The following is a 57,671-nucleotide window of genomic DNA, read 5'->3' as shown; positions in this document are numbered from 1 at the left end:
TACCTTTTTTAAAGTAGGTATACATCATATTAATTTCATACAAATCTGTATGAAGGGTTAATGAATCGTCTTCATCCAATTCTTGGTAAAACATTCTGTCCTCTTAACTAAATCCACTAATATTTTTGTTTTATTATAAACATTTGTGGCCTTTTTAACAAACTTACCAATTTAAACGATATCATCGTATACCCGTAAAATACTACTTAATTGCTCGTGTAACGAAAAATGCCGCTCAACATAATTTTTCTCAAGCTGCGCCATTTCTCTAAGTTGAGTTTTAGGCGTGTTCACAGCTTGCTTTAAAGCTGAACAAATTGAATCTATCTCACCGACTTTGGCAACAAAACCATGTTCTTTATCTGGTATCATCATGCTAATATCACCAACGGCAGTTGACAAAAGTGGCAACAAATTATCGCTTGCTTCCAGCAACACTAGAGGAAAGCTCTCAGAATAAGATGTCAGAACAGCCAAATCCATTCTGCGATAAAGATTTTTTAACTGTTTATGTGTCATGAAACCTTGAAAAGTTACTTGTGGACCCAAGTTTAATTTTTGCGTCAGGTCCTTTAGTGATCTTAATTGAGAACCGTCTCCGGCAATAAACAAATGAACATTAGCATTATTTAATTGTTTTAGAGCCTGCAGTAACAAGTCTTGGCCCTTAACTTTTTCAGCCCTGGCTACGTTTACAATATTAAAGTTGGGGTGCTCATATTTAGCAGGGATTTGACTGTCTGCATGAAAAAAAGTACCGTTGTAAATCACGTGAACTTTTTCCCGCTTGATTTTAGCTTTTTTAACTAACAAATCAGCAAATCTTTTAGTAACAGCAAAAACGCAATCCGCTTTGCGAATGGCCTGAATGTTTAATTTGGTAAAAATTTTCCCTGTGAAGCCGCGATCAGCAAAATCAAGATAAGGATTAGAATGAACAGTTACGCACCATTTAGCGGTAATTTTGTGCCTAATTAAAGAGACAAATAAGTTAGCCCGCGCACCATGCGTGTGGACAATACTAAAGCCAGCATTATTAATAAAATGAGCCAGCTTATTTAAGCCGGCCAAGTCATAGCGACTATTGATGCCCAAAACTTGCACTTTTAATTTTGCAGTCCGTGCAGCTTGGGCAACAGGGCCGTCAGCTAAACATAATAATGTAAAATCCTGCTCTTCATTTTTTGCTTGTTTCAGCAAATTAATAATATGAGTTAAGCCACCACCATTTTCAAGCCCGGCATTAACATGCAAAACCTTCATAATTAGATTTTTTCCTTTTTTGACTGATAAACTTCATGCACAAAATGAGGCAAAATCGTCATTCGCTTTAAGCGTGAGGGGTTTTTAAGCAGACGGTAAAGCCATTCTAAATGGACATTCTGCCAAGTTTGAGGAGCACGTTTTACTTTACCTGAAAAGACATCAAAGCTGCCTCCTACTCCCATCATTAAAGCTGGCAGGAGATTTCTCCGGAGAATGGATAAAAGTTGTTCTTGACGGGGTGAACCCAAGGCGGCAAAAACTAAATCCGGTTCTGTCCGTTCAATTTGGTAAGCAATTAGTTCCAGATCTTCTTTAAAGTAACCATTTTCAGCTCCTACTAGCTGTATATCAGAATATTCTCGTGCAATCTTAGCCTGAATCGTATGCATCACTTCCGAGCGAGCGCCAATTAAATAAACTCTGAGGCCCCGATCATTTGCCAGCTTCATTAGCCAAGTAAATAAATCATAACCGGTTACCCGTTCTTTAAGTGGCTGACCTAAAATATGACTTGCTTTGACAATGCCTATACCGTCAGCAGTAATATAGTCAGCATCATAAGTCAGGATCTTCATAAATTCAGGGTTTTCATTTGCTGACATGACAATTTCAGGATTGGCAGTAACAATAAAAGTTGATTGGTGGGTATTAATTCTGCCAATAAATTCATTTTGAAATTGATTAAAACTTTTATTATCGAAATTTACACCTAAAACATTTACCTTAGCCATAGCTATATCTCCTAATCCGCAATTTACCTTATTTTACCAAAATAACAACCAGTTCAGAATACGCTTTACCTTTTCTATAAATATGATACTATTAACTCGTCAAAATGATAGGAGTACGGGAACTATGAAAAAAATAATCACTTATGGCACATTTGATTTATTGCATTACGGTCATGTTCGTTTACTAAAAAGGGCTCGTGAACTAGGCGATTACCTCATTGTTGGATTGTCTACTGATGAATTTAACCAGTTGCAAAAGCACAAGGAGTCCTATAACAATTACGCCGAACGTAAATATATTCTTGAAGCAATCCGCTACGTAGACCAAGTTATCCCAGAAAAAGGGTGGGAACAAAAAGTTAGCGACATCCAAAAATATGATATTGATACTTTTGTTATGGGTAATGACTGGCAAGGCAAGTTTGACTTTTTAAAGCCATACTGCCAAGTAGTTTATTTGCCACGCACACCAGGAATTTCCACCACTAAAATCAAAGATGATTTAAAATAAAAAAGCTCTGAACTAACTAAACATAGTTAATTCGGAGTTTTTTATTTGGCAAAGGTAAATTCAAAGCGATCCGCAACATAGTTTGCCCTTGTATATTCAAATGGCATGCCATTTGATAATTCAGTTACCTGCAAGCGCGTGATTAACGCTTCACCTTTTTTGGCATCAAGAAGTCTAGCTGAGTTTTCATTTGCAACGGCTGCAGAAATATATTCTGTTACACGTCCTACTTTATAACCATTTTTTTCCAAAGTTTGGTATAAATGTGAAGAAATATCAGCTTTCGACATATTTTTAACCAGGCTTTGTGGAATAGAAACGACTTCATAACAAATTGGAACATCATCTGCATAACGAATACGTTCCATCCGTAGAACTTCCTGTTTGTCATCCAAATTAAGCCGCTCCATCTCTGATAAGGAAGGCTTACCAAAGCGATAGGATATTAGCTTACTTGAAGGTGTTTGCCCATTTGCATGGGTTATATCAGTAAAAGACATAACACCCGACATTTTTTCCTGCACCTTTTGATTGGCAACATAAGTACCACTACCAACCCGCTGCTCTAAAATGCCTTCATCTTCTAAAGTTTTAATTGCTTGACGCAAAGTCATCCGCGAGACGCCAAATTTTTGAGCTAATTGTCTTTCCGCTGGAATTTTACTACCAACTTTATAGTCATGATTTTCAATTTCACGTTTGATTTGATTATGAATTTTGATGTACATTGGTTCTTCCATAAATATACCCCCATTACACATCTTATTATAATCTAAATTGGTCTACTTCGTATGATATGTTACAAATTATAATAAAGCAAGCTATTTATTTTTTAGTGGTCCATTTCATGCCCCATAAACGAAATTCTGCATTTTGTCCGCACTCCACCATAATTGAATCATCACTTGTTGCGATGACGCTAGCATGCAAATGAGCCTGATTTTCGACAGCTAAAGTAGCACCGTTAGAATTGAAAATCAGATCATGACCCTCAAATTCTGCCTGATCACTAAGAACCAAAAAATACTCATATTCATTTCCGCCATTAAAAGTTGCCCGTCTAGAATTGCAATTAACTTTATTTTGAAAATCGGCATGATTAACGATAACAGAATTATTCAGGGTGATTTGGGCTTCTCCGGTGGCAATCAAGCGGTCGATTCTACTATTTTGGATAATCACATGCGGCTCTTTTTCAAAATAAATACCGCCTTTAAACTCACTGCCAATAATATTAATCCAAGTTTTATCCGTGATGAACATTGCAGTATCTTCTTGTGACAAAAGCATACTGTTAAGCATGTTTAGCCATGCTTGTCCCTGAATAAGCAGTGCATTCACAACAGTATTATTAATATCTAATTCCACATTTGACTTGCTAAAAGTATCAATACTGCCATGAATACGTGAATTATTAATAACAGCGGTGCCATGCCCTTCAAGCGCTAAGGCGCCAATGTCTTTCACAGTATTTTTAATAGTTGAGTCATTCATCTCTAAGCGAAAATTCGAATCAGCAAATAATGACACAGAACCATTCATAACCACTGTTGAGAATAATTCCAAGGTGACTTTGCCATTGGCAGCAATAACTGCTGTATCACCACCAAAGCCTTTGACGATACAGTTGCGCAATGACAAAAAAGTATTAGCTTCGGCCGGAACGAACAAACTATTCGCATCAGTTACCGTGTTGATGCACAAATTCTCTAAATTAACAAACTGGCTGCCGGCATCAATATTGATAAAGCCTAATATTGTTGTGTCTTCTGGAAGATTACCTGTTCCCTTAATAGTAATATCAGATAAGAAAATTCCTGCGGGTAACTCATAAAATCCCGGCTCCAGAAGCAAAACATCATCTGCACGTAAATCATTTAAGGCATTGTGCCAGCTAATTTCTTTACCTCCAGCACCAACGCGCACAAGTCTTGACATATATTTCCCTTCTTAATAAAAGTTAGCTCTTACTATTGTACTATCATTGAAATGAAAATAGGTAAACTTTAACAACCAAATTCTTAAGATTTAAAAAATCATTTGCAATATTTTAAGATAAAACGCGGAATTATCGTTAATTATTTGAGGTCAAGATAAATACCAGTTTAAACAGTAAAAATTGAGGGGTAATTCATTTGGCTGGCACGAAGCTAGAGCTTTCACTAAAATTTATGGCAGTTAACATGGATAAATAATTTCAGAAATAGAAGTCCCGTAACATTTATTGAAAACAGATATGCAAATAACAATTCTGAGCCGACAAAAAAGACGACTCACAAGAGCCGTCTTTTTTATTGGGTTAGCTGGATTCGAACCAGCGCATACTAGTACCAAAAACTAGTGCCTTACCGCTTGGCTATAACCCAATAATGATGGAGGAGGGTGGATTCGAACCGCCGAACTCAGAGAGAGCGGTTTTACAGACCGCCGCGTTTAGCCACTTCGCTACTCCTCCGTCACGCACGTTAATTATAATACCGAAAAACGTGCGCGATTGCAAGCAAAATTTGCCTAAAATTACTTCTTATTTTCTTTAACGAACTTTTCTAGTCGTTGAAGCCCCTTTTCAATTTGATCCATTGAAACAGCATAGGAGAATCTAATATAACCTTCTCCACCTTCACTAAAGCTGGATCCGGCAGAAACCGCTACGTGTGCCTTGTCAACCAGCTCATAAATGAATTTATTATCATCTTGCTCAAAACCATCTGGTATTTTAGCAAAAATGTAGAATGCACCTTGGGGTTTAGCACATTCAAAACCTATTTTGGTCAATCCGGCATACAAAGTGTCTCGCCGTTTTTGGAATTCTTCTTTCATTGGCAAAGAATCATCCATGCCGTTTTTAAAAGCTTCTTCAGCTGCATCTTGCATAGGAGTTGGTTCAGTAGTCGTTATTGCTTGGTGAATTTTCGCAATTTGTTGCAAAATATCTTTTGGCGCACAGACAATACCAATCCGGTAACCGGTCATGGCCCATGACTTGGAAACGCCGTTCATTAAAATTACTTGGTCATGCAATGATTTTTCCATTGACGCATGAGGTTGGTCATAGTTCAATTCACTATAGATTTCATCACATAGTGCAAAAATTGGTTTATCGCGAATAACATCCGCCAAAGCATCCAATTCATCTTGACTATACATTACCCCTGTTGGATTAGTAGGATAATTCAATACCAGCATGCGAACCCGGTCACCATATTTGTCAATTACCTTTTGCAATTTTGCAGGAGTCAATTTGAAACCATCATTTGATGTGTTTACTTTAACTATTTCAATGCCTTCATTAATTAAACCTGCATCACTCATATAAAGTGGGAACAATGGAGTAGGAACAACCATAATATCGCCAGGATTCAGAGTTGCCATAACTGAATCAAAAATTGACTCAGTAACACCATTTGTAACCAAAACCTCAGTTTCGGGATCATAATTTTGACCATATTTTTTACTTAAAAATTGACTTGCCGCTTTGCGCAAACCAATTGTTCCGTTTGAAGGAGCATAGTGAGAATGATTCTCATCAATTCCCCTTTTGGCTGCTTCCTTTACGTGATCCGGTGTATTAAAATCAGGCTCACCTAGAGTAAATTTCACAACATCCGGAATTTTACTGGCATAATCCGCAAATTTTAAAATTGGATTAGAAGGGGATTCAGCCAGACCTTTTCGTACATATTTAATTAAATCTGCCATATTTTCACCTAACTTTCTTTTTAGTTATAAAAATTATACCTTTTAAAAAATTATTTTTCTACAATATTTTTTTAATTTCAAACTAATTTAGCAAAAAAGGCCTGCTAACTAGACGAGTTAAGGCCTTTCTAAAAATATTGGTTTAGATATTCAGCTATCCTTTTCCCTGTATTTGATCTCGTAATTTAATCATTAAAGGATAATTATTAGTAAAAATTCCCGCAACATGCTCTTGAAAATACTTCTTAGCTATTTGCGGGTCATCAACCGTCCAAATTCGCTCGGTAACTGCCTCGCGCGTTGGAAGCAATTTACCTGGATGGATACCAGCAAAATGATTATCTTTGACCAGCTTAGCTGAATTAACTACTTCTTCATCCGTTAAGTAACAATAAATTTGATTAGGATCAATTTCTTGACAGTTCTTCAGAGTGACATAGTCAAAGGATGAATAAATAATAGGATGCATAAAATGATATAGATAAGCCAAACTTAAAACGGTTTTTTCAATACCATGATAGTGAATGATTCCGGTTTTAAATTCCAAATTTATTTGAATATCTTTATTTTCAAGAAGCTCAAATAATTCCTGCAAAGTGGGTACGGGTTCACCGTTTGATAAATGTAATTTTCTCAGCCTTTTAAGGGTGAAGTCCTTGATATAACCGGTGCCATCTGTTGTACGGTCAACTTTTTCATCATGCATAACTACGGGGACACCATCTTGGGTCAAGTGAACATCAAATTCAACGCCTTCAGCACCATTTGCAACAGCATTACGAAAGCCTTCCATAGAATTCTCTGCAAATTTAGCAGGATAGCCTCTATGTCCAAATACTATTGTCTTACTTTTACTGCTATTCATATTTTTGTATTAGTTAAACCTCATCAAAAAGATAAACATTACAAACAAAACATAATGAGTATAATAAACCCATTTAACTATTTTTTAAATATGAAAGACTAAAAAAGTAAAGAAATTTTGCAATGAATTTTGGGCAAAAAAGACAGGTCCTTTACAGACCTGCCATTTTTCGGGTTGGGTGTTCGTAAGAACAATTGGGTTAGCTGGATTCGAACCAGCGCATACTAGTACCAAAAACTAGTGCCTTACCGCTTGGCTATAACCCAATACCATTTGAGCTTTTACTTGATTGCTCAACATTAAATAGTATAGGAAATTGTGTCTTGCAAGTCAAGTACAAAATAACTTTTTTCCCGCTATAAATTTAATTCATAGGCATTTCTAGCGCCATTTTCAGTTTGGTCAACCTGAACAATCCCCCGGTATTCAAAGCCTAAACCTTTAATTAAGCCCTGCATCCGCTTATTGACTGCGTGGGTATCAATACGAAAATTACGAATGCCAAGCATGAGCCCGCGAGAGATTAAATTGGACATCATAAATTGGCTGAGGTGTTGCCCGCGAAATTTGGAACTAATGGCAATTCGGTGAATTGTGGCATATTGCTCCTTGTTATTAGACCAGGCTCCAGCTATTTCAGCATAGTTAGGATCCGGTGTTGTCAGCAAGACCGCGACACCAGCTATTTCCTTATTCGCTACGAGACAGTATGCGCGCTTAAGATTTATATCTTCTGTCAGCATTTCACGACTGGGCGTGCCATTCTGCCATTGGGGATTACCGTCTTTTTTTAGCAACGCTTTTGCTTCATCAATAATGGTCATGATCTGATCAAGATCTTCTTTTTCAGCCATCCGAATATAAATTAACATTTTTCTTACCCTACTTAAAAATATATAGAAATAATTGTAAAACAAAAGCAGCCCAATTACTAGGCTGTTTTTTACGGTTTAAAACCTTTATTATACTTTTTACTGTTAACTACATAGGTGGGAACGCTAATAAAATGCAGAGAACAAACATTGTCATTATGGGAAATACTGAAGCCGTAATAGTTGTAATCTCCATCGTGAAGCGACCCTTGTGTATTAAACAAATCTCCAGCATGCTCCCATTCTTGATAGTAGCTTCTGTTAGATCGTTCCTCTTCTCCACTGCCAACATAACCAAATATCATTTGTTTTAAGCCAAAATAAACGCTTTTCTTTAATTCGGTCATAGACATTGTCTGACTAATATTATAAAAGCCGGCCATATCTTCGACAAAATTATCATCAAGATTAAGGCCATTAGCATGGCAAGCACGAACAATACCCGGAACATAGTGACTATCTTTAATAGTCTTATTATTCTTACTATATTCCAAGGCAATATCAGCTGCTAACTTACCGGTTCCATTACTTTCAACCCAAGGTGACAAATTTAGGTCACTCCTAGCTTCATTAATAAGACGAAGTGAAAAAGCAGTTAGATCGCTAATTTGCTTAGGTGTAAGCTGATTTAAGTCAACTTGAGTCAGATCATCAGCTTTACTTTCAGACACTTTAAGGCGGCTGAAATCATTAGCTTTCATCCCTCGCATTGAAGCATTGACAAAATTCTTAGTAGGTTTGCCTTGATAAGCGAGCAGCAATTCGCTTTTAGTATAACCTTTTGGTAATTTCATTTTTGCCTGAGTATATACTCTGGGGAAACTTTTCTTAACAACTTTAACATCCTTAGCTAAAATCCAATGAGAATTGTTACCGATTTTATAAGCAGGTCTTTTTTTCTTACCAATTTTTTTCTTCGCACTATATGGATAGCTATATTTAGCTTTTGCATAAAAATTAGAATGCTTTCCAGATATTTTATATAGGCGAACTTTCTTCTTCTTTTTAACTTTAACATAGCCCTTAATAGTGGCTGCTGCTACTTGTTCAGTCCCGCCTAGAGTTAATCCTGGAATGGTAAATAAAAAAATAATATTAACTACGGCAATAGCAAATTTGCTTTTCTTCATATTCTTCCTCGAGAGTTACTCTTAAATTGGCTCTTTATGGTACAAACTCAATTCTAAACTTATTATGAAAAATTGCCAATTAAATTATTTTTTCAATTAAGAAACAGTCTGTAATATTTATTATATTGACAAGAAATGAAGCCAAGTTCCTAAAATACTAAAAGCCACAATTGATACTAAAATCCATACTACCTTTACCTTCTTTTTCAACATAGCAAAAATGATAAAAGTAGCCAATAATGGCAACATATTAGGCATAATAGTATTTAATATGCTTGTTAAAGACTGGGCATTCTTACCAATACCTATTTTAAGAGGTGTATTAACAACAACAAGGCTAGGGACCATAGAACCAATTACAAACATCCCTAAAATCGAAGCTTTTTCTGAAATATTTTGAATAATATTAGTATCACTAAGTTTATTTAAAAAACTTGATCCCTGTTTATAACCAATTTTCAAACCAAAATAGCGAATTAATGTAGCCGGAATATTGTAAGCAAGTAAAAATAGAATAGGTCCCAGAATATTTCCAGCCTGACACAGTGAAATTGCAAGTCCAGTACAAATAATTCTCCAAGTAGACAGAAACAGCGAGTCCCCAACCGCAGACAGGGGTCCCATCAAACTTATTTTAATGTTATTAATTAAGTCGGGTGAAAAATCAGCTGAAGAAGCATTTTTCTCCTCCATTGCTATCGAAGTCCCTAAAACAAGGGGTGCAAAAATGTTGGTAATGTTAAAAAATTGCATATGTCTTTCTAAAGCAATTTCCATCTGCTTTTTATCACCTTGATAAATTGACTTTAGAGCAGGTACCATTGCGTAACAATATCCCGTACCCATTTGTCTGGTGTATTCCCAAGAGGCACCCATGGTAAAAGTCCGCCAAAACGTCTTATGTAGGACTTTATTCATTTTGTTATTAGAACTCATCGACATTGTCATCATCTCCTATCTGACTGTTAGCCATATTGGGTTGATATTTTTTTTCGTAAAAATACATGATTGCAATGACTGATGCGCCAAACAAAGCAACACCAATTATTGGTACTTTAAGATAAGTTGTTAACAAAAAGCCAATAACAAAGAAAGGAATTATTTCTTTACGTAATATTTGTTCCAATAACATTGCAAAACCAAAAGCAGGTAAAATACCACTGGCAACGACTAACCCATCTTGAACGAACTGCGGAATAGCAGCAACTATTTCTTTAGAAAAACTATTACCAAAATAGAAGGCTAACATAATTAATATTACTGAGGGAACAAAATTAATTATGGTTCCACCCCAAAATGACATTCTACTTAATTTGTCTGGCTCCCCAGCTTTGGCATAATCATCACATTTTTTGACGTACCAAGGACAAACGGCAACATAAGCAAAGTTTTGCACTAATAAAACCAACATAGAAAGAGGCAAACCAAAAGCCAATGCCGCCGAAGTGCCTTTCCCAGTTGAAATAGCAAAAACGGTCCCTAAGACTCCAGCGGAGACCATATCCTGCGGCACAGATGCTCCAACTTCCACTACTCCAATATAAGCTAATTCTAAAGCCGCACCTATTTTAATACCGGTAGATAAGTCCCCTAATACTAGTCCGGTTAAAGGTCCCATGACGATAGGCCTGGCCACCATACCGCGTCCAGTCAGAAAGTACTCACCATAACCAAATAGTGCGACTATTCCAATTAGAATTGTTTTTAAAAACATGAGCACTATTCCTTTCTAAAATTTACGACTTTTTTTGCTTCTGAAGGAACCTGTTGAATGAATATTTCCATTCCCTTTTCTTGTAGCTTTCGTAAATCTTTTCTATCTTGTGGCGTAACGCCAACAGCAGCAGACAATGATTCTGCTTCAGCAGACGGGCTGGTACCGCCTAGATTTAATTCTTTGATATTGACCGTTAATTTCTGCAATAGCCGATAAGCATCATGTATACTGGCGACAACTACAAAAACATGATATTTATCTGTAACCCCGCTGTTAATCGAGTTTGCACTTTTAGCAATTGATTGAATTACTAATTTTGCGCCTGCCGGCTTGGCAAGCTTCATTACGTTTTTTCTTAATTGATCACCAGCAACTTCATCATTTGCAATTAAAATACAATTAGCTCCAGTAGCACCGTACCATGCTTGTGCTACTTGACCATGAAGTAAGCGGTGATCTACTCTAAAAAAATTAATCACTTTTTCTTTCCTCATATGTGAAATTCATACCTGTCGGAAATTATATAGTGTTTTCCGGCGTGTACTATATTGTTATTTTCATCTTCAACGCACACTTGTAGTAACAACAAAGGAAAACCAACAGATTTTTTTAAGACTCTAGCTTCGCTGAGACTCGCTAAAGCAACACTAATAACCATATCACGTGATTTTAATTCTTTAATATGATATTGCCTGCGTAAAATTTGGTATAGAGATTTACTTAGATCGGTTTTCTCCAGCCCAGTAAATCGTGGTAAAGGAAAATAATTGCGTTCAAGCATTACAGGTTCATCTTCAACTGCATATACCCGTTCAACATAGAGAGCAACTTTGGTTTTCAAAGTAGTTTTCAAATTTTCAGGTGTTTCAACCTTTTTAATTTTAATTACTTTTGCATTAGCTTTAAAACCAGCCTTTGCAGCTGTTTGTGAAAAGCTTTCAGCTGAAGCAGAACTAATAATCCTTTTTACCTTGCGTGGCTTGCGGACAAATGTACCCACACCGTGGATTTTTTCAATTAAGCCATCTTCAGCCAGGCCAGCAATAGCTTTGCGTAATGTCACGCGACTAACATTAAATTGCTTACTTAATTCAAATTCGTTTGGCAATTTACTATTTGTCGGATACTCGCCTGTAATAATTTTTTGCTTGATTTTTTCCATTACTTGAGAATATAAAGAACCTGTTGCTGCCAAGTGTCATCACTATCCTTAATATTTAACTTTGCCCATGTACCTTCTAACATCCAATGAATGATTATGTACATCAGCTAATTTTGATCTATATTCACAAAGAATAGTATAGAACAAAATTGGATTAAAGTACTCTGAAACCTTGTCATCTATCATGTCCAAGCCAAGCTCTTTAGCGTCAACAATTTCTATTTTTTCTGCATATTTCTCTAAGAAAGTTTGTGCTCTTTCATCAAGAGCTCGAGTTCTTCCTAAACTCTTAATTAGAATATAAGGGGTGTTCTTATCTGTGACTTCAAATGGACCATGGAAGTATTCTCCAGAATGAATTGCTGAAGCATTTAACCATTGCATTTCCATCAAAGAACAGATAGCAAAACCATATGCGTGACCAAAAGAAGGACCACTACCCAATACGTAAAACATTTCCTCATCTTTATACTTTTGGGCAAAAGCTTTTGTCCGTGGTTGAACTTGATCAATAGCATTAGCAACAACTGTATCTATTTTCTTAAAGCCGTCCTCAAATTGATCGACATAAGGGTAGTCTTCAATTCCATGTAATAATTTTGCGGTGGCGTGCAGCGTTATTGCCATCGGATTATTGACTACTTCAGCTTCGTTACCCCATTCATAAATTATTTTAGCGTCAGAATAAGTAAGCAAATCTGCCTGTTTATTAAACGTCAAGCCAATAGTAAAAGCTCCATGCTCTTGTGCAACCTTAGCTGCTTCGACTGTTTCGGGTGTGTTGCCACTGTGTGAGCAAACGAACACGATCGAATCTTTACCTAATTTTGCTGGAGTTACATGTACAAATTCGTTTGCAGTATACCAGCCTGTAGTTACTTTCTTCGCTTCCGCTTCCAGAAAATATTTTGAAACATATAAATCAACTAACGAACCACCACAAGCTGTAAAATAAATACTATTTATTTTTCCCTGATTATGATTTAAGGCATCTTTAACAACTTTGTTTACAGTATTGCTATCCATATTTTTGAACTCCTAAATTATGTTAAATTTTAATATGACTATTTAATATAAAAGGATTCTACTTTCATAGAATCCTTTTAAAACTCTTTTCTATTAATAAGTAAGTTTCCACATATAACGACGCTTGGTTAGTGGATGCTTTCTAGCCTTAGCAAGCTCTTCAGCATAAACACGCATTACACCAGTATGAATCATTGGGTTAAAGTAATCAATTACATTTTCACCAGCAACTTCATTAAGACCATAATCCTTAGCATCAATATTTGTTACTTGTGCATCAAATCTTTGTAAGAATGTCAAAGCACGGGCATCAAGATGACGAGTGCTACCATCATTCATGAATAATAGATACGGTGCATCCTTTTCGGTAAGTTCAAATGGGCCATGGAAATATTCACCGGAATGAACTGTTGGAGCAGCAATCCATTGCATTTCCATAAACAAAAATGATGCTGTTGAATATGCAACACCAAGTGATGCACCACTGCTTAGTACAAAAATTTTCTTTTCATCTTTGTACTTTTCACCAAATTCTTTTGCTGATGGACCAACTGATTTTACTGCATTTTCAATCAAATCAGGCATGCCGTTGAAAGCTGCAACAGCTTCATCGTAAAACTGATAACCCTCAAACTGCTTAACAATTTCAATAGCAAATGCTAAGCAATATGACATTTTTTCAGTTTTAGCAGCATAATTTTCGTGGAAGCCATGAATAACTTTATATTCTGTTTCTTTAATAATAGGTGAATCATCTGCCATTGATAAAGTAATTAAGTGAGTACCTAATTCTCTAGCCTTTTTAGTTGCAGCTACTGATTCAGGAGTTGTACCTCCAAGAGAAGCAGTTATTACAATAGTATGTTCTCCCACTCCTTTTGGCGTATCATAGTTAAATTCATTTGCAGTATGAATTGAGGAAAGCAGTTTAGTACTTTCATGCGAAACGAAGTAATAGCCTGGATACAAGTCAGCCATTGAAGCACCACAGCCAACAAACATTACACGATCAATATCAGGTTGTTTTTCCTTAATATCACTTACAATAGATTTAACTTTTTCAAAATCCATAATTTATATAATCTCCTTATTATTATAAAAAATTACTAACAACTAATTAAAAATACCTAATACGCTAAGTAGAATACCGCCAAAAATGCAGATGACCATAATCCAAGCAGTATTAACCTTCTTTTTGATTAGGTAAAACATACCTAAGGTGAATGCAAGAGATAACATTTGTGGGAAAATTGAATCTAATGTCTTTTGTAAAACAAAAGTTTTACCAAATTTAATTGGTGTCGTTATCCCAATCATTGTTGCCACCATTGCTCCAATAACCATTAGCCCGATTACGTTCATCAAAGACATGATTCTGTTAATGGTACCGTTACTAATAAGACGCTGAATATTCTTTTTACCTTGCAGATAACCCCATTTACCGCCCCAATAAGTAACAATAACTGAAGGGATGATGGAAATAATCATTGCCAAAATTGGCCCAAATATGTTTCCCTGTTGAGCCATGTTGATTCCCAGACCAAAGGCAATAATTTTAATTGTTCCCTGGAAGAAGGAATCACCAATACCTGATAAAGGACCCATTAATGAAGTTTTCACACCGTTAATTGAATCAGGATCGAATGTATCTGGATTGGCTGCATATTCTTCTTCCATTGCAGAAGATAATCCCAGAACAAACGAGGTTAACTGTGGTGTACAGTTGAAGAAGGCCATATGACGATGATATGCCTCTTTTTTCTTCTGGAGTTTTTCAGGTGTATCCGGCTTTTCGCCATAAATTTCATCTATTGTTGGTGCCATCCCATACATGAAACCCATATTCATTTGACTTTCATAGTTCCAAGATGTCTGAATAGCCCACGATCTCCAGAAGAATTGCCAAAATCTATGACGTAGCTGTTTATCTGTATGCTTTTGTTCGGTCATAATTTGTCCTCCTATAATTCTTCCAAATCATCTAGGTCGTCACTATCTGATGAATTTGATCCAGAACTATTATTGCCGTTATTAGTCATAAATTTGTTAAGAATAATAGCGAAAATAACTGCAAAAATAGCTACACTAATAACTGTCATCTTACCGTATGCAGCAATAAAGAATCCTAGGAACAAATAAACTGCATTCTTTTTATCGATCATAGTTGACATCAAAAGTGCAAATCCATATGCTGGTAAAATCTTACTTGCCAAAGTTAAACCATTAGTTAGCCAATCTGGAATCATCTTAACAAAACTGGTAACAACGTTTGTACCTAAGAAAATTGCCAAAAATACTGGAACAAAATATAACAAGCCATAAATAATTGGTCCATATACTATGTGGTAGCTTCGCGCTTTTCTGAATTTGCCTGCATCAATTGCATTTTCAACTAACTGATTAAAAGATGAAAACAGCATTCTGATAACTATGGCTACCAGTTGCCCCAAAACGGCTACTGGCAAAGCTACAGTTAACGCAGCTTGTGCACTGGTATGTGACAAAATAGCAAAAGCTGAAGCTACGACTGACCCCAAAACCATATCTGGGGGAACGGCAGCACCTACTTGAACTATTCCCATTGAAACTAGCTCTAGTGTCGCACCAACCAGCAATCCCTTCGAAACATCTCCCAGTACTAAGCCAACAAGTGTACTCACTATTAATGGCTGCTCAAAGTTTTCACGCCCAAGCAATCTTGAGTCGAACATGGCGAATACACCAACCAAGCCGACTACTAATGCTTTCCAAAACATTTTTTACCTCCCTTTCTAAATAATATTATTTAGAAGTTCTTTATTAGCTGAAGGAACTTGTTGCATGCTGATCTTAATACCCTTATCACACATTTCTTTAGTAAGCTTAACTTCTTCTGGAGTTAAATAAATGGCATTACTAAAGCGTTTTGCATTTGGTTTAGATGGAATTAAGCCGTAATTAATTTCATCTACAGATCCATATGCAGCAATAAATTTACTCAATTCCGCTACGTTTTCAAAAAGCAACATAATATTATCTTTTAGTGCCTTAATCTGGTCAATTTTACTAATTGCTTTATCGACGCTAAAAACGTTTAGACGAACATCTTCTGGCTTAGCCAGTTTCAAGGACATTTTCTTAAAATCATCATTTGCTGTAGCTGTATCAATTACAATTACTCTTTCGATATTCGCAAACTTGGTCCATGAAAAAATGACTTGTCCGTGCAATAATCGGTGATCAACTCTAATTACTTTTATCATAATAAATCTCCTTCATCGTCATCCTCAGTCATTAACTTATTTATCGACAAAACTCCTTTCTGTCCTTCATTAATAGCCTCTTCAATACTCTCTTGGGTTAGGCCGGAATCTGCTGTAGTAACTAAAGTTATAACCAAAGGCAGATTCATGCCTGTTAACACCGTCAAATTTTGATGATCCTTTAACAGTTGGGTCATCTCATTATTAACTGAGCCACCTAAAACATCAGTAATGATTACTGCTTTCTGATCACCAACCTTATCAAGCGAATTCTTAATATCACCAATAAAGCTATCATCACTCGTACCATTTTTATAGGCTTCATACGCTTCAAGATTATCCTGATTACCAGCGATCATTTCAACAGTATTTTTCATTCCCTTGGCAAGCTTGCCATGGCTAACTAAAATTATTTTCACTAAACTTCACCCCTAATCCAAACACTTACTAGCATATTAACAAGATGTATTAACATGTATACCTGATATAATAATATAAAAATCTGATCACGTAAATGCTTTCTTCAAAAATAATTAAATTTTATTTTAAAAATTATTTTTTTAAAACGTTTTCGTTAAATTTGTTATTAAAAAATAATGACACAAGCTTCAAGCACCTATAATCATTTCACGTCTAAAATGATTATTTATAATCTTCTTTCCACATGTACCTACGAGTTTCATAGCTTTCGTGGGTAGCATAAGAAAGTTCCCTCATATAAACATTATTTAGAATAGATGAAAAAATCGGGTGATTAAAATACGGAGAAACTTCGGGCTTGATATCATCTAAACCTATTTCCTTACCGTCTAATACATATAATTTTTTGCCGCCAAACCGTTGTTCAAATTTAAGAGCACGCTCATCTTCAGGCCTGGTTTTGCCTGTGGCCAATAGCTGAAAAATTGACTTGCTTTTATCTGTAACTTCAAAAGGACCATTAAAAAATTCATAACTATGAATAGTTGGTGAATTCAGTTGCAGCATTTCTTCTATATTGCAAATTGAGAAAACGTAAGCTGCACCATACGCTGGACCACTGGCAATAACATAAATAGTTTTTTGATCTTTATTTAGCTTTGCCCATTCTTTTGCCAAAGGAGTAGTGTAATCAACTGCCTTACGATAAATAGGATCAAGTAAATCAAAAGTCTTCATCGCTGTTTCAAAATCATCATAGCCTTCAACTTCTTGGAGCAAATTCATTGCTATGCATAACCCAATACTGCCATTTACACGCTCAAGCCTGCTTTCATCTAAAGCTAAGCTTTCATATTTTATTTTAAAATCACAAACTTTTACCAAGTCGGATTCATCAACATACAGAGCTATAGTGGTTGCACCATGTTCTTTAGCAACTTTAGCAGAATCAATCGTCTCACTGGTTCCTCTCATAGAACATAAAACTACTAATGAATTTTGGTCTAAATTCTTTGGCGGAGCATAAACAAATTCCCCACTAGTATACATACTGGAAAATAGCTTTTTTGATTCTTGATGTAAGAAATAGTTAGCGCCATAAAAGCCACCGAACGAACCACCGGCGCCTATCCAAATTACTTGCTTAATACCTCCTTCTTGTTCCATTTTGTTAACAGCTTTTTTGACAGTCTGTTTAACTTCATCTTGTATCTTCATTTTTACTCTCCTGTATTTAAAAATGATACATGTATCTTCATTTACAAATTATAAAGCGCTTTATTTATAAAGTAAAGGGAATATTAAAAATACCAGTATCTTTATTTGGTACAAAATAGATACTGGTGCTTAATCAATCAGCTTTTGTTATAATACAAATAATAATATTCAAGAAAGAAAAAAACATGTTAAAAAAATCAGAAAATCATATGCCATTATATATTGACCTGGCAAAGATCGTAAAAAACAGAATTGCAGAAAATAAATATCAAATAGGCACAAAAATACCTTCTGAAATGGAGCTGCAAAAAGAGTTTTCTGTCAGTCGTACCACTGTTCGAAAAGCTCTTAAAGTATTAAGTGATGAGAATTATTTAATTAAGCTTCCTGGCAAGGGAACTTTTGTGTCCGACAAAAGAAACGAAATTGAAACTCAGAATCAAAAGTTTTCTAGCTTGACAGACAGTGCTGCAAAAACGGGTAAAAAAATCTCCAATCGTTTAATTAGTATCAAGAGTATTACTGGTGATGATGAGCAAAATACATTTCTGCAAACTAATGCCCAACAACAAATTATTGAAATTAAACGTTTGCGGTATATCGATGATATTCCTTTCTGTCTTGAATGGATTTGGCTGGCTCCTAAATATAGTGCTATTAAAGATGAAGATCTTGATATGCCACTGTACAAGATTTTACGAAAGAAATTTCACATTAATCCTGGAAAAGGAAAGAAGACTTTTAAAATTGCATTCGCTAATAGAGAAGAATCCTTGTTACTTAATGTTGACGAAAAAACACCATTAATGCGGATTAAAGATCTAGTTTATGATGATCATAATTTTCCGTTACATATTACTCAAGAAATTATCCGCAGCGATAAGTTTACCTATGCAGTTAACCATTAATTTTCAAATCAAAAAAGCAGATACTAGTGTTTTCTACTAGTGTCTGCTTACTTTTATAAATATTCTGTTTTAACTTTAGACTAACTAATTAGTACCAACCATTAGCAAGCCAGAATTGTTTAGCTGCTGCCCATGAGCCATAGCGACCAGCAACATAGTTGTCAGCAACACGCTCTTGATTAGCGGCTGAATAGTCGCCGTTAAGATATGCGGCAGAAAGTTGGTATTTACCAATGTACTGACCATTTTGCGCACTGTATGAGCCACCAGATTCACGACTGGCAATCCATGCCTTTGCTCCTGCTTCTGAGTCAGTTGAAGCAGTAGTGTAATTTAAATTAGTAGCGTAAGTTGACTCAGTGTTATTTGCAACCGTACTGTTTTCAGTCTGACTGCTGGTTACCGCTGTATTTTGAGATTCATTTGCCGGATGATAGCCTTTATTGACGTATTTGGCCTTAACCCATTGGTTCTTGCCTAAGTCGTACCACTTGTGACCCTTTTTGTCATAAGCAGTCTTAATGACTTTCCAAGAAGAATTACTTGGTAAAATTTGACCAGTAGCCTTAGGGTGTTTATAACTGTTCCAAACATGAATTGAATTACCATCAACATAGTTAACAGTTACAACTGCTGCATCATTTTCAACGGTAGCTGCTTGAACGTCGCTAGTTGCAACGCTGCCTATAACTGCAACTCCAGAAGCAGATAATGCTGCTACTGCTGCTGATTTAACTAAAATAGATTTTACCTTCAAAAAAATTCTCTCCTTAAATAAAAATCCATAATATGTTTTTCAAATCAAAAATAGTAAACTAATAATCAATTTGATGTTATATATACTACAACTGTAAAATTGCAGAATGATAACAGGAATATCACTCAACCTTTAAGAATTAGTTACCATTTTTATGAAAAATGTCATAGTTGTAACACAAAGTTAACTGTTATTTAATTTGACAAACAGCCATAATAGCAAGGTAAAATGCAATGTTGTAAGTAGCAAGAACATGCGTTTGTTCACTTAGATTTAAGCGAATATAGATTATTTTTGCAACATAAATGAAAAACAATAGCCAGTTTTGAATATTTTTGTTGCAAAAGTGCTATAGTTAATTTAATATTCAGCTGAAAGGAAAAGAAAAATGAGTAAATATGAAGTTAAATTAGATGAAAATGATTTACAGATGCTTGAGGATTGTCATTCAAAAAATCCTTCAATTATGAAGGCATTGAATGCAGCTAAAAAGATTGAAGATTAAAAGTTAATACGACTAGAAAGCAGATATGTCCTGCTCCCAAGTTTGAGGAATATTTTGGGACTAAATTGTCTATGCAAGATAAAATTGAACTTGTTAGTCATAGAAGATTTTCATTAGCTATATTTTGGCGATATCACATTATCAAATCTATTCCAGCAGCAAGCACTTTTGTAAGATAGCGCAATTATAACTTTAAACAAAAAGAGACTGGGAAAAAAACTCTAACCTAACTAAAAAGGCCGACAAATCACGTCAATAAAACGTTGATTTGTCGGTCTTTTTAAATTGTGAAATTTTTTAATTTAACTTCAAAGAGCACTTTTTTCCAGACTCTTTTTAGTATATTAATTATTTTCAAACAAAGCCTGAATTTCTTCAGGAGTGTTGGCCTTTTTAAGGCTTGCAATAAAGTCTTCATGAGTCAACAATTTAGCAGTATTTGACAAGTATTGCAGATGAGCATTGCTATCAGTTTCTGGTATTAAAAAAGAAATAACTGTATCAATTTTCTTGCCATCTAAAGATTGCCAATCAATTGGCTCTTTGAGTTTTAAGACTATCATTGAAGACTTGGCAATTGCAGCTGACTGAGCATGGGGAATTGCAAAGCCATCAGTCATACCAGTTGAGCCTTCTTTTTCACGTTTAAGATAGCTATCGTAAACCGCATCACTATCATTTGCTAATTGGTTTTTGACAGCAAAATCAGCCAGATATTTGAGTGCATCATTACGACTAGTAACAGCAACACCAACTTGAATGTTCCTTAATTCAAGAATATCACTGGGCTCAAAAGCTTCTGTATTAATTTCAGTATTTTGATTAGTTACATTGGCCTCGCTAGGTGCAACAGTAGTTTCTGCTGCTGCAGCCAGCTTATCTTTTTTATCAAATCTGCCGGCAATTAAAGCCAATAGCGCTCCTGAAATAGCAGCTCCAATGAGAATCCACAATACCCATAAGAACGGTTTATTAACTAATGGTAAAACAATAAAGCCACCGTGAGGAGCAGGAACACTAATTTTCGTTATGTAAGTTAAAACCGATGCTACAGCAGAACCAACCATAAACGCCGGAATATTCCATAATGGGTGTTTAGCAGCAAAAGGAATCGCGCCTTCAGTAATATGAGTTGATCCCAGTAAAAAGTTGACATAGCCAGCAGCCCTCTCACTCTTTGAATATGCTTTGCGATTCATTAAGACCGCAAAGCCCGTAGCTAGAGGTGGAGCGATACAAGCCGCAGAAACACCAGCCATAAAGTAATAGTTTCCTTGTGCTAACAGCACGGTTCCCGTAACGTATGCCGCTTTATTAATTGGTCCACCAAAGTCTGCCGCACACATGATGCCAATTATGATACCTAACAGTGCAGGATTAGTATTTTCAAAACCTCTAAGCCAGGACATTAAACCAACGTTCAATGCTTTAATTGGGGTATTTAACAAATACATAATTGATCCCGTGATTAAAACCCCGAGAACAGGTAAAAGAAAGATTGATTTCAAGCCTCTAAATTTATCATCTGGCAGTGGTTGAAATAGCTTCTGCAAGCCTAAAACAACGATCGCAGCTAAATAGCCACCAACGATGGCTCCCAAAAAGCCACCGCCACCGTTGAAGGTGATAAAACCGGCAGAAAGGCCTACTACAAAACCCGTCCGTTGCGCCAAAGCTTCAGCAATATAAGCTCCTAAAACTGGAGCCATTAAGTTCATAGTAGTACTGCCGACTGTATTTAGCATTGCAGCAAATTGATTGTATTCGCTACTTTTTGGATTTGCCGAATCAATTCCCCAGAAGAAGGAAATGGCCATTAGCACACCACCTGCAACGACAAACGGCAACATGTGAGAGACGCCATTCATTAAAGAGGTATAAATTTTATTACCTAGCTTTTGCTTTCCTACACTATCTTTATTTGAACTCTTGGCTGCCTGACCCTCTTTATAAATAGGAGCTGCTAACGCTTTTTTGATTAAAGCATCTGGTTCCTTTACGCCTCTGGCAACAGGAACAACAACCAGTCTCTTTCCTGCAAAGCGATCCAAGCCAACATCAATATCAGAAGCAACTATCACTGCTTGAGCATCTGCAATTTCCGTACTAGTCAGATTATTTTCGATGCCCGTTTGACCATGTGTTTCAATTTTGATAGTATAACCAAGCTTTTCAGCCGCTTTTTCTAAGGCCTCTTCTGCCATAAATGTATGAGCGACACCGGTTGCACAACCAGTAGCACCCACTAAATCATAATTAGCCACTTTATTTCATCCTTTCTTCCACTGAAATTTGCGGTAATAACTCATCTAAAGAAAAATCTGTCAGTCCTGTGCGACTAGCGGTATCGCTACCCGCGGCAACAGCCATTTTAAGAGCAGCACTAACTGGTTTGTTCTTTTCCAAAAAGGCAATAAAAGTACCCAACATGGTATCTCCGGCACAAGCTGAATTAACCACTTGTATTTGCGGAGCATTGGCAAATAGAACATGATGTTTATTAATAAAAGCAGCGCCATCAGCACCTAGAGAAACTAAAACATTTTGACAACCCAATTTGATTAATTTCTGAGCCAATTCGACCGTTTTTGCGGCAGTCATCTCACCCTCATAATTGAAGAAGGCAGCGAGTTCACTATCATTAGGTTTAAGTAAAAACGGCCGGTATTTTAAAGTATCAATTACTTCTAGGTAACTACTGTCAATCACAAATTTAGCCCCCTGTTTTTGGACTAACTGAGCCAGTTGGACTAAAAAGTCTGGTTTTATACCCCGAGAAAAACTACCGGAAACAACTACCATATCATCCTTAGTTACTGTGCTTTCAAGATAATCCAAAAATTGATCTTGTTTATCTGAACTTACTACTGGTCCCGGATTAACTTGTTTGTATTCTGTACCTTCGTCTAAAACATCCGTAAAGACATTAACTCTAGTAGGTTCTTTTACCTTTAAGAAATTAGTTTTAATACCCTTCTCTGCTAAACCAGAAATGACATAATCTAATGTAAAGCCACCACCAATTCCTGTGGCCACACTATCTATACCTAGTTGCTTTAAGATAAATGAAACATTGACCCCTTTGCCATTAGGTTGTAATTCAAATTTTTCAGTTCTATTAACTACCTTCGGTTCCAGCTTCTTAGTGACAATTACTAAATCAATTGCTGGATTCAACGTTACTGTATAAATCAAAGATTTCTCTCCCTTTTTTTGCCTTTTGTATTATTATAAAGACAAATATGTGTAACGTTTTTCTGAATTGACAGCGTTTACTATAATAAAAAGAAAAATATTTACAAAAGGAGCACTTAAATGTCAACAAAAGAACTCTCAGCAGCAGAATTGCATCTTTGGAATATAGTCGAAAATAATCCCCAAAAGATCGCTAATATGTCAATAGTAAAGTTAAGTCAATTCGCGAATGTCTCGACTGCAACAATTGTACGCACCATGCAAAAGATGGGCTATAGTGGTTACACCTCTTACCGTGAAACTTTGAAACTAAAAAGCAATTCAAATTCTACTTTCAGTGTGCTAAATGATGCTGATGATAAAATCAGAAGCGTCATTACTAAAAATGAAATTGAAATGAACAACACGCTGCACAATTTGAGCTATAGCACAATCGAAGATAGTATTTCATTGACAAAACAAGCTAAAATCGTTTTTATTTTTGCTCGTGGTTTGTCTGAATCAATTGCTCACGAAATGATGGTCAAATTACAATTAACCGGAAAATACTGTGAATTTCACTCAGATCCAAATATTATCAAGACAATTGCCAGCAAGATTAAGAAGGATTCGTTAGCAATTTTTATTACCTTAAACGGAGAAACTGAGGAATTAGTAACTGCAGCTAAAACCTTAAATAAAAATGATGTTCCAATTTTGACATTTACAACTAACTCATCAGGCAGTATTTTGCCTTTCTCCACTTTAATTTTCACTGGCTACAAATCAAAAACTAACTATTTTCCTAAATATGAGGTTAGATCACGCCTGCCACTGCAAATAATGACGCGCATCTTTTGTGACGCTTATTCGGTTAGATGTGATTTTTACAAGAGCAAATAAAAAGCCTTCTATACTTTAAATTAGTATAGAAAGCTTTTTTAAGTTTGAAAAATTCAGTTATTCAGCAACTTCCAGCTTATCACGCCAGGATTTTGCACCTTTAAGAGCTTCATTTAAGTTTTCGATATTCTCTTTACCATGAGTAGATAACCATTTTCTACCTGCTTCTTCACTTTCAGCAGCGAACGGTTTAATGGCTGGTTTCCAAGTAGCACGACCACAAAGAACACCGTTAAAGTCAGCTCCAGCTTCTTCAGCCATTTTAATTTCAGCGATAAATTCTTCACTGGTTACACCAGCTGATAAGAAAATATAAGGCAAGTCAGTTATTTCAGACTGCTTTTTAAGCAGATTCTTGGCTTCTTCTTGAGTGTAAACAACATTGTTGTCACCGTTAAAGCCTTCGACGAATTTAATGTTAAACGGAATTTCAACTTTAAGGACAGTTACACCATATTCAGGCTTTGAAAATTCTTTCATTGTCTGCAAAACTTTGTCAGCTTTAACCTTGGCAAATTCTTCGCTCTTGGCGTCAGGAATGTTAGCGTCATAAGTCAAAACTTCTAAGAATAAAGGTAACTCATTGGCCTTAGCTTCTGCACCAACTCTTTCAACAAAAGCTTGCTTTTTATCATTAATTTCTTGGCCCTCATCAGGATCATAATAAACTAAAAACTTAATGGCATCTCCGCCTTCATTTTTAATTCTTAATCCGGATTGATTAGCAATTAAGTCAGGCATTCTTCCTGGTTCAGTCGTATCATAACCGGTTTTTTCATAAGAAAGTAATAATCCGCAATTCTTATCTCTAACTTTGGTAGCTGGTAAGCCATACTCTGGATCAGTCAAAATAGATGAAGCATATGGGGTCAGCTCACTAGATACTGCTTTTTTAAAATCAACGATAGTTGTTTCATCAGCAGGTTTGTTAGCAGCCTCTGCTAACATCTTTTTCAAAGAGCCACGTTGGTCAATTGCCAAAGCACTAATTATGCCATCAGTAGTTGACAAGTTTGCCAAATGTTTGGCAACTGCTGCAGAAATTGTTTTCATTATATATCTCCTTTAACATTATCTTTAATCGCACAATTATTATTATATACTGATAGTTTAGCCTTTTAAAGAAAAGCAGAAGTTTTAGTAAACTTTTTCACAATTACAAATAATTTAGAAAAAATTTACTTTAAATACCAAATTATTTCTTTTTAGAGTTAACAGCTTTCTTGGTCTTGCAAATAATTTTTGCTCCCCAAGAAGAAGCTGTCAGTTCTTTAATTTCTCTAACTTGAAAAGTATGTGTCGTTTCAGGCTTCAAGTTATTTAACGTAAAATCTGTTTTTTCAATATTAGAATATAGCAAACCATCGATTTTTAACTGATAACTGTCACAGCCAGGTACTGGCTGCCAAGATACTGTAATAGAATTTGAGGTGGTTTTTTGATCATTTTGTGTTAAATTAGCTGGAACTATTAGAGCCTCATTTTTTAGCGGCAGTTCATTAACTGGTACTGCTGTCGAAGCGCTGTCTGTAATTTCAACAGTGATTTCATTTTGACACACATTCGTCTGTTGCAGTTTTATCCTTAAAAATGTCTGCTCCAAATTTGAGTTAAATTCTGCTAAATATGGATTTGTCAGATAATGCTGATCGAAATAGTAGCAGTTATCATGCTTTTGAAAATCCGCTAAATTTTCTGCTTCAGTTAAATGAACTTCTTTATTACCGATCAGAACTGCGATTGTCCTTGGTACTTTATTAGTTTTAATGCTTAACTCAGTTGTCTTTTCAGGGTCAAACTTTGCATAAGTACCTTGAGCTTTATTAATTTTAATGGTCAAATTGGAGCCCCGTAAACTACTGCTAATTTTAGTTTGGACATATCTATCTTGCTTATATTGGGCAGAGAAGCCATCATCTTCATAGACATTAAAATTGCTAGTACCACTGGGATAAATCACAAATTGCCGCATCTTTTTTAAGTTGAGGTATTCCTGCGGCGTGTTAGTTGCTGGTGCTACTGGGATAATGGCTCCGGCTTTAACAAATACCGGCAGTTTCCACAATGGAGCGGCAAAATTGTTAATTACTTGTCCACCTTGATATTCCTGACCAGTGAAATAGTCAATCCAGATTTGTTTTTTATCAGGCAAATAGATTTCGTTTCTGACATCATTTCCTTTCTCATCGCTGGTAGTGTTTTGATAAATTGGAGCAACTAAGAAATTATCTCCCCATAAATACTGGTACCTGACCAAATTTGTATAAAATTCTGGAACATTAGGGTACTCCAAAAACATGGCACGTACCATTGGTTTACTAGTAAAGGTGGCCTGGGCAGCAATACTATAAACATACGGCAGCAACATTGATTTCTGCTTTAAATAAGCACGATTCAGTTTAGTTGTGATCCCGCCAAACGCAAATGGATTCTTAGGATTTTTGCCCCAGCCATCCATGTTCAGCTGAATTGGTGTAAAGGCCTTCCACTGATAATCTCTAGTATTAACAATCGGGTTTTGCCCACCAAAAATACCATCCATATCCGAAGCAACATTAGGTTGGCCTGATAATCCTTCACCGATATAAGTTGGTATTTGAAAGCGAATATACTCCCATTCGCCACCAACTTCATCTCCTGTCCAGACTGTACTAGTATTCTGCGTTCCTGCCCAACCATCAACTGTAATAATAAACGGCCGCAACTGATCGCCTTTAATTTTAGCAATCATTTTAGCTGTACTTTGCGTGGCATTTAATCCAAACGAATAACCATGGCCAACCCATGCTTCATCCGTCTTAAGTGCAGTTACTCCGGCAACTAGTTCCTTTTCAAAATCGCGATCATCCGGCTTAGGATTTTCAGGATCAACTGGTGCTAAATTTTGCTGCGTCCATAATCCTACTTGCACGCCTTTGCTATTAGCATATTTGACAAACTCCGCTAAGTTCTTAAGATTTCCTGCTAGAGTATCCGTTTGCCCATAACCAGCTCCATAGCCGTCATTAGGCAAAAACCAACCTATAGGCATATCATGCTCAAGGTACTGGTCAAGCATTGCCCGGGCACTAAATTGATAGGAAACCCCGCCATGTTCGCCGTTCAGCGTTTCCCTAATTGACTTTGGCTTTAATTCTGCAGGCAAATCTTTTGGTTGATACTCCCTGTAATACTTACCATCCGGATATTTAATAGCACCCTTTTCTTTAGAGTTAACTTCTACCCAATAATCCCGGTTATAAGCATTTAAATGAGCTTCATAAAAACCAAAAATTGGTGTTAAAGCCGGCTGGCCAGTTAACTGATGATAAGCACTGAGCAATTCATAAGCCGAATCCGCAAAGAAATAGACAGCATCGAAGCGTTTTTCTTCGTGAGCAGTCGTAATTTTATTGTTAGAAGCGCTGTCAAAATCGTAATGTCCGGGTTTAAAAGTATTACGGATCACGCCATAACCAGCCGTTGACCAGTAAAAAGGATTAGGAGATGCTACACCATGATCAACCCAGTTATTGGTATTAACAATTGCAATTTTTTCTCCTGCTAGTGTGAAACGCCCGTTTTGTGTGCCTCCACCAAAGTAATTACTATTGCAATCAACTAGGGTTTGGACTGTTAATGAATTTGTTAATTCAACTGACTTTGCTTCTTGAAAAATCGTCTTGCCATTTTTAGTGACGTCTAAAGTAGCTGAGTTTTTGTTTAAATTAATTTCAATTATACCCGTATCAATTTGCCAACCGGTATTGGTAGCATGAATACTGGCACCATTCATACCGCAAGAATCATAAATATCTTTCACAAAAATTTGAGCATGTAAGCCAGCTTCTGATTGTTCTGGTTCTTGAAACTTTTGAGTCGGATCAATATATAATCTGAATATTGTTGAGTCCAAGATATAAAGGCGAGCTGTCAGCCCGTTTTGATAGTTAATTTCAAAATAACCTGATTGCTTAGTCACATTAGTGATAGCTTGCAACTTCAAGTTACTAAAATCGGTTACCTGATTTGTGTCATTTTTATTAATAGTGCTCTCCTCCTTCATATTAAAAGAAAATTAATCTTAATTAGAAATGTTTGATAGGATTGATTATATGCTAAATCAGGGTAATGATAAATAGCTATATATAAAATTATTGTCCAACCACTTATTTGTCTTTCTCTTTAAAACTCAAGGTATACAGCCTTAAATTATGCTAGAATTAAGATAAGATATACAGTTATTTTTATATAGGAACAATAATATGACATTTATTTATACATTAAGATATATGCTGGATCCAAGAACAAATACGCCAGCAAAAGACGAAAAATTAATTGATTTTGTTAAAAAAGGCCGAATTGATGATGTAGCCTTTTTCATAAATGGGGAAGAATTAAACCACAGTCACTTAACTAAAGCAGAAACACAAGTCTGGCTAGATGCCATTAAGCCTTTACAAAAGAAATTATCTGATATAGGTGTAACTACTAGTTTAAACCCGTGGACAACTATTATGCACTCCGATCGGGGCTATCGGGTTAATCCTGAGATTGGTTTCAATACTTTTGTTGACATTGATGGTAATAAGGCTAAGGATATGGCTTGTCCTGCTGATCCTACATGGCGCAAATATTTGGCTGCCACTTATGCCCAGTATGCCAGCATACATCCCCGCCGATTATGGTTAGAAGACGATTTTCGCCACTATAATCACACCCCTTTAAAATTGATGTGTTTCTGCGACTATCATATGCAACTGTATAATGAAAAATTAGGCAAAAAAGAAACACGTGCTGAATTTGTTAACAAGATGTTGCAACCGGGAAAACCCACTAAGGAGCGCCAAATTTATCTGGATCAAGCACGTCAAGAAATGATTGAAAATGAACATCTAATTGAGCAAGCCGTTCATGAAGTCAGCCCCGAAACAGATCTGGCACAGATGACTTCATACCCTGACTGGCACGCTCTAGAAGGTCGTGATTGGGAAAAATTGTTTAAGGCTTTAGCTGGTGAAGGTCATCCCAAGGTGGCTCGGCCCCACCTACCTGCTTACAATGAAGTTGCGCCTCTAGCATATGGTAGAAATTTTGAAGAGTATACTCGTATTACCGCTGCTTTTTTAGGAGAAAATGCTGAATTTTACCCTGAATTAGAAAGTTATATGTATTCCCCTCTAGTCAAATCAAATGCATTTACTGCATTTCAAATTATCACTGCTGCTTTAATCGGAAGTCAGGGAATCCTACTCAACTTATATGACATGATGGGTAATGGTATCAATGAAAGCTGGCATTACGCTGAAATGCTTGCTGACATCAAACCATTTGTTAATCAACTATTAGAAAATCGCCTGCCGCTAGATCATTTAAGAGGGATTAAAGTTCTGGTTGATCAAGATTCCAGTTATCACTTACAAACTACTGCCGGCAAAAATGTGGAGGAACTTTTGCCCCACGAAAAAAATTGGGCTAGTCTACTAGGTGCTTTTAGTTTTGCTACAAGTATTTTACCTGTTAATCAAAAAACTTCATTAGAAAACGAAATTATTGCTGTTTCCGGGCAACTTTTACGTAATCTGGCAAATGACCAGATTACAGCATTGCTCAAAAAGAATTTGGTATTGCTTGATGGCGAGAGCGTGCAAGTTTTGCTTGACCGCAATCTGGGTAACTTATTGCACGTTAAAAATGCTGAGTGGCATCCAGTTCGCACCAATTATCAATCCTTTGAACAAGCCGACGGACACATTGTTGATGGCGTCAAAAATCCACGAATAACAATGTTGCAACATACTGGTAATTATTTAAAAATTGAATATCAGCCTCAAAGTGATGTAAACGTATGGTCATTTGCGTACAACTCGATTGATGAAAAATTGGGCAACGTTATGGCTGTTATTGATCAACATATTATTGTTTTACCTATGGATCAAGATCCACGCCACGGTTGGGACTCCCAATTTACCACGTACAAGCAGGGTCTGCTCCAGCAAATGCTTGACAGTATTAAGCCTGTAGACTACTTAATAGGAATGCCTAATGTTAAGCTCTTGGTTGAAAACGATGGTCAAAAAGCTTGGCTCGCTAACTTTACATTAGATGGTTACCAGCAAATAAAATGGCATCTGGCAACACCACTTGTAAGTAATGATGCAACAATAGTTAGAAAAGTTGGTAATTCAGTTAAGAAGACAAAAATTCATATTAATGTTGAAAATGGCATTGCTTTAATAGATGAGCCTTTAGCACCACTTGAAACTATTCAAATACTGTTTTAAATTAAATAAAAGCCAAAAATAGCGCCTAGTCTCTTTGTTTAGAACTAGACGCTATTTTTTTATTCAAATTCTACTTTTTCATATTAGCTAACATTGCAGTAACATCAACGATACCAGCTTTACCTGCTGTCACATAATCGGATGCTGCACCGCTCATTTGACTGTTGAGCCATTCAATTACCAGTGGTAAATTCATTCCCGAGATTAAGTGAATTTTTTGACCACCCATAATCAGACGACTAACCACATTGGCTGGAGTTCCACCCATTAAATCGGCGAAAACAGTAATATCTTCGATATTCATTCCTGAGATCTGCTCTTCAAATTTTTTCTTAAAATCATCAGGACCTTCAGATGGAAGCAAACATACCGTATGTACGTGCTCTTGTTCGCCCATAATTAATTCGGCACTGGCTTTTACGCCCTCAGCCATTTTGCCATGACTAATTAAAATTAATTCTTTTTCTGCCATACTTTATCTTTCTATTTAATACTTTATACTATCAGCTTTACTTAAAGCAATTACTATATTTAATTATATCTTAGCGATAACTCCAAGGCCACCTAAAACAATACATAGTATTAAAACAATAAAGATTGCTTTGGTTGATGTCATACCCTTCTTACCAAGAAGCCAGTAAACAAAGCCTACAACAGCTGCTGGCAATAATTTAGGAAGGATCATGTCCAAATTATTTTGAACATTCATAGTAACTTTACCAATTTGAGGTGCCCAGGCAAACTTAATGTTAACCATAGTAGCAACAAGGGCACCAACCATGAATACACCCAAAACAGTAGCGGAATCAGTTAAAGCGTTTAAACGGTCTCTCATGTCAGTAACTAGAGAAACACCTTTGTCATAAGCAAAGTGAAGTTGCTTCCAACGGAAGACACAGATCAAAAGGCAGGCAATAACCCAAATGATAACACCAACTGGGTTTCCTTGAGTTGCCATTGAAGCAGCTAAAGCACCAAAAATAGTTGGAATTAAAGAAGCGAAGATAGAGTCACCGATTGCGGCAAATGAACCCATCAAACCAACTTTAATACCAGTAACGGTGTCTTTTCCTTCAACACCCTCATTTTCCTCTACGGCAAGATCAAGACCAGTGATGATTGTATTAAAGAAGTTAGAAGTGTTAAAGAACTGCATGTGAGTCTTCATCATTTCCTTTAACTCTGGAGTATCATCGCCATAAATTTTTCTCAATTGGGGCAAAATAGTGTATAGATAACCACTATTCTGCATTCTTTCATAGTTCCAGCCTAACTGGAAACCAAACAAAGATCTCCGGTTAATTTGATTGAAGTCTTGTTCAGTTAATTTATATTTAGGTTTAGAGTTCGTCATCAGTAATCTCTCCTTCATCGTCATCAGAGCTTGAACTTGCATTATTACTTTGACCTTCAGTACTTTGTGCTTGAGCAGTACCTTTATTTATCGGAATATTCTTGTAATGCAAAATTGCAAGAGCTAATCCAAGCATTGCAATTGCAAGCATTGGCAAGCCATTGAAAATAGTAGTGAAGCCTTTGTTAACAGCTGTTAAGCCTGTACCCAATGCTTGCATTCCACTAAAGAGAACTGAGAACAATGTCGTAATTGTAAAGCCCAAGATCAAATATGCTGCATGTCTCTTAACTGGCAAGTACCGGAGCAAAACAGCAAAACCAACTGCTGGTAATGTGGCACCAGCAACAGTCAAACCATTACCAAGCCATAACAGATCTCCATTTAAAGCATTTGCGATCTGCTGTACTAATCCTTGACCAAAGGCCAATGCGATAAAGACAGGAACAGCACGTGAAAGTGACCACGGAATTGCACCGTATAAAACATTTCTTTCAACTGCCTTATAGTTAATCTTGTCTTGATCAATCAAGTGATCAATTCTGTGTGAAAAGTAGGTGTTGGCAAACCTTGCCAAAACGTCCAATTCAATCATAATAGCAGCAACTGGAACAGCAATTGAAGAAATAGCTGTTTGAGGACTCATACCTTTAATACTAGTTGAAAATGCTGTAGCTAAAACTGTACCGGTAGTAGCGTCAATTCTTGAAGCACCACCAAAAGTACCGATACCTAAAACTGTCAACTGCATTGATGCACCGATAAACAGACCGGTAGGCAGATCTCCCATGATCAGACCTGCGATCAACCCAGCACCAACTGGTGTGTTTAATGATGAATAAATTTGCAATTCATCTAAAATTTCTAATCCTGCATACAACGTAAGCAGTAATATTTGCCACCAAGCCATTTTTCTCCTCCTACTTCATCTTTTCATTAATCAATTTCATTAAATCCCGTGACTCAACACTAGGATTTAATTGGGCAATTAAGTTAACGCCTTTGCCAGAAATCTCTCTAAAAATATCGGCTTCATGCTCATTGATATTAACTTGCTTAGTCAATTCAGTAGTATCATCTTGTTTAGACATGTTACCAACATTGATTGTGTCCAGCTTAATACCCATGTTAAGCAATTCAAGAAACTTATCTGGTTTCTTAGCTACCAAAAACAGTCTCTGTTTGCCATAACGTTCTTTCTTCAGGTGATCAGCAGCTATTTCAGTTGGTAAAACACTTAGCTTAGTAGTCATAGGTGTAGCCATTCTCAAGCCGCTTTTTTGGATGTCATCCTTAGCTGCCTTCTCATCAAGAACAATAATCCGTTCTACTTGCAACTGAGGTGTCCACAAGTTTGCCACCTGACCATGAACCAAGCGTTCATCAACTCTCGCTCCTACAATATTCATATTTCTTCCTCCATATCTTTTAAGGAAATCTAAATATTAACAAAAACGCTTTCAACCCTAATATTAAGGTACCAACCAATTTTTGTCAATATATATTTTGGTATATTTAAAATACCTTTTTTTGAAAACATAATTATACTTTTTTCAATAACAACAAAAGCATATTAATGAAATTCGTGAATTGTGACTCCTTTAACCACACGATTAACCGTGCCTGTTGGAGAAGGTGTATCCGGCTTATTATTAACTTTGATTGAGGTTAACAAAGCAATTGTTTGACCAAACATTACATCGGGTAAAGCCAAATATGCATCTGGCAACAATTCTTTCTCAGCAAACGTAAATGATTTACCTGAGAAGTTTTGTCCTTCTTTCTCCTGCCCCACGGCCATCACTAGCGGTACAATTTCGTCATCTTTAATTTCGTTTAAAATGTCCAAATCATATTGTCTGGTATAAGTATTATTTGAAACAAAATCAAAAACAATTGTCTTTTTGTCCAAAAATGACTTAGGGCCATGACGTAAACCCATTGATGTATCAAATAGTGCTGCCACTTCTCCTGCAGTTAATTCCAAAATCTTAAGTCGCGTTTCTTCAGCAAGACCTCCTAAACTGCCACTTCCTATATAAGTAATACGATTAAAGTCAGTATCAACTAAAGATTGAATTTCATCTTCACGGTCAATGACGCTTTTACCCATCTGTGCAATTTGCTTAACAATCTGCTCTTTTTGCTCATCTGACAATGTATCAAAAACAAGCAGTGCCATTAAGCTCATGCAGGAAAATGAGCCTGTCATGGCAAATCCCTGATCTAGTGACTTTTCCGGCATTAATAAAACTAATCCAGAAGGGTCACCTTTTAAGTCTTGTGCCAAGTGGCCTTCTGGTGCACAAGTAATTGCTATTTGATATAAATTTTTAACTAACTTTTTAGCTAACTCTACAGTTGCTACAGATTCCGGTGAGTTACCACTGCGAGCAAATGATACCAGAATTGTAGAAGTATCTTTTGCCAAATAATCTTCCGGAGTAGAGACAATTTTAGTAGTATCAATAGCTTCAAAGTCATACCTTGTTCTGTCACCATGCTTTTGTAAATATGGCATAATCGTATTCCCAACATATGCACTAGTACCGGCACCAGTGAAAATAACTCTGACTTTGCCGCATTTTTGCTTTATTTCGTCTAAAAATTCGGTAATTTTCGCCTTGTTATTCTGATAAATTGACCATGTTTGTCCCCATAATTCAGGCTGCTGTTCAATTTCGCGAGTAGTAATTTTAGCGCCCATTTTTTCTAATTCTGCATCTGTTTTTGAAAACATAATTATTTTCCTTCCTTATATAACTAAGATAAATCATTATATTGACGTGAACGATAAACGAATTTATCGCCTCTAGCCAAAGAAATTGTAAACTCTACTGGTACATTTTTATCATTAATAGTTTTTCGAAATATTTTTAGACTCGGTGCACCGACTTTCTCAGCCAAATTTTTACTCTCTTCAGAATTAAGACAAACCGCTTCAACATCTTCAAAAGCCATTACACTAATTTGGTTGTATTTTTCTTTCATAACAGTATAGAGTGGCTTAGATTTTAAATCATCAATAACAAGTTCAGGGAATATTTTTTCCGGTAAAAAGGACGTACTGAAAATTCGCGGCTCATTATTAGCAAGACGCAAACGTACAAGCTTGTATGTTTTTTCTGTTGGTCCTAAATTTAGCTGTGCTGCAATATTTTTATCCGGGATAATCAAGTCTAAACTTTGATTTTTAGTTGAAGCCTTCTGACCAGTTCGTTTTAATTCTTCTGAAAAAGAGTACATCCCTCCAATATTAGGCTGATTAAGAAAAGTACTTGAAACAAAAGTACCTTTACCATGAAGACGATAAATCAGTCCCCGTTCTTCAAGATCCAGAAGTGCTAACCTAACTGTATTACGGCTAACCCCATATTTAACCAATAATTGTCGTTCACTAGGTAATTTGGCATTAGGTTTCATATTTTTTATCTGTTTTTCTAAGTCTAAAATTACTTGTCGATAAAGTGGTTTTCCCATTAATACCCCCTCCTCAATTAACTGGTTGATACCACTTAAAGTTTATCAAAGAAAGCGGTTCATTGCAATTTGATTTTAGTGTTTTACAAATAATAAAAATGAAATAAGAAATTAAAAATACCATTAAGAGAAAACCCTTAATGGTATTAACTATTATTTACTTAACTTATTGCCTTTCCAATCATAATATTTTTGACTAAGGCGATTTTTAGGATTATCAAAAACAACGATTCGATATAAAGCATAAATTGTACCAACCATGGCAATTAAGTTTGTTATCCAATTTTTAAGTAAAATCTGTAACAAGTTAACCACAATCACAACAACTGTCCAAAAAAGAATACGATTCCTTCTTGCTTTTTCCTTAGCCGTTACTTTTGTTTTTTTCAATTCGATCACCTTTATGCAAAAAATATTATTAATGACTAGTTATTCTTCTTAGCTGCAGCATATTCTGCATTTCTCTTCTTCATTTGTTTTGCATACCAGATGAACAAGAGAAGGTATACTGCTAAAGCAATTAAGGCATAAACAATAAACATTCCTTGTTGTTTCCAGGCATTTCCAACTAAGTAAGCCAGGAATTTTTCAACTGGTCCTTCCATAGTAGTGTCTGAAACTAATGTATGTGCAGGAATAGCGGCACCAACCGAGTGAGCCATGTTGGTAACAAATGGACCAACCATAGTACCAGCCCAAAGGAAGACAGGTAATTCAATTGTTCCAATAATAATCATCCGAATAATTTTACCACGAGTAACAACTAGTAAAGCTGGAGTAACACCCATAGCAATAATACCGCCTAAAGGCATTAATCTGTTACCAGGTAAAACCATTGCTTCGAGCATCATAATTGGAGCCAAAACATTTGCGGCTGCCCATATTTCAGAACGACCGGCTAAGAATGGCCAGTCAAGTCCAATATTAAAGGTACGACCAGAGAACTTCTTAGTAGCAAAATCAGCAATACCTTGTGATAAAGGTTCTACAGAAGCAATGAACCAGGAACCAATCACAGAGAATAATTCAATACACGAACCACCAATAAACGATAATGTGAACATATCTTTCCAGCCCTGCTCAGTCGCAAAATTATTGCCGGCTAGTAAGGAAACAAACACACCAAGGTAAACACCGATAGCGAATCTACTGCCCCAGAAACCGATTTTTTCATTCAGTTTAGTAGAGTCAAAGTCAAATTTATCAAGCCAAGGCAGACATTTGTCAAAGAACTTGTTAAACACCATGATGATAGGATTCATCATATAGTTCATGTGAGTAGTGGTCATAGGGTTGCTGTCAGGAGCATCTAATAAGTCATTAAATGTTGGTTTCATTAAGTCAGAGTTAATAATTTTCATTGTGCCAATGAAAAGAACTAACAAAGTTGATAACCAAAGAGGAGCACCGACATATACACAGAACAAACCATCAAATGCTAAGTGCCAAACATCGAAGATATCTACATCAAGCGTGTTAGTCTTATTTAATACCAGCAGAACAACGTTTAAAATAATTAAAACCAATAGATAAAACAAGGTATAAGGTGAACCCCAGGTTATAGTAGCAAGTGGTGCCCAACCCATATCCTGCATATCCATGTGGATGCCAGTGTGCTTAACGAATTGCATCATTGGCTTTTGAAATGCTGTAGTCAGCATGTTCATAACATTACCTATCGCTGTAATAGCAATAGCTAATTTCAAGCCACCTTCTAAGGCCTTAGTAAACTTGACACGAAACAGTACTGCAATTAATGTTAGAACAATTAACATTATTGTAGCCGCACCCATATCAATTAAAGGCTTAAAAAGTGAGTTAGCGAAACTAATTATCCCATTCATTTTTATTTCCTCTTGAAATCTTATTTAGCATTAATTTCTTTAACAACTTTTTCAACATTGTCATAAACTGGTTTGGCCATGGCTGGTATACGGTATAAAATTGCTCCGGCATCAATTAACGGAATTTTTGGTTTAAAAGAAAGATCGGTCTTAGCAATTGTCAAATAGCCATCATAATGTGATAAAAGATCTTCATTGACATCCTTAATCATATAGGCATCAACTTTAACGTTATAACCCCGCTTTCTCATTTCTTCCTCAACTGCATCCTTAATTTGGTGAGATGAATTTACTCCAGCGCCACATGCAGCTATAAATTTTACTTCTCTGCTCATAAAAAGCCCTCCTACTTTTGACTAAAATTCTTACTTAAGAACTGATAGATTTTATCAGTTTCAGTAAGATTAAATAATGCTTGTAACTTTGAAACTGGTGTGAGTCTAAGAAAGTCCATAATCTGTGCTAAAATGTTTGCTTGTCCTTCGGGATTGTTATTCAAAATCATAAACAGAAATTTTACCGGTAAACTTTGATCAGGTGCAATCATATTTTTAAAAGGTACTGGTGTTTTTAAAGCAACAGGTACTATCAAACAAGTATTGACAAACTCTCCTTCAGTATGCGGCACAGCAATATTAGGCAATTCCTTTGCAATTGGCGAAGTATCTATTCCTGTCGGGTATTGTTGTTCACGCTGGTTAATTCCATTGAAAAAGCCATCGTTAACCAAATCAAGAGTAAGTAATTTAGCTGAAACCTCCTTAAAAATTGTGGTTGGATCTGTTGCATCACTTACAAACACTGCATTCGCAGAAAACAAGTTATTTTCTTTCACAAATTAGGTCCTCCTTAACAATAGACAAGTTTTCGCTTTTGTTTGAATATGTTAATTTTTGTTCGCTTGTCTATTGCTATTATATTTAATGGCAAAGAAAAATGCAAACGCTTTTTCAAAAAATAAACTGAAAATTTCGTTTAAATCATTGTATTTTCAGCAATTTTTAAGAGAATTAACTTGTTGTGAACAGTTAATTTGATAGTATCTTTGCAAAAATTTCATGTTTATGAATTAAATAAAAAATATTTTTGAATAATAAAAGCCATGACTTTTTTAAGTCATGGTTTTTGTGTGCGATTAAAACTTTAAATTTTTAGATTATTATTTAGCTATTAGTCGTGGTACACGCCTTCAGCCCACTTCTTATTTTCTTCATCAAAGAAGTGTACATTATCCTTTTGATCAGGATTTGGTTTAGCAATACCGTCTATTTTGGCAATTAAATTTTGTCTTTCTGGGGTAGATTCATATTTAGCATTCAAGAATGAATCGACAATATCAAAAATAAAGTCACGTCCTAAAACAATACCACCAAAACCTAGTATATTGGCGTTCAATTCACGCCGAGCATATTCAGCTTGAGCAACATCACCTACCATTGCCGCACGAACTCCCTCGTTCTTATCAGCAGCAGTAGAAATGCCAATGCCAGTACCACAAAGAACAATACCTAAATCTGCACGACCATCGGCAACATCTTCAGCTACGCGTTTACCATAGATTGGGTAGTGAGTTCTAGTATTGTCATGAGTACCTTCATCAATGACTTGGTATCCTTCTTCTTTTAAATGATCAGAAATAGCCATTTTAACAGAGGTTACAATATGATCGTTTCCTAAGGCAATAACAGTATGCTTGTCAACTTTGGGATCAACAAATTCTGGTTGTGGTCTATCGTTATCTAACATTAGTAAGCCTCCTTAAATCATTTCTTCAAGCATATTCAGACGAACCTGATGGCGTCCGCCAGCATATTCTGTATCCAGGTAATGTTGCACAATTGAATAAGCTAGTTTTTCGCCTACGATGCCACTACCTAACGCAATTGCCTTTGCACCATTGTGCATAGCGGTCATATGTGCAGTTCTTTCTTCATTGACGTTTGCTGTAACCATGCCCTTAACTTTATTTGAAGCCATAGCTGAGCCCACACCGTATTCGTCAAACATAATGGCCTTTTTGATACCATTATCTAAGACTTCATGAGTCACCTTTAAACTTGATTCAACAAAGTCCTCTGCGGCTTCCGGCGTAACATCCAAAACATCATAATGGTGTGCTTGCAAGTATTGTTTTACTTTTTCCTTTAAAGCAAAACCTGCCTTGTCACTACCAATGACAACCTTCATAGTCAAATCTCCTCTCAAAAACTATTTATATATAGTCGTAAACTGGCTGTAATGCTTTTCCAACTCAGGTTCAATTCCATGGTTAGTAATTAGTCCATCCACATTGCGCAAATCGTAAAATTGGTGAAAATCACTGTGATCCAACTTTGTATAATCAGCAACAACAAATTTTATTTGAGAACGGTCTAATCCAATACCTTCGGTTTGACCCTCCTCTAAGTTAGCAGTTGTCAAAGAAGTATCTTTAATGCCATTAACGCCGACAAAACCAACAGAAAAAGACATAGTTTTTAACTCATTGTTAGCTAAAGCACCCACAAAAGCTCCACTTATTCTTCTATATGAGCCGCCAACCATAATCAGTTCATAGTCATTCATATTATCTTTTGCAGCTTCAAATACTGGTAATGAATTAGTAACTATTCTCAAATGCTTAACTTTTAGGTTAGCAACAAGTAACTCTAACGTTGTTCCCGGGCCGACATAAATTGAGTCATTTTCGTGGATTAAGTTACAAGCTCTTTTAGCTACTTCATACTTTTCTTTACTATGAATTTCCCGTTTTTGCTGGTAGCTTTTTTCGGTCCGAATTTGATCAGATAATAATTGAGCACCACCATGAATACGCAAAATTTTATTTGCCTTATGCAATTCATTGAGGTCCCGTCTAATTGTCATATCCGAAACTTTTAAAGCCTGTGCCAATTCATCAACTGTAACAAATTTCTGAGTTTTTACTACTTGTAAGATAGTTTTCAGTCTTTCACTCTTTAACATTAGTAACCTACTTCTTAACTAGATTAAGCAACTAACTTAGTCCATTTTTATTATAGTTGTTAGCTTTTGTTTGTCAATGTTTGAAATTGTTCGATGGCTATAGTATGAACTAAAAAGGTTGCAATTTACATTTAAGTTAATTAAAACAATCTGGAGCTTTTTTACAAAATTAAGATCGCAATTATTAAAAAACTTATATTTATCTGAATTTAGTTTATATTTTATCCACAAAAAATGCATCTTTTTAACTTTTGGCTAAAAAGATGCATTTACTATTAATTAATAATCTGACTATTTAGAAATTGACTGAGAAATTTTTTCATATTTGCGCACAGTGTCATAGTCACTATCTTTGGCTTTGACATATCCTTCATGTGAGTAAACACGTTCAATTACTTTCTTACCTTCTTTAGATTTGCCAATTGCAATAAATGCGTTAGCTAATTTTTCCCGGAAGGATTTTGACAAACTAGGAATAACTGAAATAGTGTCATTGGGGATAGCACGAGTATAGTAAATTGGCACTACTTGAGACTTAATCTTAGGATTATCCTTGATTACATTGTTGCGGGCATCTTCAAAAACAAAAGCTGCATCAGTGTCTTTATTTAAAACATTTAGTACGGCTTGATCGTGCCCAGTGGTAGTAACTAATTTGCAGCTGCGAGGAACATCGAATCCCTTTTGCTTTAACTCAGCAATTGGGAAAATATAACCAGATGTTGAGGTTGGGCTTTGAATTGAGATTTTCTTTCCTTTAAGATCCTTCCAGCTCTTAATGCCAGAGTCCTTTCTAACTAAAATCTCGGAATGGAAAGTATGAACTAATTTTTTAGTCCAGTTGCCGTCTGGCCTGCTCAAGCCAAAACGCTCTGACTGTAATAAAACGTCAGCTGCATGCTGTTTATGAGCCTGCACATAGTCATCCCCTGGTAAAAAGCCAACATCTACTTTTTTAGACTTCATTGCTTCTACCAATGCATTACCACTGGTTGAAACTGAAACATGAACTGGGATTCCCAGACGCTTGGATAACATTTTTTCTAATGGCTTTGCCTTAGTTTCTAGCGTATTCGCAGAAACGCTGGGTACGAACTGTACGTTGAGAGACTTTGGTGTACCACTATCGCTTTGCTTTTTTGCTGAATTAGAACATCCGGCAAGTAAAGCTGTACCTAAAACTGCAATAGCACCAACTAAAAACTTTTTAAATTTTGGCATGATTTCCTCCTAATCTGGAAATATTGCAATCAAAAAAGACTTAGCATAATACTAAACATATCAAGCTAAGTCTGTTATTGATCATATTAAAAAACAGCAGCAACAATTTATATAGATAAGAAAGCCGCACTTTCCCCATTGCAAAAGACTCACAAATTTGAGTTAATCCATGCATACGAAGAAAATTACCTCTCTTTCTTATTATATAAAAAATAATAGCACAATATTAAGAGTTATAACAGATGTTTTTCTTTAAAAAATATTCTTTTATTCATTTAAAAAAAGAAAGCGTTTTATTAATCAAAAGATATTTTCATGTATCAATACTATATACTGCTCATGTTTATTTCAAATATTCTGAATTTCTGAAAATACTCCAAATTATATTTTTTTATTTAAATTCTGCTATTTCAATGACCTTAAGATACAACAAGTTAATTTAATTGGTAACTGGACTCAAAACTTTTTGCTTATGGCATTCAATTCAATGATTTAATTTTCTAAAGGATGGATAACTTTGACGTCCAAAATCAATCTATATATTAAATGCCAAAATTTAATTTTAGCTATTATTTGGCATATTAAGCCTTTCATTCATAGCTTCTTTAAAAACTAACTAAAATAAAATTATTTAAGTTTGTAATATTCAATTTGATATAAGGTAGCAAAATTAATAAGGATAGAAATACAGTCATTATTACCTCTCAACTTCTTCCTTATTGATTGTCCTACAATTTATCGTTATGCGTAAAATATGTAGTAAACTTAAGAAGTACAGATATATTAATATGAGGTCAAAAATATGAAAATTGTTAATTTAGATAGCTATGCCTTGAATCCTGGTGATTTAGACTGGACGCCCCTTGAAAAACTAGGCGAATGCACTTTTTATGATCGGACACCAGTTGACGATGATACTAAAATTTTGAAACGTATTGGAGACGCAGAAATAGTTTTAACTAATAAAACTCCACTTGATGAAAAAGTGCTAAAAATGGCACCCAACATTAAATATATTGGTGTGACTGCTACTGGTTATAACATTGTTGACACCAATGCAGCTCGTAAAGCTGGCATTCCTGTAACTAACATCCCTACTTATGGTACTGATGCCGTTGCGCAATTTACTTTTGCTTTGCTACTTGAAATTACCAGTCAAGTTGGCTTACATAACAAATTAGTCCATGAAGGTCGCTGGAGCAGCAACCCTGATTTTACTTTTTGGGCAAAGCCATTAATGGAACTAAATGGTAAAACTTTAGGATTAATTGGCTTTGGCAACATAGCTAAAAAAGTGGCAGAAATCGGTCATGCTTTTTCTATGAATATCATTTTTTGGAACCATCGGCCAAAATCAGATTTACCGAATTACGTTAAGCAGGTTGAACTTGACGAAATTTATCAAAAAGCAGATATCGTCAGTTTACACGTGCCACAAACTCCAGAAACTACGGAAATGATTAATCAAGGGGCAATTAGTCAAATGAAGGACGACGTCATTTTAATTAATACTGCTCGCGGCGGTTTAATTAATGAAGAAGACGTCGCCGATGCTTTAAATGAAGGTAAGATTGCTGCAGCGGGAATTGACGTTGCCCAAAAAGAGCCTATTCCTGCTGACAGTCCACTTCTTTCTGCTAAAAACTGCTACATTACCCCTCATATTGCTTGGGCACCGCGCGAAACCCGCAATCGTTTGCTGGGTATTGTCGTTGAAAATCTGCAGGCATTTCTAAAAGGTGAAAAATTAAACGTTGTAAATTAAATATCATAGTCAAAAGCCAATAATCTTGATTGAGTTACTGGCTTTTTTATTCTTAAAAATCATTTTCCGTGCTTGACCTTGACGCTGCGTCAACCAATATACTTAATTTTGCAAGTGAGGAGATTTTAAACATGTCATATTCTATCAATGAACTAGCAAAACTAGCTGGCATTTCAACACGAACTTTACGCTATTACGATAAACAAGGGCTTTTAAAAGCGCGCAGGAATCCCGAAAATAATTATCGCTATTATGAGGAAAGCGAAGTTGATCAATTGCAGAGAATTCTATTTTTAAAGCTATTTGACTTGCCACTGGAACAAATAAAACAGGTAATGCAGACTTCAACGGAAACTCAATATCAAGTTTTACGAAATCAGCGGAGCAAATTAGTTGCTCAAGAGCAATATCTAGATGATTTGATTAGGAATTTAGACAAGACACTTGCAACAATGAAGGGAGAAGCACAAATGACTGACACGGAAAAATTTGCCACATTAAAAAAAGAAATGATTAGCAAAAATGAAAAACAATTTGGCGCAGAAATCAGGGAGAAATATGGTGATGCTCAAATAGATCTTAGTAATGAAAAATTTAGTTCTTTATCTGAAAATGAATTAGCACATTTCAAAAAATTGTCCGCTGAAATTTTAACTGAATTAAAGAACTTTAATAAGACTGCTGGTGTCAAACAAGCTGCTGCCAAGCACATTTTTGACTTACACAAAGAATATTTATTGACAATATGGCCTGAAGGTCAGTATTCGGGAGAAGCCCACAAGAATCTTGCTCGAATGTATGTCTGCGACACACGCTTTAACAAATATTATGCAGAAGGCACTGGCAATCCTGACGCTGCGAAAATATTGAAAGCAATTATTGACTACTATGCGTAATTATTAAAAAGTACCTAGTAAAGATAATAGACTACTTCTTTAAGGTATCATCACAAATACAAATTTCTATTTAACTTTAAAGTGACTATATTTTTATAATAAAATCCTCCAGTTGAGCCATTGTTCAGTCTGGAGGATAATTTTTACCGTCTTTCCCCGATTTATAAATCAGGTATAATATCTTATTTTATTTTGTATTTCATAAAAGCCTTTGTAATATCATATTAGTATAAAATCAAAATTAACTATATGTTTTTACCATTGGTAGAAATTACTTTTTTATACCATTGGAAACTGTCCTTTTTAAAACGTTTTAATGACCCTTTTCCATCATCATCTTTGTCTACATAAATAAAGCCATAGCGTTTCAGCATTTCACCAGTACTACCTGAAATTAAGTCAATACATCCCCAAGGAGTATAGCCTATTAAATTAACACCATCGTCAATTGCCTTACTCATTTCTAGAATATGTTGTTGCAAATAATGTATTCGGTAACTATCATGAATTTTTCCAGATTTTTCCACCTTATCTTCAGCACCTAATCCGTTTTCTACAATCATTATTGGAATTTGATAACGATCATATATTTCATTTAAAGTAAACCGTAAGCCAACTGGATCAATTTGCCAACCCCAATCACTCGTCTCTAGGTATGGGTTTTTGACTCCTCCAAATAAATTTCCTCCAGCTGTAGTAGTGGTATTTTCTTTAGCTGCTGTAATACAAGTGCTCATATAATAAGAAAAAGTATAAAAATCTACTGTACCCCTTTTCAAAATGTCTCGGTCTTTTGGACTAATTACCAAATTAATGTTTTTTTTATGAAAGTAGTTTTCCATATAATAGGGATATTTCCCTTTAACTTGAACATCTCCGCAAAATAAATTAATCATTCGGTTAACTGATTGACATTCTATTACATCATTTGGCTTAGAAGTTAATGGATACATTGTAATATATGCGATCATACAACCTATTTTGAATGTTGGATTAATTTGATGACCAATATTTACCGCTTCTGCACTTGCTAAAAAGACATTATGTAGTGCTTGAAAACAAGTTTCTTCATCCACAGAATCGTCTAAAATACCTAAGACCGCCTTTTTTCCATGAGACAAGGTACCAAAATTTATTTCGTTAAAAGTAATCCAATAGTGAACTTTATCTTTATAGCGAGCAAAGACTGTTTCTGCATAATGAACGAAACATTCAATAGTTTTCTTGTTTCTGAATCCTCCATATTTTTTTGCTAGCCCATATGGCATTTCAAAATGACTGAGTGTTACTAATGGCTCTATATCGTATTTAGCAAGTTCATCAAATACTTCATCATAAAATTGCAATCCAGCTTCGTTTGGCTCAACCTCATCACCTTGAGGAAAAATTCGTGACCAAGCTATACTAAGACGGAAGACCTTGAATCCCATTTCTGCAAATAATGCAATATCTTCTTTAAAGTGATGATAAAAATCTATTCCATCATGACTAGGATAATAGTAATGGGAATCAATCACATCATCAAAAATCCGAGCTTTTTTTCTGCTACCGCTTCGAACATGATCACAAATACTATCTCCTTTTCCATCAATATTCCAAGCTCCCTCTAGTTGATTAGCAGCCGTTGCGCCGCCCCATAAAAAATTAGTTGGAAAACTCATATTTATACTATCCTTTCACTAATAAACTGCCCGTATCAGTTCTTCATCTTTTGCAACTTGACTTTTTTTAGTCTCTTCAATTTTTTTCAAATCTTTACTATTAGTGACAATCACTGGCGTAAGAAGAGAATATCCCGCTGCTTTAATTGTTGCCATATCAAAATCCATCAATAATTGTCCTTGGTTAACTCTGTCTCCTTGCTTCACATGTGCAGTAAATCCTTTACCATTTAAATTGACTGTGTTCATACCGATATGAATTAATATTTGAACACCTTTATCAGAAGTTAATCCAATGGCATGTAACGTCGGAAAAAGAGTCGTTACAGTACCAGTTACCGGTGCATAAACCTTACCTTCCGATGGATCAATTGCCACTCCTTTACCCAGAACACCTAATGAAAAAGCCTCATCATCAACTTGACTCAAAGGAACAACATGTCCTCTAACAGGTGTCAAGATTTTTTCTTCGGTCGGTACGGAAGAATAATTTTTATTTTTTAAAGGTTTTATAGACTTGTTATCTTTAAATAGCGTTATTGTAGCAATAAAGGAAAAAGCCATTGCTATTAAGATTGAAATCGAAAAATGTAGCGTTGCTTGTACAACATTCATGTGTCCACCATAAAACATTGGGTATGAAAAAATTCCCATTCCACCCATTTGATAAGCCAAAAGCCCAGAAAGTCCTGCGTAAGCACCACCTAGTCCGGCACCAATACAGCTTATAACAAAGTATTTTATTCGTGGTAAGGTTACGCCATAAATTGCTGGTTCAGTAACGCCAAAAATACCAGATATCCAAGCAGGTAATGCGATCTCTTTTAATTTTTTATTCTTTGTCTTTAACCAAATAGCAAATACTGTGGCAGTTTGTGCAAAAGAAGCGGAACCAGCTAATGAAAAAACAGGAGTTGGTTGACCAGCAGCAAATTGAACCAGTGCTACAGCTATGAGTCCCATATGAATGCCAAATAGTACCATAATTTCCCAGCCAGCACCTATAACTATTCCAGCTATTAAAGGACTTAATTTATAAATAGCCATAATCCAGTTGGCTAAGGTATTAGATAACATATTTGCAAAAGGTCCGATTAATAAAAATCCAGCAGGAATAGAAACCATTAAGGTAATCATTGGTACAAAAAATGTTCTAATGACTTCAGGTATAAAGCTTTGTAACCATTTAAATAAAAAGGAAGCAGCAACCGTTGTCAAAACCACCGGTATTACAGTACTCGAATATGTTACATTAATTTTTATACCTAAAATATTCAAGTTAACACCTTGCAATGTAGGATACATAAGTCCAGCTCCAATTGCTGCTCCAACAAAAGGATCAATTTTCATTTTCTTAGCTGTAGTATATCCAAGAAATACAGGAAAGAAATAAAACAGCGAGTCGCCTACTGCATTTAATAAGGTATACAAATCACTTTTTTGTGAAATCAATCCAAATGCTTGCACAATGGACATAATACCTTTAATCATTCCGCAAGCTGTCATGACAGCTAAAATAGGTGTCATCAAACCAGTGACAAAGTCCATAAAACTCGCCGCAATACCCATTTTCTTCTTTTCTATATGTTCTGCTGCAACATCAGAAAGTCCAGCTTGCCGCACCACTTCTTTATATACATCAGGTACCTGATTACCAATAACTACTTGGTATTGTCCGGCACTTTTCATCAATGTTATTACACCATCAAGACTTTTAATTTGATTATCATTAGCTTTTTGCTCATCTTTTAGTTGAAAACGTAAACGTGTAACACAGTGGGTTAAGCTATTAATATTTTCCTTTCCTCCAACATATTTAATGATATTTGCTGCTAATTCTTCATATTTTCTCATTGCTTTTTACCTTCTTTTTTATTTTATTAAATTGAAGGTTTGGCCAACTTAATGTTACCATCCAAATTTTTATGCTGTCTCTCTATCTATCTTTAAAATGTTTTAATATTGCTTCGTTTTATAGACAACACGTTGAATATGAATTGTCAAATAAGCTTGTTCTTCACAAGGAACTTGATAAGCATATTTTTTTTGTAAATAATCGTCAATTTTTTCAACACAACTAAAAGCTGCTGGATATTTTTTTTGAACAATCTCTAATAATTCATCATCACTTTCTTGATATGTTTTTTTTGAAATTACTCGTTGGGCAAAAAACTTAAGATGCGTAATAAACCTATAATAATAAACATCGTCTTCATCAAACTCGATACTAAAAACGTATTTGACAATCGATGAAATGTCTTGAATTAAATGAATAATTTCAAGAGTATTATCGAAATTTTCATCCATTTCCGCATTAATAAAATGAATAGCTAAAAATCCCGCTTCATCTTCTGGCAAACTAATACCAAGTTTTTTATTTATCATTTCTAATGCTTTCTCGCCTATACGAAACTCATCAGGATAAAAATGTTTAATGTCTAAAAAAATAACATTTTTTAAGGATATACCTTCCTTATAACGTATAATTGATGTATGAATATGATCAGATAAAGAAATGTAAATACTTTCGTTTAACGGCTTACCTAAATGCAATTTTGCATAGTCGATGATTTTAGATGAAAGTGTTAATTGTTCTAAAGGAATTTCTTCAATTAATTGTTGCAATTTATGACTTAAATCTTTACTATGCATTACGAAAATTTGGTAATTTCCATTATCCGGTAAGAAGTATCCCGCTTTTTTCTTATAAGCAATACCTTTTCCACAAATAACTTCTTCAACACCTTTTTCATTCTGGACAATTACTGCATTATTATTTAAAACTTTATAAATAATCACTCCTTTTTGCTCCCTTCCATAATGTCTCATACCATTCAAAAGTTAATTTTGATAGTTGCCAATAATCTTTATTCACTAGATTTTAACTATGAATCACAAATTAGATTTTTAAAACAAAAAATCCGTTCACAAACAAGAGTAGATTCTACTCATGTTTGTAAACGGGTTTAGCTTGTCAGAGACAATTACCATCCCACCATTAATGTATAGTTAAGTATAGCATCTCACTTTAAACAAAGCAAGCGCTTTTTCTGTATTGCCATTATCATCTTTTAAGAAAAAGTTTGCTATCCTTTTGTCTATTAGTGTAAATTTCTCCTGCCGTTTCATTCAATCTAAAATCATTTATTTTCTTTCTTTTTAATTATTCATCACATTAATCCAAATCTTTAAAATCATTCCTGCTCCACAACCATAATGGATTTTGCAGGTTTGTTGGCACAAATTCAGTGCCCTGCAGTTCTTTTGCCCAAGCACTAATCACAGAGGTTTGCACTTTAGAACTTTCCATTTGTTCTTTAGTAATTAAGCCTAATTTATAACTTGCTCTGATTACATGCCTGTCTGCAGCAATATAAATATTATTAGTATTTTTCAAAGGAATAGCAGTGTATTTACTGAGAACATACAACCAATAGTTACAAAGCTTATTACCAGACAAATACGGGAACTTTTTCTTGGCTTCTTTCTGCATAAAATGCCTTATTTTATTCACATCATTATCCAAGTTGTTAGCGAATTTAATAACACTTCCATCAGAAAACTCTATAAACGTCTGACATAATTTAAGCCAAATGTCTGTTTGCTTATTCTTTTGCAAAGCAAGCCGATACTTAGTCAAAGCTTTTTGCACTGATTCATACCCAGCAGTAATAACTTTTGCCGGTATAAAAACAAAACTAGTTTCGGGATCTTTATACGTCTTCAAGGCATTTTCCCACAAAGTATATGAATTTCTCTGATAATTTAAAGCCATTGGCAACGTAAAATAAAGTGCATTTTCATTAGTGCTTGGATCTAGGTGCGGATTACTATCTTCAGGTAAAGTAGTATCACCTAAATCACCATTTTGGTACATTTGATAAATTACTCTAACTTTTTCAAGGATTACATCGGGCATATACTATTAACCTCACTTATCTTTAAAAACTAATGATTACTATTTATACGTCAAAGCATTGAGATACTTATGCAAATATTTCTCTTCATCCCCAGGATGATATTGTGTAACAAAACGCGGATGTTCAAGTGGAATTATTTTTTGAAACAAATGCAATTTCTTATTAATTTTGCTTAATTCTTGATAATTTTGACCACTCCCGATGCAGTAACAAACAGAAGTATCAATTCCAAAGTTAATTTGCGTTTTAAGTGCAGAAATCATAAAAGGAGTTAACATTTCTTCAACTCGCTTATTTTCATAATAATTGCAGTTTACTTGGTTACCCTTAGAATTAGTCTTGCAAATGCCTAAAGGACAAACAAAATTGAGGTAAAAATCTCGATAAAATTTGTTCCTTCCACCATATTTATCTATGACTTTATTTAAAAAATTAGAAGATGCATTACTGACATGAAAATTTGCTATTGCAATTCCTGTTTCTTTCTGGAGATTTGAAGCATCTTCAAAGGGAACTCCTGTTATTGCAGAACCTCTTCTTGCAGGTGAGCTGCCTAATATTAAGCGGCGCTTGTTAGTGTCATTGAAATATTTGTGATAGAAAATTTGAACCATTTGTAAAACTTGTTTTTTATTGCTGCCACTATAAGGATTAATTATTTTATATGGAGCGGGTAAATCAATTTTTACATTACCTAATTCTTGATCAAATTGAAAAACTTTATCTGAAAAAGTTTGTTTTTGTTTCATAAATGCCAGCTACCTATTAAGTTACAAAATTATATAAGCAAATTATAGTACATATGTTCGTAAACATACTAACCTTTTTAAAAAATTACATAAAATAAAGGATTAACCCACCATTTTGGACCAATCCTTTATTTTTATATTAATATTCCCATTGATAAGTACCCGGTTTTACACTAATTCTGGTATTTTGAGTTTTTGCTTCGGGGTATTTCTCTAAAAAGCCAGCAGGATCCGGAAGATATACTATAGCTTGACAACCCTCAGGAATAGTAAATTCATATTTTCCATTCAGTAATTTTATTGTAAACAAGCCATTTTCACTCAAGTATTTCATTTGGAAGTCATCAACAATACCTTTTATCTGAGGCTTAATTTCTACTTCCTTAAATCCGGGCTTAATCTCATTTAAACCAACAACTTTTCTAATAAACCAGTCAAGAACACACCCCATCGCATAGTGATTGAACGAAAATGTTCCTGTTTTACCATCTGGTTGAATTCCTGCCCATGATTCCCAAATAGTTGTTGCACCATGGTAAACTTCATATAACCAAGACGGACATTTATTCTGGAGAAAGACCTTTCTGGCCAAATCAGTTTCTCCATTATCAACTAATACATCCAGCAAATAAGGAACAGATAAAAACCCTGTATCCAGGCAGTCATGATTATTATGAATTAATGCCACTAATCTACTTAGTAATTTCTTTCTCGTATTAGTATCACTAATCATATCAAATGCTAAGGCCAGAACATAACATCCCTGATAGTCGCTGGTTAATTTCCCGTCTTTGACAAATTTTTCAGTAAAGGCTTGCTTAACTTTATTAGAATAGGCAATATATTCGTCACCATTTTCACCTAAAACATTACTTATTTTAGCTAGAAGGTCAGAAGAATGAGCTAGAAAAGCAGTAGCAACCACATCTTTAGTTGCTGCAGCAGATTTCATTGGATTAGGATCTCCAATCATCATGCTTGGAAGCATCCAGTCACCATAATGAAATGTAGTATCCCAAATGTAGCGATCATTGCCACTCTTATCACCGGCAGCACTTTTGACACTATAATTATGCCACTTCTTCATCGCAGCATAATTTTCGGTCAAAATCTCTTTATGACCATATCTTTGATATAAAGTCCATGGGACCATTATAATTGCATCGCCCCAACCAGCTGAACTTAAGCTGCCTTTAAAATCTAACGTGCTTTGATAAAAGCTGGCAGGAGCTGGTGAGTAGTCAATAATTTCCCCATCCTTTTGCTGATCAATTCGCACATTTTTTAGCCAGCGACGAATCAAATTTTCTGCGTTGTAGTAAAAAGTAGCAGCTGGTGCAAAAACTTGCATATCCCCGGTCCAACCAGCACGTTCACGCTGCGGGCAATCAGTTGGAATAGACAACATGTTTCCCTGTTGACTCCATTTAATGTTTTGTAGTAAACGATTTATTTGCCGGTTAGAAGTACTTATCTCACCAGTTCTTTTCATATCACTAAAAATAACTATCGCAGTCAAATCTTGAATATCTGCTTGCTCAAGGCCAGTGATCCTAATATATCTGAAGCCATGATACGTAAAGTCAGGCTCGAAAGTTGCCAACTTCCCAGCACCAATCACATGATCTTCCTGATCCTTATTACGACCAATGATATTTTTGAAGAAATGACCATCTTGATCCAAAGCTTCAGTATGTTCAATCTTAATATCAACATCCTTTTTAAAAGTAGCTGTTAGCCGAATTCGTCCCGTTATAACTTGACCGAAATCAACTACTAACTTGTTTTCTTCTTGCCAAATCTTTTTTGCTGTTAAAGTTTGCATTCGTTTTACTAGCGGACCAAATTGTGGGGCTAAGCGCTCATAATCTGCATCGATCACTTCTGCTCTTTTAGCAAAAGGAGTATTAGTAGCTAACTCATTTTTAATGCGCAGATCTTGCTTTTCACCGATAACGACATCTGCATAACGCCACTTGCCGGTACCAACAGTAAAAGACTTATCCGTACCAATTTTTAAAAAGCTGTGATCTTCATATTCAACAGTTAAGTCAGCTAGTAAAGCTAACCGATCACCAAACTGACAACTTTCTCCTGAAACAGCGATTCTGCCGGCATACCAACCATCTGCTACAACTATTGTCAACACATTTTGTCCACTGACTAATAGATCTTTTATGTCATAAGTTTGATATAGTAAATATTCTTGGTATTGCGTATAATCTGGCGTAAAGATGGCATCACCAATCTTCTGACCATTTAAATATGCTTGATACAAGCCTTGTGCAGTAATTGCTAGTTTGGCAGAATTAATAGTTTTAGCTACATTAAAAATTTTCTTAAAAACTATTGGCGCATGTAATCGTTCAGCAACAGGCTTGGGAACTGGTGCCTTTTTGCCACCAAACATGTCAGCTAAAGAAAACTCCGGTTCTTTACTAACCTCAGCAAAATCTGAACTTATCCATTTTCCTAACCATTTATCTTCACTATTTTTAATCATTTCTACTATCCCTCTTTGACAGAATTAGACAAAACTTTTTTACCAAGATTTGTCAAAATACAAATAATACCAATTACAAAGCAACTTACACACCCAAAAGTAAAGGAACTTTCACCAACTTTAATGTGAAGTAAATTTAGTAATACAGGACTAATAAAACCTCCTATGGAATTCATAAATTGGAAAAGCATCATTGATACTGCTAATTCATATTTATGTGAAAGGACAGACATATAAAACGGAATTGTGGACATAATCATAGACATGGCAAAACCTGAAAGGACACCGCCAATACCAATTAAAATAAGGTTATTGGCAATTCTTCCCAGTAAGAAAGTAACTCCCAAAGTAATGTAACCACCAGCAATTATTTTGTCCTTAAATACTTTGTTCAGATACTTTAAGCTAAAGCCGGCAATAAAACCGCCCGCTGTGCCGACAGCATTGATAATACCCGTAATACTAGTACTACCTAGTTCTTTTTGTCCAATAATAATTGACAGGTTAGTCGGATAGATTGTGTAAAGTATCCCCATTAGAAGAGTAACAAATCCTATCAGCCAGACATATCCATTTAAATGTTTTAAAATCCCAAAAATATTGCCGCTAGCATTCTTTTCACTACGGTCTACTTTATCATTCGGTAAGGCAAACAGTACTAGGAGAAAAACAAGTATCCCTAAAAGAAATACCCAATAAGAATTAACCCAATTCTTAGCTCCTAAAAGTCCACCGCCAAGCATCATTAAAATAGAGCCTAAACTATTCATCGCTGTATTCTTACCCATCATTGCATTTCTTTCTTCTCCTTCAAAAAAGATTGAAATGAGCATAGGAATTAAGGTGTTAACAAAGCCTAAGCCAAATCCCAGGATAAAAGCACATCCGATTAAAACATCAATGCTGCTATGAACTAATAGCGGTAATAAACCGCCCAACGTAGCTATTCCCAAACCAATTAACGATAACAATTTTTTTGAATATTTAACGGCCAAAGTTCCCACTACCACTGTGGCAATTAGTGTTCCTAAAGAAGGAACTGTTCCTATCATTTGAATTTTAGCGACAGGAACATCTGGAAAAGACTTTGTCATCGCCCCAAATGCATTAGTGATTACTAAGAAGCTCATTGTTAGTAAGCTCATACTTAGAATACTTATTTTCATTTTTGTTTTATTCATAACGAATACCTCTTACATAATAACTTTCAATGATAGGCCTATCTTTTTTTCATAGTCATATTAGCAGTTTATTGTAAGTGCTTACAATACTGTGCTATGATAAGTTTGTGTGTTTTTATGACATTGAGGATTGCCAAAAATGAAATTGATTGATTCTAATAAATTGCCTAAGCTTTCAAGAAATGATTTTTTTAAAATTCCAAATTTGGTTCGTTCAAGCAATATACCAAATTCTGAAAAAATCTTTGTGGTAAGCCACGATTTAGATATTCCTGTACCCTTTCATAAACATGATTTTTATGAATTTGTTTTTATTACTAACGGCATTGCTATTAGCAATATTAATAATAAAGATATCTACCTACTTCCTGATTCGTTGTTATTAATGAATTTACATAGTGCACACTCATTAAAGGTCAAAGATCCTAAGGCACAAGTAATCAATATTTGCATTAAACCGGAAATTTTTGCAGGTGGTGTTTTTGCTGAATTTTTACAGCAAGACAATTATTTATGTAATTTTCTTTGTGATAAAGGTAATAACAGTTACCTCTATTTTTCCCCTACCAGCTTATCTAGATATTTACCTATAATTAACGGAATTTTATCTGAATATGTTACCAATAATTATCATTATAATTACGCAATGCTGGGGTTATTGCTCATCTTTTTTGACCAATTGAGCCATGAAAATTATTATTCTTACACTGGAATCGATAGCCTAAGTTTAAACGTCATATCAGCAATAAAAGATAACGTTCAAACTATCACTGTCCAACAATTAGCCCAAAATTTTGGTTATAGTACGGCTTACTTATCACGATACGTTAAAAAACATACTACACTGACTATTAAAGAAATTATTATGCAAGAAAAGATGAAACAAGCTAAAAAGTACTTATCAGAAACTAATTATTCAGTTGAAGAAATTTCAAGGCTGGTGGGCTATAAAAGTGTTAGCTATTTTTTTAAAACATTTGAAAAGCAGAATAATGTTACTCCCGACCAATTTCGCAAAACAGTTAAATAAACTATGAACTTTTTTAAATTAAAACAGTGAATTAAGTATCCAAATTCGTACTTAACTCACTGTTTTTATAAGTCCTTAAGTGGAAAAATTTCATATTAGGCAAAATAAGCAGTATAAAATAACCAACCTGCTAAAACAATTGAAAAAGCAAAGGTAATCCAAGATACAATCTTTAAAGATAGGAACTTAATACTATATTGTCCTAAATAGCCACCGATAAATAAGCCAATTGCTAGCAATATAGCCATCATCCAGTTAACATGAGCACCAAAAATAAAAACAATTAAGGCTACCAAATTTGCTAAAGCACCTACAAGATCTTTCATAGCATTAATAGTATAAAACTCATCATCAGATAGATAATTAATGCAAATCAAATGAATTACACCAGCAGCAGCACCAAAATAACCAGAGTAAACCCCTCCTAGAAATAAACCAATATAAGCCCCCAAAATTTTTCCTTTAGTTCTTTTTCTTGGTTGATTCTCACTACTTTTTTTGCCACTTGTCATTATTAAACCAACCGCAGATAAAAGAACAAGGAAAGGGACTATTTTTTCAAAGACTTTTCCAGGAAAAGAGATTAAAAGCAGTCCTCCTCCCACCGCGCCAGATAACAAGAAAAGACAGTAGAAGCTGAACTCTTGCCAATGGCCTTTCATTTTTTTAGCAGAAGCTAAAAGTACGCCAGGCCCCGTAAAAATTAAGGCAGCTGTATTGGTGATATTCGCTGCAATCGGTGAGCAACCCGCTATTAATAAGGCTGGATAAGATACCAAAGATGCCATGCTGGCAACGGCAGAAATAATGCCTGAAATGATACCCATCAAAATTAAAAAAATAACTAATATTGGCATACTCATAATTGTTATCTCCCTTACACAAAGAAAGTCGAAGCTAACTAACTCCGACTTTCTTTTATATTCAACTCATTTTGCTCTTAATCTAAAAACCCTTCCCTGGGTGTAACATGGAAATACTTGGCAATTTCCACCAATTGCTTATCAGTTATTTCGTCTAACCTGTTACCACCCTGCGCTTGAATCGCTGTAAAGATAGTAGCCGCTTTTTCAACAGTTTCAATTAAACCGAAGCATTCATCCGGTGTGTCACCCACTGCAAATATGCCATGGTGTGGCCACATAACAACTCTAAAGCCATCCGCAACTTTAGCTGCTGTGTGCTCACCAATAACTGTAGTACCAGGTGTTTCGTAAGGAATAATTCCTATCCCCTCTGGCAAAACTGGCATTGATTCAGCTTGCATCTTCCAAATAGTTTTACTGAAATACTTTTCATCAAGTGGCTGAGTGAATGACATTGCAATCAAGTTGGTTAGGTGGCAGTGCATAACTACTCTTTGCCTGGGATCGAGCTTTAAACGAGCATAGTGATTCATTAAGTGAGTTGGAAATTCACTTGTGGGCAAAGCGCCATCAGTGTAACCCCAAACAATTTCACCTTTTTGGCCATCAGCACTAATACGAACTAAACCCAAATCTTTTTCGGTATTTTGGAAAACATTCCTAAAATAGCGTCCTGTGCCTGTGACTAGAAAATACTGCCCCTTCAAACAACTAGCGTCAAAGCCAAGATCAAAAACTCTTTTTACTTCTTTAACGTCTTCATATTCCTTTAGTTCTTCAGGAATAATGCGGATACTCATATTGCCGCCATTGCGCTCATCCCAACCATTGTCATAGCTTTGACGAGTGATATTACACATATCTTTAACAAATGTTGAATTGATAAACTTAGCCATTATTTAATCTCCAGAAACTTTCTTATTAATTTCTCTTAAATTGAACGTTCTTTTCATAATCCTTAAGTTCTTGATACCAATCCATCCCTACGGGAACATTATTTCTTAAGCAGAATTCATCCCATACAGCACCAAATGGGAATGACTTTAATTCTTCAGTTTCTGCTAAGCGTAGGGTATAGTCATAGTGATTTTCTGCATCTTTTAATTGGTCGATTGGAGCCAGCAATGCCAAAAGCAGAGCTTTTTGTGCTGAACGAGTACCAATCACCCAGGCAGAAACGCGATTAATTGAGGCATCAAAGAAGTCTAAGCCAATAACTGTCTTGGATAATAAATCATCTCTGACCAAAGCCCGCATCATTTTAATTAACATGTCATTCATTGCAGGTACGTGATCACTGTCCCAGTGAACCGGACGAGATAAGTGTAAGAACATGCCCTTGCCAAATGCCAAGAATGATGACAGGTAATCAGAAGGATCCTCAGCTTCATGGAAGTGACCAATATCCATACACCAATCTTTACCTCTTGTTAAAGCATAGTTGTTGTAAAAGAGGTGAGAACCAACTGTGTAACTTTCAACACCGGTACCAAACAATTTGCCTTCATATGATTCCATGGTGTTCTTTTCATCATATTTCTCTTCGTTAATTTGATCTAATGAATCAATCAAACGCTCACGTGGATCCAATCTACTGATAGGTTCATCCTTCATACCATCCATAATCCAGAAGTTGTCGATCGATTGTGCTTTTTGCTCTTCGCCAAAGTAATTAGAAATTGCACGTGCATTTTTACCAACTTGAATCCAGTAATCGCGAACGCTTTTTTCAGGACTTGCTAAAGTCATATTTTCTTTTACTTTAGGACTTGAGAAAAATGTCGGATTGAAATCAAGGTAAATATCATTTTTCTTTGCCCAGTCAACCCAGAACTTAAAGTCTTCTGGTCCAACTTCAGACACATCCT

The 57,671-nt window shown here is 35.4% G+C and carries 56 protein-coding genes and 3 tRNA genes (2 of these 59 only partly in view); 7 read left to right on the top strand and 52 right to left on the bottom strand.

What is annotated here, in order from left to right; translation table 11 throughout:
* The 3 genes from LDX54_RS02215 to LDX54_RS02205 all read right to left on the bottom strand — a co-directional run.
* Positions 1-94: the 5' end (the start) of a nicotinate phosphoribosyltransferase gene (locus LDX54_RS02215; RefSeq protein ID WP_265667001.1), read on the bottom strand. 1,385 nt of this gene lie to the left of the window's left edge; 94 of the gene's 1,479 nt are visible here — the first part of the coding sequence; the start codon lies at positions 92-94; its stop codon lies off the left edge, out of view.
* A 77-nt stretch (positions 95-171) separates the two neighbouring features.
* Positions 172-1,263, bottom strand: a complete 1,092-nt coding sequence (locus tag LDX54_RS02210) for a glycosyltransferase (RefSeq protein WP_174795218.1) — start codon at positions 1,261-1,263, stop codon at positions 172-174.
* Positions 1,264-1,265: 2 nt separating this feature from the next.
* Complete coding sequence (locus LDX54_RS02205; RefSeq protein ID WP_110445679.1) at positions 1,266-1,997, bottom strand: WecB/TagA/CpsF family glycosyltransferase; 732 nt, start codon at positions 1,995-1,997, stop codon at positions 1,266-1,268.
* Positions 1,998-2,121: 124 nt separating this feature from the next.
* On the opposite strand from LDX54_RS02205, the gene tagD reads away from it, so the two are divergent.
* Positions 2,122-2,508: a glycerol-3-phosphate cytidylyltransferase gene (gene tagD / locus LDX54_RS02200; RefSeq protein WP_174795219.1), complete on the top strand. Its 387-nt coding sequence runs from the start codon at positions 2,122-2,124 to the stop codon at positions 2,506-2,508.
* A gap of 41 nt (positions 2,509-2,549) precedes the next feature.
* Here tagD and LDX54_RS02195 read toward each other — a convergent pair whose 3' ends face one another.
* From LDX54_RS02195 to LDX54_RS02100, 20 genes are all read right to left on the bottom strand, one after another.
* Positions 2,550-3,248, bottom strand: a complete 699-nt coding sequence (locus LDX54_RS02195; RefSeq protein ID WP_110445677.1) for a GntR family transcriptional regulator — start codon at positions 3,246-3,248, stop codon at positions 2,550-2,552.
* Between the two features lie 85 nt (positions 3,249-3,333).
* Positions 3,334-4,446, bottom strand: coding sequence for a hypothetical protein (locus LDX54_RS02190; RefSeq protein ID WP_046324441.1), 1,113 nt, complete (start codon positions 4,444-4,446; stop codon positions 3,334-3,336).
* 356 nt (positions 4,447-4,802) lie between these two features.
* Positions 4,803-4,874 (bottom strand) — tRNA-Gln (locus tag LDX54_RS02185).
* A 7-nt stretch (positions 4,875-4,881) separates the two neighbouring features.
* Positions 4,882-4,963 (bottom strand) — tRNA-Tyr (locus LDX54_RS02180).
* 62 nt (positions 4,964-5,025) lie between these two features.
* Positions 5,026-6,207 carry an aminotransferase class I/II-fold pyridoxal phosphate-dependent enzyme gene (locus LDX54_RS02175; protein ID WP_046324440.1) on the bottom strand — a complete coding sequence of 394 codons (1,182 nt, stop codon included), beginning with the start codon at positions 6,205-6,207 and terminating at the stop codon, positions 5,026-5,028.
* Between the two features lie 154 nt (positions 6,208-6,361).
* Positions 6,362-7,000: a glycerophosphodiester phosphodiesterase family protein gene (locus tag LDX54_RS02170; protein ID WP_232352257.1), complete on the bottom strand. Its 639-nt coding sequence runs from the start codon at positions 6,998-7,000 to the stop codon at positions 6,362-6,364.
* A gap of 266 nt (positions 7,001-7,266) precedes the next feature.
* A tRNA-Gln gene (locus LDX54_RS02165) sits at positions 7,267-7,338 on the bottom strand.
* Positions 7,339-7,428: 90 nt separating this feature from the next.
* Positions 7,429-7,944 (bottom strand): GNAT family N-acetyltransferase, encoded by a 516-nt coding sequence (locus tag LDX54_RS02160; RefSeq protein ID WP_174795222.1) that lies wholly within the window; start codon positions 7,942-7,944, stop codon positions 7,429-7,431.
* A 71-nt stretch (positions 7,945-8,015) separates the two neighbouring features.
* Positions 8,016-9,074 (bottom strand): SEC10/PgrA surface exclusion domain-containing protein, encoded by a 1,059-nt coding sequence (locus LDX54_RS02155; RefSeq protein WP_046324437.1) that lies wholly within the window; start codon positions 9,072-9,074, stop codon positions 8,016-8,018.
* A 120-nt stretch (positions 9,075-9,194) separates the two neighbouring features.
* Complete coding sequence (locus LDX54_RS02150) at positions 9,195-10,016, bottom strand: PTS system mannose/fructose/sorbose family transporter subunit IID (protein WP_046324436.1); 822 nt, start codon at positions 10,014-10,016, stop codon at positions 9,195-9,197.
* Complete coding sequence (locus tag LDX54_RS02145) at positions 10,000-10,788, bottom strand: PTS sugar transporter subunit IIC (RefSeq protein WP_265667002.1); 789 nt, start codon at positions 10,786-10,788, stop codon at positions 10,000-10,002. Before LDX54_RS02145 ends, LDX54_RS02150 begins: the two co-directional genes overlap by 17 nt.
* A 5-nt stretch (positions 10,789-10,793) precedes the next feature.
* Positions 10,794-11,270, bottom strand: coding sequence for a PTS sugar transporter subunit IIB (locus LDX54_RS02140; protein WP_046324434.1), 477 nt, complete (start codon positions 11,268-11,270; stop codon positions 10,794-10,796).
* Positions 11,271-11,281: 11 nt separating this feature from the next.
* Positions 11,282-11,986: a GntR family transcriptional regulator gene (locus tag LDX54_RS02135; RefSeq protein WP_265667003.1), complete on the bottom strand. Its 705-nt coding sequence runs from the start codon at positions 11,984-11,986 to the stop codon at positions 11,282-11,284.
* Positions 11,987-12,001: 15 nt separating this feature from the next.
* Positions 12,002-12,979: an SIS domain-containing protein gene (locus tag LDX54_RS02130; RefSeq protein WP_046324430.1), complete on the bottom strand. Its 978-nt coding sequence runs from the start codon at positions 12,977-12,979 to the stop codon at positions 12,002-12,004.
* Positions 12,980-13,072: 93 nt separating this feature from the next.
* Positions 13,073-14,050: an SIS domain-containing protein gene (locus LDX54_RS02125; RefSeq protein WP_046324428.1), complete on the bottom strand. Its 978-nt coding sequence runs from the start codon at positions 14,048-14,050 to the stop codon at positions 13,073-13,075.
* A 42-nt stretch (positions 14,051-14,092) separates the two neighbouring features.
* Complete coding sequence (locus tag LDX54_RS02120; RefSeq protein ID WP_046324427.1) at positions 14,093-14,929, bottom strand: PTS system mannose/fructose/sorbose family transporter subunit IID; 837 nt, start codon at positions 14,927-14,929, stop codon at positions 14,093-14,095.
* 11 nt (positions 14,930-14,940) lie between these two features.
* Positions 14,941-15,735 carry a PTS sugar transporter subunit IIC gene (locus LDX54_RS02115; RefSeq protein ID WP_265667004.1) on the bottom strand — a complete coding sequence of 265 codons (795 nt, stop codon included), beginning with the start codon at positions 15,733-15,735 and terminating at the stop codon, positions 14,941-14,943.
* A 15-nt stretch (positions 15,736-15,750) separates the two neighbouring features.
* Complete coding sequence (locus LDX54_RS02110) at positions 15,751-16,221, bottom strand: PTS sugar transporter subunit IIB (protein ID WP_046324425.1); 471 nt, start codon at positions 16,219-16,221, stop codon at positions 15,751-15,753.
* Complete coding sequence (locus tag LDX54_RS02105) at positions 16,218-16,640, bottom strand: hypothetical protein (protein WP_046324424.1); 423 nt, start codon at positions 16,638-16,640, stop codon at positions 16,218-16,220. The genes LDX54_RS02110 and LDX54_RS02105 overlap by 4 nt, the downstream gene beginning before the upstream one ends.
* Before the next feature lie 223 nt (positions 16,641-16,863).
* The gene (locus LDX54_RS02100; protein WP_265667005.1) at positions 16,864-17,859 is read right to left on the bottom strand and encodes an SIS domain-containing protein; all 996 of its coding nucleotides are present in this window, start codon (positions 17,857-17,859) and stop codon (positions 16,864-16,866) included.
* 185 nt (positions 17,860-18,044) lie between these two features.
* Here LDX54_RS02100 and LDX54_RS02095 point away from each other — a divergent pair, with 185 nt between their 5' ends.
* Positions 18,045-18,767, top strand: coding sequence for a GntR family transcriptional regulator (locus LDX54_RS02095; RefSeq protein WP_265667006.1), 723 nt, complete (start codon positions 18,045-18,047; stop codon positions 18,765-18,767).
* 88 nt (positions 18,768-18,855) lie between these two features.
* Here the strand turns inward: LDX54_RS02095 and LDX54_RS02090 are convergent, their stop codons facing one another.
* From LDX54_RS02090 to pfkB, 3 genes are all read right to left on the bottom strand, one after another.
* On the bottom strand, positions 18,856-19,524 hold the full coding sequence (locus LDX54_RS02090; RefSeq protein WP_122025725.1) for a hypothetical protein: 669 nt from the start codon (positions 19,522-19,524) through the stop codon (positions 18,856-18,858).
* An 849-nt stretch (positions 19,525-20,373) separates the two neighbouring features.
* Positions 20,374-22,293 carry a fructose-specific PTS transporter subunit EIIC gene (locus tag LDX54_RS02085; RefSeq protein ID WP_265667007.1) on the bottom strand — a complete coding sequence of 640 codons (1,920 nt, stop codon included), beginning with the start codon at positions 22,291-22,293 and terminating at the stop codon, positions 20,374-20,376.
* 1 nt (position 22,294) lies between these two features.
* Positions 22,295-23,224, bottom strand: coding sequence for a 1-phosphofructokinase (pfkB, locus tag LDX54_RS02080; RefSeq protein WP_046324419.1), 930 nt, complete (start codon positions 23,222-23,224; stop codon positions 22,295-22,297).
* A 120-nt stretch (positions 23,225-23,344) separates the two neighbouring features.
* Here pfkB and LDX54_RS02075 point away from each other — a divergent pair, with 120 nt between their 5' ends.
* Complete coding sequence (locus LDX54_RS02075) at positions 23,345-24,106, top strand: MurR/RpiR family transcriptional regulator (protein WP_265667008.1); 762 nt, start codon at positions 23,345-23,347, stop codon at positions 24,104-24,106.
* Positions 24,107-24,163: 57 nt separating this feature from the next.
* Here the strand turns inward: LDX54_RS02075 and LDX54_RS02070 are convergent, their stop codons facing one another.
* Both LDX54_RS02070 and LDX54_RS02065 read right to left on the bottom strand, forming a co-directional pair.
* Positions 24,164-25,159 (bottom strand): tagatose 1,6-diphosphate aldolase, encoded by a 996-nt coding sequence (locus tag LDX54_RS02070; protein WP_265667009.1) that lies wholly within the window; start codon positions 25,157-25,159, stop codon positions 24,164-24,166.
* Positions 25,160-25,301: 142 nt separating this feature from the next.
* Complete coding sequence (locus LDX54_RS02065) at positions 25,302-28,151, bottom strand: TIM-barrel domain-containing protein (RefSeq protein ID WP_265667010.1); 2,850 nt, start codon at positions 28,149-28,151, stop codon at positions 25,302-25,304.
* 199 nt (positions 28,152-28,350) lie between these two features.
* Here LDX54_RS02065 and LDX54_RS02060 point away from each other — a divergent pair, with 199 nt between their 5' ends.
* Positions 28,351-30,369 (top strand): hypothetical protein, encoded by a 2,019-nt coding sequence (locus tag LDX54_RS02060; protein WP_265667011.1) that lies wholly within the window; start codon positions 28,351-28,353, stop codon positions 30,367-30,369.
* Positions 30,370-30,439: 70 nt separating this feature from the next.
* Here LDX54_RS02060 and LDX54_RS02055 read toward each other — a convergent pair whose 3' ends face one another.
* From LDX54_RS02055 to phnD, 14 genes are all read right to left on the bottom strand, one after another.
* On the bottom strand, positions 30,440-30,841 hold the full coding sequence (locus LDX54_RS02055; RefSeq protein WP_110445659.1) for a PTS sugar transporter subunit IIA: 402 nt from the start codon (positions 30,839-30,841) through the stop codon (positions 30,440-30,442).
* 63 nt (positions 30,842-30,904) lie between these two features.
* Positions 30,905-31,723, bottom strand: a complete 819-nt coding sequence (locus LDX54_RS02050; protein ID WP_046324414.1) for a PTS system mannose/fructose/sorbose family transporter subunit IID — start codon at positions 31,721-31,723, stop codon at positions 30,905-30,907.
* Positions 31,710-32,633 carry a PTS sugar transporter subunit IIC gene (locus LDX54_RS02045; protein WP_046324413.1) on the bottom strand — a complete coding sequence of 308 codons (924 nt, stop codon included), beginning with the start codon at positions 32,631-32,633 and terminating at the stop codon, positions 31,710-31,712. Before LDX54_RS02045 ends, LDX54_RS02050 begins: the two co-directional genes overlap by 14 nt.
* A 10-nt stretch (positions 32,634-32,643) precedes the next feature.
* Positions 32,644-33,132, bottom strand: coding sequence for a PTS sugar transporter subunit IIB (locus LDX54_RS02040; protein WP_046324412.1), 489 nt, complete (start codon positions 33,130-33,132; stop codon positions 32,644-32,646).
* 164 nt (positions 33,133-33,296) lie between these two features.
* Entirely contained in the window at positions 33,297-34,463 is a 1,167-nt protein-coding gene (locus LDX54_RS02035; RefSeq protein WP_265667012.1) for an SIS domain-containing protein, read from the bottom strand.
* 23 nt (positions 34,464-34,486) lie between these two features.
* On the bottom strand, positions 34,487-35,203 hold the full coding sequence (locus LDX54_RS02030) for a GntR family transcriptional regulator (RefSeq protein ID WP_265667013.1): 717 nt from the start codon (positions 35,201-35,203) through the stop codon (positions 34,487-34,489).
* Between the two features lie 153 nt (positions 35,204-35,356).
* The gene (locus LDX54_RS02025) at positions 35,357-35,602 is read right to left on the bottom strand and encodes a hypothetical protein (RefSeq protein WP_233558034.1); all 246 of its coding nucleotides are present in this window, start codon (positions 35,600-35,602) and stop codon (positions 35,357-35,359) included.
* 26 nt (positions 35,603-35,628) lie between these two features.
* A complete protein-coding gene (locus tag LDX54_RS02020; protein ID WP_122037289.1) occupies positions 35,629-37,047 on the bottom strand; it encodes a PTS transporter subunit IIC in 1,419 nt (472 codons plus the stop codon).
* A 20-nt stretch (positions 37,048-37,067) separates the two neighbouring features.
* A complete protein-coding gene (locus tag LDX54_RS02015; protein WP_045927619.1) occupies positions 37,068-37,382 on the bottom strand; it encodes a PTS fructose transporter subunit IIB in 315 nt (104 codons plus the stop codon).
* Positions 37,383-37,393: 11 nt separating this feature from the next.
* Positions 37,394-37,882, bottom strand: coding sequence for a PTS sugar transporter subunit IIA (locus LDX54_RS02010; RefSeq protein WP_122037288.1), 489 nt, complete (start codon positions 37,880-37,882; stop codon positions 37,394-37,396).
* 335 nt (positions 37,883-38,217) lie between these two features.
* Positions 38,218-38,793, bottom strand: coding sequence for a galactose-6-phosphate isomerase subunit LacB (gene lacB / locus LDX54_RS02005; protein WP_110445650.1), 576 nt, complete (start codon positions 38,791-38,793; stop codon positions 38,218-38,220).
* A gap of 12 nt (positions 38,794-38,805) precedes the next feature.
* The gene (gene lacA, locus LDX54_RS02000) at positions 38,806-39,234 is read right to left on the bottom strand and encodes a galactose-6-phosphate isomerase subunit LacA (RefSeq protein ID WP_110445649.1); all 429 of its coding nucleotides are present in this window, start codon (positions 39,232-39,234) and stop codon (positions 38,806-38,808) included.
* Positions 39,235-39,255: 21 nt separating this feature from the next.
* The gene (locus LDX54_RS01995; protein ID WP_174795242.1) at positions 39,256-40,011 is read right to left on the bottom strand and encodes a DeoR/GlpR family DNA-binding transcription regulator; all 756 of its coding nucleotides are present in this window, start codon (positions 40,009-40,011) and stop codon (positions 39,256-39,258) included.
* A gap of 291 nt (positions 40,012-40,302) precedes the next feature.
* A complete protein-coding gene (gene phnD / locus LDX54_RS01990) occupies positions 40,303-41,232 on the bottom strand; it encodes a phosphate/phosphite/phosphonate ABC transporter substrate-binding protein (protein WP_265667014.1) in 930 nt (309 codons plus the stop codon).
* 802 nt (positions 41,233-42,034) lie between these two features.
* Here phnD and LDX54_RS01985 point away from each other — a divergent pair.
* Complete coding sequence (locus LDX54_RS01985; protein WP_265667015.1) at positions 42,035-42,997, top strand: D-2-hydroxyacid dehydrogenase; 963 nt, start codon at positions 42,035-42,037, stop codon at positions 42,995-42,997.
* 131 nt (positions 42,998-43,128) lie between these two features.
* Positions 43,129-43,893: a MerR family transcriptional regulator gene (locus LDX54_RS01980; protein WP_265667016.1), complete on the top strand. Its 765-nt coding sequence runs from the start codon at positions 43,129-43,131 to the stop codon at positions 43,891-43,893.
* Positions 43,894-44,138: 245 nt separating this feature from the next.
* Here the strand turns inward: LDX54_RS01980 and LDX54_RS01975 are convergent, their stop codons facing one another.
* From LDX54_RS01975 to LDX54_RS01945, 7 genes are all read right to left on the bottom strand, one after another.
* Positions 44,139-45,554 (bottom strand): glycoside hydrolase family 1 protein, encoded by a 1,416-nt coding sequence (locus LDX54_RS01975; RefSeq protein ID WP_265667017.1) that lies wholly within the window; start codon positions 45,552-45,554, stop codon positions 44,139-44,141.
* Positions 45,555-45,572: 18 nt separating this feature from the next.
* Positions 45,573-47,408, bottom strand: a complete 1,836-nt coding sequence (locus LDX54_RS01970) for a beta-glucoside-specific PTS transporter subunit IIABC (protein ID WP_265667018.1) — start codon at positions 47,406-47,408, stop codon at positions 45,573-45,575.
* A 102-nt stretch (positions 47,409-47,510) separates the two neighbouring features.
* Positions 47,511-48,353 (bottom strand): PRD domain-containing protein, encoded by an 843-nt coding sequence (locus LDX54_RS01965; protein ID WP_046324388.1) that lies wholly within the window; start codon positions 48,351-48,353, stop codon positions 47,511-47,513.
* Between the two features lie 376 nt (positions 48,354-48,729).
* A complete protein-coding gene (locus LDX54_RS01960) occupies positions 48,730-49,473 on the bottom strand; it encodes a hypothetical protein (protein WP_265667019.1) in 744 nt (247 codons plus the stop codon).
* Positions 49,474-49,512: 39 nt separating this feature from the next.
* Positions 49,513-50,223: a uracil-DNA glycosylase family protein gene (locus tag LDX54_RS01955; RefSeq protein ID WP_265667020.1), complete on the bottom strand. Its 711-nt coding sequence runs from the start codon at positions 50,221-50,223 to the stop codon at positions 49,513-49,515.
* Positions 50,224-50,362: 139 nt separating this feature from the next.
* Positions 50,363-52,726 carry an alpha-L-rhamnosidase gene (locus LDX54_RS01950; protein ID WP_265667021.1) on the bottom strand — a complete coding sequence of 788 codons (2,364 nt, stop codon included), beginning with the start codon at positions 52,724-52,726 and terminating at the stop codon, positions 50,363-50,365.
* A 5-nt stretch (positions 52,727-52,731) separates the two neighbouring features.
* Complete coding sequence (locus LDX54_RS01945; RefSeq protein ID WP_265667022.1) at positions 52,732-53,907, bottom strand: MFS transporter; 1,176 nt, start codon at positions 53,905-53,907, stop codon at positions 52,732-52,734.
* Between the two features lie 139 nt (positions 53,908-54,046).
* Here LDX54_RS01945 and LDX54_RS01940 point away from each other — a divergent pair, with 139 nt between their 5' ends.
* The gene (locus LDX54_RS01940) at positions 54,047-54,937 is read left to right on the top strand and encodes an AraC family transcriptional regulator (RefSeq protein ID WP_265667023.1); all 891 of its coding nucleotides are present in this window, start codon (positions 54,047-54,049) and stop codon (positions 54,935-54,937) included.
* A gap of 95 nt (positions 54,938-55,032) precedes the next feature.
* On the opposite strand, the gene LDX54_RS01935 is transcribed toward LDX54_RS01940, so the two are convergent.
* The 3 genes from LDX54_RS01935 to LDX54_RS01925 all read right to left on the bottom strand — a co-directional run.
* Positions 55,033-55,800 carry a sulfite exporter TauE/SafE family protein gene (locus LDX54_RS01935; RefSeq protein WP_265667024.1) on the bottom strand — a complete coding sequence of 256 codons (768 nt, stop codon included), beginning with the start codon at positions 55,798-55,800 and terminating at the stop codon, positions 55,033-55,035.
* Between the two features lie 77 nt (positions 55,801-55,877).
* Positions 55,878-56,699: a rhamnulose-1-phosphate aldolase gene (gene rhaD / locus LDX54_RS01930; RefSeq protein ID WP_046324384.1), complete on the bottom strand. Its 822-nt coding sequence runs from the start codon at positions 56,697-56,699 to the stop codon at positions 55,878-55,880.
* Positions 56,700-56,724: 25 nt separating this feature from the next.
* Positions 56,725-57,671: the 3' portion of an L-rhamnose isomerase gene (locus LDX54_RS01925; RefSeq protein ID WP_046324383.1), read on the bottom strand. The gene runs 322 nt beyond the window's last position; the window shows 947 of its 1,269 coding nt (coding positions 323-1,269); its start codon lies beyond the right edge, outside the window — the gene reads right to left on this strand; the stop codon is at positions 56,725-56,727.

It is taken from the genome of Lactobacillus sp. IBH004 (assembly GCF_026185255.2).
Taxonomy (GTDB): domain Bacteria; phylum Bacillota; class Bacilli; order Lactobacillales; family Lactobacillaceae; genus Lactobacillus; species Lactobacillus melliventris.
The sequence above is the reverse complement of the archived record's forward strand: the minus strand, read 5'-3'. Positions and strand labels throughout refer to the sequence as shown.

Excerpts from the sequence above, each read along its gene's own strand:
- LDX54_RS02210 (WP_174795218.1), bottom strand. The coding sequence starts at position 1,263 with ATGAAGGTTTTGCATGTTAATGCCGGGCTTGAAAATGGTGGTGGCTTA.
- LDX54_RS02205 (WP_110445679.1), bottom strand. The coding sequence starts at position 1,997 with ATGGCTAAGGTAAATGTTTTAGGTGTAAATTTCGATAATAAAAGTTTT.
- tagD (WP_174795219.1), top strand. The coding sequence starts at position 2,122 with ATGAAAAAAATAATCACTTATGGCACATTTGATTTATTGCATTACGGT.
- LDX54_RS02195 (WP_110445677.1), bottom strand. The coding sequence starts at position 3,248 with ATGGAAGAACCAATGTACATCAAAATTCATAATCAAATCAAACGTGAA.
- LDX54_RS02190 (WP_046324441.1), bottom strand. The coding sequence starts at position 4,446 with ATGTCAAGACTTGTGCGCGTTGGTGCTGGAGGTAAAGAAATTAGCTGG.
- LDX54_RS02175 (WP_046324440.1), bottom strand. The coding sequence starts at position 6,207 with ATGGCAGATTTAATTAAATATGTACGAAAAGGTCTGGCTGAATCCCCT.
- LDX54_RS02170 (WP_232352257.1), bottom strand. The coding sequence starts at position 7,000 with ATGGAAGGCTTTCGTAATGCTGTTGCAAATGGTGCTGAAGGCGTTGAA.
- LDX54_RS02160 (WP_174795222.1), bottom strand. The coding sequence starts at position 7,944 with ATGTTAATTTATATTCGGATGGCTGAAAAAGAAGATCTTGATCAGATC.
- LDX54_RS02155 (WP_046324437.1), bottom strand. The coding sequence starts at position 9,074 with ATGAAGAAAAGCAAATTTGCTATTGCCGTAGTTAATATTATTTTTTTA.
- LDX54_RS02150 (WP_046324436.1), bottom strand. The coding sequence starts at position 10,016 with ATGTCGATGAGTTCTAATAACAAAATGAATAAAGTCCTACATAAGACG.
- LDX54_RS02145 (WP_265667002.1), bottom strand. The coding sequence starts at position 10,788 with ATGTTTTTAAAAACAATTCTAATTGGAATAGTCGCACTATTTGGTTAT.
- LDX54_RS02130 (WP_046324430.1), bottom strand. The coding sequence starts at position 12,979 with ATGGATAGCAATACTGTAAACAAAGTTGTTAAAGATGCCTTAAATCAT.
- LDX54_RS02125 (WP_046324428.1), bottom strand. The coding sequence starts at position 14,050 with ATGGATTTTGAAAAAGTTAAATCTATTGTAAGTGATATTAAGGAAAAA.
- LDX54_RS02120 (WP_046324427.1), bottom strand. The coding sequence starts at position 14,929 with ATGACCGAACAAAAGCATACAGATAAACAGCTACGTCATAGATTTTGG.
- LDX54_RS02115 (WP_265667004.1), bottom strand. The coding sequence starts at position 15,735 with ATGTTTTGGAAAGCATTAGTAGTCGGCTTGGTTGGTGTATTCGCCATG.
- LDX54_RS02110 (WP_046324425.1), bottom strand. The coding sequence starts at position 16,221 with ATGATAAAAGTAATTAGAGTTGATCACCGATTATTGCACGGACAAGTC.
- LDX54_RS02100 (WP_265667005.1), bottom strand. The coding sequence starts at position 17,859 with ATGAAGATACAAGATGAAGTTAAACAGACTGTCAAAAAAGCTGTTAAC.
- LDX54_RS02095 (WP_265667006.1), top strand. The coding sequence starts at position 18,045 with ATGTTAAAAAAATCAGAAAATCATATGCCATTATATATTGACCTGGCA.
- LDX54_RS02075 (WP_265667008.1), top strand. The coding sequence starts at position 23,345 with ATGTCAACAAAAGAACTCTCAGCAGCAGAATTGCATCTTTGGAATATA.
- LDX54_RS02070 (WP_265667009.1), bottom strand. The coding sequence starts at position 25,159 with ATGAAAACAATTTCTGCAGCAGTTGCCAAACATTTGGCAAACTTGTCA.
- LDX54_RS02065 (WP_265667010.1), bottom strand. The coding sequence starts at position 28,151 with ATGAAGGAGGAGAGCACTATTAATAAAAATGACACAAATCAGGTAACC.
- LDX54_RS02060 (WP_265667011.1), top strand. The coding sequence starts at position 28,351 with ATGACATTTATTTATACATTAAGATATATGCTGGATCCAAGAACAAAT.
- LDX54_RS02055 (WP_110445659.1), bottom strand. The coding sequence starts at position 30,841 with ATGGCAGAAAAAGAATTAATTTTAATTAGTCATGGCAAAATGGCTGAG.
- LDX54_RS02050 (WP_046324414.1), bottom strand. The coding sequence starts at position 31,723 with ATGACGAACTCTAAACCTAAATATAAATTAACTGAACAAGACTTCAAT.
- LDX54_RS02045 (WP_046324413.1), bottom strand. The coding sequence starts at position 32,633 with ATGGCTTGGTGGCAAATATTACTGCTTACGTTGTATGCAGGATTAGAA.
- LDX54_RS02040 (WP_046324412.1), bottom strand. The coding sequence starts at position 33,132 with ATGAATATTGTAGGAGCGAGAGTTGATGAACGCTTGGTTCATGGTCAG.
- LDX54_RS02035 (WP_265667012.1), bottom strand. The coding sequence starts at position 34,463 with ATGTTTTCAAAAACAGATGCAGAATTAGAAAAAATGGGCGCTAAAATT.
- LDX54_RS02030 (WP_265667013.1), bottom strand. The coding sequence starts at position 35,203 with ATGGGAAAACCACTTTATCGACAAGTAATTTTAGACTTAGAAAAACAG.
- LDX54_RS02020 (WP_122037289.1), bottom strand. The coding sequence starts at position 37,047 with ATGAATGGGATAATTAGTTTCGCTAACTCACTTTTTAAGCCTTTAATT.
- LDX54_RS02015 (WP_045927619.1), bottom strand. The coding sequence starts at position 37,382 with ATGAGCAGAGAAGTAAAATTTATAGCTGCATGTGGCGCTGGAGTAAAT.
- lacB (WP_110445650.1), bottom strand. The coding sequence starts at position 38,793 with ATGTTAGATAACGATAGACCACAACCAGAATTTGTTGATCCCAAAGTT.
- lacA (WP_110445649.1), bottom strand. The coding sequence starts at position 39,234 with ATGAAGGTTGTCATTGGTAGTGACAAGGCAGGTTTTGCTTTAAAGGAA.
- LDX54_RS01995 (WP_174795242.1), bottom strand. The coding sequence starts at position 40,011 with ATGTTAAAGAGTGAAAGACTGAAAACTATCTTACAAGTAGTAAAAACT.
- phnD (WP_265667014.1), bottom strand. The coding sequence starts at position 41,232 with ATGCCAAAATTTAAAAAGTTTTTAGTTGGTGCTATTGCAGTTTTAGGT.
- LDX54_RS01985 (WP_265667015.1), top strand. The coding sequence starts at position 42,035 with ATGAAAATTGTTAATTTAGATAGCTATGCCTTGAATCCTGGTGATTTA.
- LDX54_RS01980 (WP_265667016.1), top strand. The coding sequence starts at position 43,129 with ATGTCATATTCTATCAATGAACTAGCAAAACTAGCTGGCATTTCAACA.
- LDX54_RS01975 (WP_265667017.1), bottom strand. The coding sequence starts at position 45,554 with ATGAGTTTTCCAACTAATTTTTTATGGGGCGGCGCAACGGCTGCTAAT.
- LDX54_RS01970 (WP_265667018.1), bottom strand. The coding sequence starts at position 47,408 with ATGAGAAAATATGAAGAATTAGCAGCAAATATCATTAAATATGTTGGA.
- LDX54_RS01960 (WP_265667019.1), bottom strand. The coding sequence starts at position 49,473 with ATGCCCGATGTAATCCTTGAAAAAGTTAGAGTAATTTATCAAATGTAC.
- LDX54_RS01955 (WP_265667020.1), bottom strand. The coding sequence starts at position 50,223 with ATGAAACAAAAACAAACTTTTTCAGATAAAGTTTTTCAATTTGATCAA.
- LDX54_RS01950 (WP_265667021.1), bottom strand. The coding sequence starts at position 52,726 with ATGATTAAAAATAGTGAAGATAAATGGTTAGGAAAATGGATAAGTTCA.
- LDX54_RS01945 (WP_265667022.1), bottom strand. The coding sequence starts at position 53,907 with ATGAATAAAACAAAAATGAAAATAAGTATTCTAAGTATGAGCTTACTA.
- LDX54_RS01940 (WP_265667023.1), top strand. The coding sequence starts at position 54,047 with ATGAAATTGATTGATTCTAATAAATTGCCTAAGCTTTCAAGAAATGAT.
- LDX54_RS01935 (WP_265667024.1), bottom strand. The coding sequence starts at position 55,800 with ATGAGTATGCCAATATTAGTTATTTTTTTAATTTTGATGGGTATCATT.
- rhaD (WP_046324384.1), bottom strand. The coding sequence starts at position 56,699 with ATGGCTAAGTTTATCAATTCAACATTTGTTAAAGATATGTGTAATATC.